This is a genomic window from Streptomyces sp. 11-1-2, from assembly GCF_003595545.1.
Classification (GTDB): Bacteria; Actinomycetota; Actinomycetes; order Streptomycetales; family Streptomycetaceae; genus Streptomyces; species Streptomyces hygroscopicus_B.
Genome location: NZ_CP022545.1, coordinates 6,747,893 through 6,804,327, shown reverse-complemented (window position 1 = coordinate 6,804,327; position 56,435 = coordinate 6,747,893). Strand labels below are relative to the sequence as shown.

The window sequence follows — 56,435 nt, the reverse complement described above, 5'->3', positions numbered from 1 at the left end:
CGAAGGCCCGGACGTCGACCGCGTCGGTCACCGCTTCCGGGTCGGCCGCGTAGCGCCCCGGCCCGGACACGGAGGCGCCCCCTGCGACGGGGGCGTCCGCGTCCTCGGCGGTGCGCTCCACGGGGTCGTCCGCCGGGTCCCCGGGGCGCTCGAGGTCCGCACGGCTCTTGGCGTAACGGCGCTCCATGCCCGCCCGTCCGGACAGCAGCCGGATGGCGGTGCTGAAGCGTTCCGTCGGACGGGCCTCATTGAGCTCGTCCTGCCTACGAAGCCACATCGGCACCAAATAGGCGGCCCAGGCCCCGACGATGACTGCGTAGATGAGGCCACTGCTGCTCACGCTCACACGGTAGAGGGGTCCGCATGAGGCCATCTGCCAATTGGCGCGGTGTGTCGCACGATCTGGCTGATATCTCGAAAGTTTTTTGTGATTGATGGGATGACCAGGCTGGAAATGTTCTCCCGTTATTCGAACAAGTATTTTATTTCTGTGACGCGCCTGGTCGGGTCCGGTGCCACCGGCTCAGCAGTCCCTCGGACAGTTCCTCCACCGTGAGCGCGTAGACCAGGTGATCCCGCCATGCGCCGTCGATGTGGAGATAGCGCGGCCGCAGCCCCTCCTGGCGGAATCCGAGTTTCTCCACCACCCGGCGGCTGGGCAGGTTCTCGGGCCGGATGCACACCTCGACGCGGTGCAGTCCGACGGCACGGAAGCAATGGTCGACGGCGAGCGCGACGGAGGTCGGCATCACTCCGCGCCCGGCCACCGACTGGTCGATCCAATAGCCGACATGGCCCGAGCACATCGACCCCCAGGTGATCCCGGCGACCGTCAACTGCCCGGCCAGCCGCCCCTGGTACTCGATGATGAACGGCAGCATCCGCCCCGCGTGCGCCTCCGCCCGCAGATGGCGGACCATCTGCCGGTAGGTGGGCCGGTGGGTGACGGGGCCGCCCGGCGGGGGCGGCGGGATGGTCGCCTCCCAGCGCCGCAGCCACTCCCGGTTGCGCTGGTTGACCTCGCGCCAGGCGCGCTGGTCGCGCAGCTTTATGGGGCGGAGGACGGTGTCGCCGTCCGCCAGTGCGACCGGCCAGGGGGCGTTCAGCGCGCGCTCCCGTCCGGCCCCGCGGAATCGGCGGGGGCAGCGGGGTCGGCGGGTCTGCGGTGGTCCCCGCCGTGGATCTGGTCGACCGCGTGGGCCAGGAGGCGGCCGAGCACCTTGAGGCCGTCACGCACGCCTCCGGTGGAGCCGGGCAGATTGACGACCAGGGTGGTGCCGGCGACCCCGGCGAGCCCCCGGGAGAGCGCGGCGGTGGGCACCTTGGCGAGTCCCTCGGCGCGGATGGCCTCCGCGATGCCGGGGATCTCGTAGTCCAGGACGGCGCGGGTGGCCTCCGGGGTGCGGTCGGTGGGGGTGAGACCGGTGCCGCCGGTGGTCACCACGACGTCGTACGAGGCGGCCACGGCGTCCCGCAGGGCGGCTTCCACCGGATCGCCGTCGGGCACCACGCGCGGGCCGTCCACGGCGAAGCCGAGGGCGGCCAGCCCCTCGGCGATCAGCGGGCCCCCGGTGTCGGCGTAGACCCCGGCGGCGGCGCGGTTGGAGGCGGTGACGACCAGGGCGTGGCGGTGTGGCACCGCTGAGCCGCTCATGTCCGGCTCCAGTCGCCGGACTTACCGCCCGTCTTCTCCTCCACCCGGACGTCGGTGATGACGGCTCCCTTGTCGACGGCCTTGACCATGTCGATCACCGTCAGGGCGGCGACCGAGACCGCCGTAAGGGCCTCCATCTCCACGCCCGTGCGGTCCGTGGTCTTCACGGTGGCGGTGATCTCGACGGCGTCGTCGGCGACAGCGAGGTCCACCGTGACGCCCGACACCGCGAGCGGATGACACAGCGGGATCAGGTCCGGGGTCCGCTTGGCGCCCATGATGCCCGCGATCCGGGCGGTGGCGAGGGCGTCGCCCTTGGGGAGGCCCTCGCCGCGCAGCAGTTCCACGACGCGCGGCGCGACGCGTACGCGGCCGCTCGCCCGGGCGGTGCGCGCGGTGACGTCCTTGGCCGAGACGTCGACCATGCGGGCAGCGCCCGACGGGTCGAGGTGGGTGAGATGGTCCTGGGCGCTGCTCATCGTTCTCCCGGTCCGGGCCAGGTGGCTCCTGTGTGGGACGACACCGTACCCGCCGCTGGTGGCGGCTAGGCCAGCAGGACGACGTCCACCTCGGCGCCGGGGGAGACCTTGGTGACGTCCTCGGGGACGACGATCAGCGCGTTGGCGTGTGCCATGGCCTTGATCAGGTGCGATCCCGCGCCGCCCACCGGGCTGACGGTGGCCGGGCCGTCGATCGTGGCCGGCTCGTACCAGCCGCGCAGGAACTGGCGTCTGTCCTTGGGCGAGGAGGCGACGCCCTCGGGGCAGACCGCCCGCTCGATGGTGCGGTGGATGTCGGTGCCGCCCAGCATGGTGCGGATGACGGGGCGCACGAAGAGCTCGAAGGAGACGTACGAGCTCACCGGGTTGCCGGGCAGGGCGATCAGCGGGGTGTCCTCCGGGCCGACGCGGCCGAAGCCCTGGGGCTTGCCGGGCTGCATGGCCAGCTTGCGGAAGTGCACCTCGTGCATCGCCTCCTTGACCACGTCGTACGCGCCGACGCTGACCCCGCCGCTGGTGACGACGACATCGGCGCGGACCAGCTGGTCCTCGACGGCGGCGCGCAGCGTCGCCGCGTCGTCGGCCACCGCGCCCACCCGGTAGGCGATCGCGCCGGCCTCCCGGGCGGCGGCGGTGAGCTGGAAGCTGTTGGAGTCGTGGATCCGGCCGGGGCCCACCTCCTCACCGGGCTGGACCAGCTCGCTGCCGGTGGAGATCACGACCACCCGCGGCCGGGGCCGCACCTTCACGGTGGCGCGGCCGAGCGCGGCCAGCAGCCCGATCTGCGGGGCGCCCAGGAGCGTGCCGGCGCGCAGCGCGAGCTCGCCCGCGTCCGCGTCGCTGCCCCGGGTGCGCACGTGCTGGCCCTCCCGCACCGGGCGGAAGACGCGCACCCTGCCGCTTCCGCCGTGGGGGTCCGAGCCTCGTGCGGGCATATGGGTGACCGGCCCGCTGTCGAGGCCGCCGTCGGTCCACTCGACGGGGACGACGGCCTGGCCGCCGGGCGGGGTCGGGGCGCCGGTCATGATCCGGGCCGCCTCGCCGGGGCCCACGGCGGGCAGGTCACCGCTGCCCGCCGCGATGTCGCCGACGACGGTCAGCACCGCGGGATGGTCCTCGGTCGCGGCCGCGACATCAGCCGTACGGACGGCATAGCCGTCCATGGAGCTGTTGTCGAACGGCGGAAGCGCGCCGGGGACGGTGACGTCCTCCACCAGGACACAGCCCTGGGCTTCGAGCAACTGCAGCTCGATGGGCTCCAGCGGGTGGACGTGCCCGAGGATGTCGTCGAGGTGCTCGGCCACCGTCCAGACCCGGTCCTGGTCCGGGCCGTGATCGGCGGCCCGTTCTGCGGTGCTGCTCAAGGTGCTACATCTCCTCGGTGACGTAACTGCGAAGCCATTCCCGGAACTCCGGGCCCAGGTCTTCACGTTCGCACGCGAGTCTGACAATGGCACGCAGATAGTCGCTACGGTCGCCTGTGTCGTAGCGGCGTCCCTTGAAGACGACGCCATGCACCGGGCCGCCGAGGTCCGGACTGGAGGCTAGCGCCTGCAGGGCGTCGGTGAGCTGGATCTCGCCACCGCGGCCCGGCTCGGTCCTGCGCAGCACCCCGAAGACGGCCGGGTCGAGCACATAGCGGCCGATGACGGCGTAGTTGCTGGGCGCGTCCGCGCGGTCGGGCTTCTCGACCAGGCCGGTGACCTGGACGACGTCGTCGTCCACGGTCGGCTTGACCGCCGCGCAGCCGTAGAGGTGGATCTGTGCCGGGTCCACCTCCATCAGGGCGATGACGCTGCCGCCGTGCCGCTCCTGGATGTCGACCATGCGGGCCAGAAGCGGGTCGCGGGCATCGATGAGGTCGTCGCCGAGGAGGACGGCAAAAGGCTGGTCACCTACGTGCGGGGCGGCACAGAGCACGGCGTGGCCGAGGCCCCTGGGGTCTCCCTGGCGGACGTAGTGCATGGTCGCAAGGTCGCTGGACTCCTGGACTCGGGCGAGTCGGGTCTCGTCGCCCTTGCGGGTCAGTGCCTCTTCGAGCTCGTAGTTGCGGTCGAAGTGGTCTTCCAGGGGTCGCTTGTTACGACCGGTGACCATGAGGACGTCGGACAGTCCGGCGGTGACGGCTTCCTCGACGACGTACTGGATCGCCGGCTTGTCGACGACCGGCAGCATCTCCTTGGGGGTGGCCTTGGTGGCCGGAAGAAAGCGGGTTCCGAGCCCCGCGGCAGGGATGACAGCCTTGCTGATCCGAGTACGCGATTGAGTCATGTTCCGAACCCTATCCGGTCCCTTTGGGACGAATGATGAGTATTCGGTGAATATGGCATGAGACAGGGAGATTGCGCACCCAGTGATCAACTTCGACAGTAGTAAGCGCTCATTGCGGAGACGTCACCTGACGATGAGGTCCAGGTTGACGGCGGATGACATCGAGAAGGCCGACGCCGCTCTGGCGTGTCGTGCCCTGGAGCTTCCCGAGATCGCCGGGGCGGCCACGGCGGCAGCCTATGTGTCCGTGGGGAGCGAGCCCGGTACGCACGCCCTGAGGGAGGCCCTGCGCGCCCGGGGGGTGCGGGTGCTGCTTCCGGTGCTGCTCGAGGACGACGATCTCGACTGGAGCGAGGACGAGGGGCCGGAGCGGCTGGTGCCCGCCCGGCGCGGCCTGCTGGAGCCCGAGGGGCCGCGGCTCGGCCCCGAGGCGGTGACCCGGGCGGACGTGGTGCTGCTGCCCGGGCTCGCGGTGGACCGGCGCGGGATGCGGCTGGGCCGCGGCGGCGGCTCGTACGACCGGGTGCTGGCCCGGCTGGCGGGCGCGGGGGCCGATCCGGCGCTGGTGGTGCTGCTGTACGACGGTGAACTGCTGGACGAGGTGCCCGAGGAGGGCCACGACCGCCCGGTGCACGCGGCGGTGACCCCGTCGGGCCTCCACCGCTTCACGCCGCGGCCCCGCTGAAGGCGCCCGGAGGCGTCTCCCGGCGGGGCCGCGAGGTTCGGCGGGCCCGGGACCGGCCGGGGGCGAAAACGCCCCTCAGACGGCCGCCGGGCCCTTCAGAGCCCCGCGCGGGGGCCCGGGGTCACTACGGGGTGAGCGCCAGCTCGTCCTCCGTCGACTTGTCCACGGCGCTCTTGTTGAACGCCCAGGGCAGCAGCTCGCCCTTCGCCCACTTCTCGGTCTGGTCCGTGTAGTGCGCGTTGTAGGCGTGACCGGAGGCGCCGGTGAGGTTGATCCAGCGCGACTTGTCGAGGTTGTCGAGGTTGACGACCATCCGCATCGACGGGACCCAGGTGACGTCGTAACCGCCCGCCGCGTTCCAGCCGGTGGCGTTGACCGCCGCCTCGCCTCCCGAGAGGTTCCACGGACCGCGGTTGAGGAGCCACTGCACCACGCCGGGGCCATCGGTACCCAGGGTCTGGTTCTTCAGCGTCAGCCGGTGCAGCCGGCCCCAGCTCCAGCTGTTGATGTCCTTGCCCAGCTTGGCGGTAAGCTCGGAGCGCGCGGCCCGCATGGCCTGCCCGAGCAGCTCGTCACGGTTGGTGGCGCCGGGATCGTTGCGGGTGCCCGCCGTCTTCCACCAGTTGTTCTTCGGATCCTTGATGATGTCGCGCACGACCTCGTACCAGCGGTCGCCGCCGTCCGGCTGGGCCATGTCGGCGTCGCGCTTACCGCATTCGCGCACCAGCCGGGCGTTGCCGTTCAGGTCCTCCAGCGGACCCGAGTCGTCGGCCGGGCGCACCCGCAGGCACTCCCCCTTGACCCGCAGTTCCTTGGGGAGCTTGTCGCCGAAGGCCAGCTTGAGGGTGTTGCGCCAGACGGCGTTGAAGTACGCGGCGGCCGCCGAGTCCGAGTCCTGGGTGTAGTCCCAGCTCTCCAGCAGCTTCTGCGCCTGCCGTACGTAGTCGTCCTTGACGTCGATCTTCAGCAGATAGGGCGTCAGCACCTTGGCGATCTCGCTGCTGTTGTCCATCTGCAGGGACTGCATGTCGTCCGTGGAGATCTTCCCGCCGTCCTTGGTCTTCGACTCGATGAGGTCGGTGATGCGCTGGCTTCGCGCGCCGTACCCCCAGTCGTCGGTCAGCAGATACGGGTAGTTCTTCTTGTCCACGACGGCCTGGTTGGCGGTGACGATATAGCCGCGATCGGGGTTGAGCTCCCAGGGCAGCGCCGACTGCGGGATGTACTTGCCCCACTTGTAGCGCGAGTCCCAGCCGGGCGCCGGATAGCGGCCGTCGCCCCTGGAGCGGACCGGGATCTGGCCGGGCGCCTGGTAGCCGATGTTGCCCTTGGTGTCGGCGTAGATGAGGTTCTGGGAGGGGACCGCGAAGTCGCTGGCCGCCTTACGGAAGTCGCTGAAGTTCTTCGCGGTGTTCAGCTTGAAGACCGCGTCCATCGTGTTGGACGGGGTGAGCGCGGTCCACTTCAGCGCCACCGCGTAGCCGTCGCCGCGGTCGGGGGCCACATCATCGGCGCCGCTGCCCACCGGGGCGTCCTTGCCGACGGAGGTGAGCTCGTCATCGCGGTCGGAGACGATCGGGCCGTTGTTGGTGGTGCGGACGGTGATCGTCCGGCTCTTGCCGCCCGCGACCTTGATGGTCTCCTCGCGGGTGGTGAACGGGAGCTGCTTGCCGTCGTAGAGATAGCCGTTGTCGGTGACCTTCTCCAGGTACAGGTCGCTGACGTCGGCGCCCAGGTTGGTCATGCCCCAGCTGATGTCCTGGTTGTGACCTATGACCACGCCGGGCAGGCCGGCGAAGGTGAAGCCCGCCGCGTCGTACGGACAGGCGCTGGTGACCTGCTTGCAGTGCAGCCCCATCTGGTACCAGACGGACGGCAGCTGGGGCGCCAGGTGCGGGTCGTTGGCGAGCAGCGGCTTGCCGGTGGTCGTGTACTTGCCGGAGACGACCCACGAGTTGGAGCCGATGCCGGTCCCGTTCGGGCCGAGCAGCGCCGGGACGTCGTCCAGGGTCTTGGAGAGCGAGGAGAGCTGGCTCTGCAGCCCCTGAGCGGCTCCGGCGGCCCCTCCGTCCGCCGTGCCGCCCGTACCGCTCGTGGAGCCCGCCGGGGTGGCCTTGGGGTCGAACTCGTCCGTCAGCTCGTTGACGCCGCCGACCTGGACGATCGGCTTGTTCCGGCTGTACGGGTAGGACGGGTAGAGCTCATCTATCTGCTTGGCGCTGAGCCTGCTGGAGGCCAGGGCGCGGTCCACCTCGTCCTGCATGTTGCCGCGCAGGTCCCAGGCCATCGCCTTGAGCCAGGCCAACGAGTCGACCGGGGTCCACTTCTCGGGCTTGTAGCCGTCGTTCTTGAAGTCCAGGGCCGCGTACTCGACGGACAGCGCATCGCCCTGGTGGTCCTTGAGATAGGCGTTGACGCCGTCGGAGTAGGCCCGCAGATACTTCTTGGTGGCGGGCGACACCTTGGTGTCGTACTCCTGCTTGGCCACCCGGTGCCAGCCCATGGTGCGCAGGAACGCGTCGGTCTCCACCTGGCCGGAACCGAACATCTCCGAGAGCCGCCCGGCCGTCATATGACGGCGGACGTCCATCTCCCAGAAGCGGTCCTGGGCCTGGACGAACCCCTGGGCCCGGAAGAGGTCCTCGGAGGTACCGGCGTAGATCTGAGGTATCCCATAGCCGTCACGTTTGACCTGAACGGGGCCGGACAACCCCTTCAGCTGCAGCGATCCCGTGGTCTCCGGGAATGAGGCACGAACTGTACTGATGCTCCAGTACGCGCCGTAGCCGACGCCCCCGACGAGCAGCAGCACGACTGCGATCACGATCAGGCGGAGACGTCGGCTCTTCTTCTTTTTGGGAGAAGAGCCGGTTGTGTTGGCGGGCATCGCTGTCCTTCGAGGGGCAGGGTGAACCTGGAGTGCTGGAGCAACCATAGGCGCAGCGCTGTCGCCACCCCTACGCGGAGTCATGACTGACGCTTCGCACCGGCCACCGACCGGGCTCGTACACCTCGGCGAAGGCTCCTAGTGGGAGGCTCGCGTCAAGATCCCGTAAAATGTTAGGTAAGGCAATGAAGTTCCGGTCGGCGGGGACCTGTTCGCAGCGTTCCCTCCGCTCCCGTGAGAAAGGGTCGGCCCCTGACTGTTCACCACCTCAATGAACTGCTGTTGATCTGCTCGCTCGTCCTGCTTTTCGCGGTGGTGGCCGTAAGGATCTCCTCGCACAGCGGACTGCCCACGCTGCTGATCTATCTCGGGATCGGCGTCGCGATCGGCACGGACGGGATCGGCGTCACCTTCAACGACGCCGAGCTGACGCAGGTCCTCGGCTACGCCGCGCTGGTCGTCATCCTGGCCGAAGGCGGTCTCGGCACGAAGTGGGGCGAGATCAAACCCGCCCTGCCGGCGGCCGCCGTCCTGTCCACCGTGGGTGTCGCGGTGAGCGTGGGGCTCACCGCGACCGCAGGGCACTATGTGGTGGGACTGGACTGGCGACAGGCGCTGATCATCGGCGCGGTGGTGTCGTCCACGGACGCGGCGGCGGTCTTCTCGGTGCTGCGCACGGTGCCGCTGCCCAAGCGGCTCACGGGCATCCTGGAGGCCGAGTCGGGCTTCAACGACGCCCCCGTGGTGATCCTGGTGGTCGCCTTCTCCAGCCAGGGCCACATGGAGTCCTGGTACGCCCTGATCGGCACGATCGCCCTGGAGCTGGCGATCGGCGCGGTGATCGGCCTCGCGATCGGCTGGCTGGGCGCGTACGGGCTGCGGCATGTGGCACTGCCCGCCTCGGGTCTGTACCCGATCGCGGTGATCGCCATCGCGGTGACCGCCTACGCGGGCGGTGCGCTGGCACACGGGTCCGGCTTCCTCGCCGTCTACCTCGCCGCGCTCCTTATGGGCAACGCACGGCTGCCGCACTGGCCGGCGACGCGCGGCTTCGCCGAGGGGCTGGGCTGGCTCGCCCAGATCGGGATGTTCGTCCTGCTGGGACTGCTGGTCACCCCGCATGAGCTGGGCGATGACGTCCTGCCCGCCCTCGCGGTCGGGCTGGTGCTGACCGTGGTGGCCCGGCCGGTGTCGGTCCTGCTCAGCACGGCGCCGTTCCCGCTGCTCTGGCGGGAGAAGGCGCTGCTGTCCTGGGCCGGGCTGCGCGGGGCGGTGCCGATCGTCCTGGCGACCATCCCGGTGGTCAGCGATGTGCCCGGCAGCAGCCGGATCTTCAACATCGTCTTCGTGCTGGTGATCGTCTACACCCTGGTCCAGGGGCCGACGCTGCCCTGGCTCGCCACCCGGCTGCGGCTCGAGGAACCCGAGCCGGCCGACCTGGGCATCGAATCGGCGCCCCTGGAACGGCTGCGCGGCCATCTGCTGTCGGTGTCGATCCCCCAGGCGTCCAAGATGCACGGCGTCGAGGTCGGCGAGCTGCGGCTGCCCACGGGAGCCGCGGTCACCCTGGTGGTCCGGGGCGGGACCAGCTTCGTACCACTGCCCTCGACGATGCTGCGGCGCGGTGACGAGCTGCTCGTGGTGGCCACGGACCCGGTGCGCGACGCGGCGGAACGGCGGCTGCGGGCGGTGGGCCGGGGCGGCAAGCTGGCGGGCTGGCTGGGCACGGGAGCGGGCTGAGGGGGCGGGAGCGGGGGCCCGCCGGGGCTCGCGAGGGCCCGGAACGAGAGCCGGGACCGGGAGCCGGCAGCGGGCCTCGGACGGTGGGTTCGGTCACCGTATATCCCGTCCCAGTGGACTGACGCGCAGGAATACTGCACTATGGAGCGTCGTTAGCACTCATTGAGTGAGAGTGCCAGGAGGAAGAACGTGCCGACCTACCAGTACCAGTGCACCGAGTGCGGCGAGGGCCTCGAGGCGGTGCAGAAGTTCACCGACGACGCGCTCACCGAGTGCCCCAACTGCGAGGGACGCCTGAAGAAGGTGTTTTCCGCGGTCGGCATCGTGTTCAAGGGCTCCGGGTTCTACCGGAACGACAGCCGCTCCTCTTCCAGCAGCACGAGCGGCGGTTCCAGCAAGTCGGCGGCGAAGAGCGACAGCTCCGACTCGTCGTCTTCCTCGTCTTCGTCCTCGGACTCTTCTTCCTCGTCCTCCTCCTCGACGTCTTCGTCGTCGGGGTCTTCGTCGTCCTCGGCGCCCTCCTCGTCTTCGTCGTCTTCGTCGTCGAGTTCGGCCGCCTGACCCGGCCACCTCTCTTCGGCTTCATCGGCACCCCGCCGCCTCCACCGGGAGGAGGCGGGGTGTCGTTCGTGCGGACGCGGGTGGCTAGGGTGATCGCATGGTCGAGACCAGCAGGCAAGCAGACATAGGGGTCATCGGGGGATCGGGGTTCTACACGTTCCTCGACGACGTGACCGAGATCACTGTGGAGACTCCCTATGGGGCGCCGAGCGACTCGCTCGTCCTCGGCGACATCAAGGGGCGACGGGTCGCCTTCCTCCCGCGGCACGGCCGCAAGCACCACCTGCCGCCGCACCGCATCAACTACCGCGCCAACCTCTGGGCCCTGCGCTCGCTCGGGGTGCGGCAGGTCTTCGGCCCGTGCGCGGTGGGCGGGCTGCGGCCGGAGCACGGACCCGGAACGCTGCTCGTCCCCGACCAGCTGGTGGACCGCACGAAGGCGCGTACGCAGACCTACTTCGACGGCGAGCCGCTGCCGGACGGCCGGATTCCGAACGTGGTGCACACCACCTTCGCCGACCCGTACTGCCCGGTGGGGCGGAACGCGGCCGTGGACGCGGCGCGCGGACGCGGCTGGGAGCCGGTAGACGGCGGGACGATGTGCGTGATCGAGGGGCCGCGCTTCTCCACCCGGGCCGAATCGCGCTGGCATGCGGCGCAGGGCTGGTCGGTGGTCGGCATGACGGGCCACCCGGAGGCGGTGCTCGCCCGTGAACTGGGGCTCTGCTACACCTCGTTGACGCTGGTCACCGACCTGGACGCGGGAGTGGAGACCGGTGAGGGCGTCACCCACACCGAGGTGCTGAAGGTCTTCGGGGAGAACGTGGGCCGACTGCGTGAGGTGCTCTTCGACGCGGTGGGCAAGCTGCCGGAGACCTCCGCGCGGGACTGTCTGTGCACCCACGCCCACGACGGCTGGGACCTGGGGATAGAGCTTCCGTAGGGGCGGTGCGGGGTGGACGGGTAGACGCGCACGGCGGCCACTGTGGGGCGGGTGTCGCTCGCCTGGGTGACCGAGTTGTCCACAGCCCGGTGGCCGTCCACAGGCCCAAGCGGGATCGGGTGGGGGCGGGCATGGTGAGGGGGCCAGAAGCACTCGGTCCCTCACGGCAGGCGGTGATGTGCCATGTCCCATCCGTCCCCCACCCTCGCGTTACCCCGCTCCGCTCCCCCGGCCCGCGCGGTGCCCCGCTTCGATCCGGTGCGCACCGAGCGCTCCGGCGGATTCCGGCTGCGGCGGGCCGTGCGGCGGCGGCGCCGCACGATGGCGGCCGGGCTGGCGCTGACGGCCGCCGCACTCGCGGCCGCGGCACCGCCCGGCCGGGGCCACACGGACACGGAGTCCTCGCGGGCGCCCGCTCCGGCGGGCGAGGAGCGGCGGGGCGGCCCGCGCCCCGCCATGGTGTCGGCGCCGGTCCGGATCGCCGACGCGGCTGCGGTGCGGCTGCTGCACCGCGGCGACCGGGTGGATGTGCTGGCCACCCCGCTCCCGGACGCCGCACGGACCGGGTCGTCCGGTGCCACGGCACGGGTGGTCGCACGTGGGGTCCGGGTGGCCGAGGTGCCGGGATCCAGGAGCGGCCCCGCGGCGGGCGGCCGCTCGGCGGACGGTGGGACCGACGGCGGGGCGCCGGAGGCCGGTGCGGAGGTGGATGCGAGCGGTGACGGCGGCGGGGCGCTGGACGGAGGCAGCACGCTGGACGGCGGCGGGGCGCTGGTGGTGCTGACGGTTCCGCGAGCGGACGCCACCGCCCTGGCCGGGGCCGCGGCCGGCTCCCGACTGGCGGTGACGCTATGCCGCTGCTGACTCCCCCGGCTCCCCTGATGTCCCTCTCACCTGCGGGTGTAGGTTGCGGAACCGTCCGCTCCAGCACCGACGCGGCGAGAGAGAGGCAGTGGGTTGAGCCAGGAGAAGGTAACCGAGGAGAAGAAGAGCGTCATGGAAGGGTTCAAAGCCTTCCTGATGCGCGGCAATGTGATCGATCTGGCCGTCGCGGTCGTCATCGGAGCCGCCTTCACCGCCGTCGTGAACTCGATAGTGAAGGGCCTCATCAACCCCATAGTCGGAGCCTTCGGCACGAAGGATCTCGAGAAGTACCGCTCCTGCCTCGAGGCGCCCTGCGAGACCAACGCCGCCGGCGATATCGTCCACGGCATTCCGATCCTCTGGGGAAGCGTGCTCTCGGCAGTGCTGACCTTCCTGATCACCGCGGCGGTGGTGTACTTCCTGATGGTGCTGCCGATGTCGCGCTATCTGGCGCGCAAGGCCGCCAAGGAGGCGAAGGCGGAGGAGGAGCAGGCCGTCGCGGAGGCCGAGGAGATCCTTCTGCTGCGCCAGATCCGCGACGAGCTGGTGGCGCAGCGCGGCGCGGCCGTCGACGGTGGCGGCAGCGGCTCCAGCGCCTAGGGACCCGTCAGAGGTGGTGGGGCGGCTTCTCGTCGAGGAACCGGGCCAGACCAGCGGCATCGTCGGCGCTGTCACCGCCGGGAACCCGCTCACCCCACCCGTGGTCCGTATCGTCCGACGACCGCTGCGCCAGTGGATCGTCGAAGATCAGCGCGGCGGCCGGATCGCGCGGTCCAGGGGCAGGGGCGGTGTTCATGCCTCAAGAGTACGGCCCGGGCAGCGGCTCGGTGTATCGGCCGAGCTCGTCGTGCCACCACAGGTCACGCCCGGGCGTCCAGGACACCGGGCAGGCGAGCCGGTGGACGACCAGCACGGACCGCACCCCGGGGCAGCCGGCCAGCGCACGGTCGACCTGCCGCTTGAGCGGCTGCAGCTCTCCGCGGTGCTGCCCGGCGTCCGCAGTGATGACGACCTTCGCGTCGACCTCCCTGATCCGCTCGCGCAGCTCATGGGGGCGCAGCCCCACGGGGAGGCTGGCGCGGACGACGTCGAGCCGTCCGCAGGCGAGCGTGGCGATCACTGACTCGGGCACCAGCGGCAGATGGACCGCCACCCGGTCCCCGGCGCGGACGCCGAGCCGGGTGAGTGCGGCGGCGGCCCGCGCCGCCTGGTCGAGCAGCTCGGCATGGGTGAGCTCCTCGGTGCAGTCCGGCTCGCTGATCCAGCGGAGGGCGACCCGGGCGGCCCGCCGAGTGTCGGCGGCCAGTGTCGGGAGCTCCTCCGTCCGAGACGTACGGGGCACGGCGGTCTTCTTTCGGACGGGGGCGAACGGCATACAGTCCAGACTGCTGTCACGCCATCAACGTCTGATGAACGCCTTCTATATGAGAGGTCCTCATCCCGTCCTGGGGCCTTCGCCGGCGATCGCGGGCGGGCGGACAAGGGAGTGGTTCGCGCCTCGGCACCCGACCATGCCATGGCTTCCCGTGCTACGCATAGCTTCCATGGATGCCGAGCGGACAAACTCCGAATCAACCCCCACCGGTCCGGCCGACGGCCTGACGGATGTCCACGGACTGCGGGTGGGCCATGCCCGGCGGTCCGGTGGCGGCCGGTTGACCGGGACGACCGTGGTGCTGGCCCCCGAGGGCGGTGCGATCGCCGCGGTCGATGTGCGCGGCGGTGGTCCCGGTACCCGGGAGACCGATGCCCTCGATTCGAGGAATCTGGTCCAGCGCGTCGATGCCATCGTGCTGACCGGCGGCAGCGCGTTCGGGCTCGACAGCGCCTCGGGGGTGGCCTCCTGGCTGGAGGAGCACGGCCGAGGCTTCCGGGTCGGTCCCGATCCGGCGCAGGTCGTTCCGGTGGTCCCGGCCGCCGCCCTCTTCGACCTGGGCCGGGGCGGCGACTGGCGGGCCCGCCCGGACGCCGCGCTGGGGCGCGAGGCGATCGAGGCGGCGGCCGGTTCGGAGGCCGGGGCGCCGGTCGCGCAGGGCAATGTGGGGGCGGGCACGGGCGCGGTGGCCGGTGGGCTCAAGGGCGGCACCGGTTCGGCCTCCACGGTGCTGCCGTCCGGCGTCACGGTGGCCGCGCTGGCGGTGGTCAACGCCGTGGGATCGGTCGTCGATCCCGGTACGGGTGTGCTGTACGGGGAGCACTACGCGCCGTCGGACGAGGGCGGGCCCCGCAGGCCCGGTGCGGCCGAGCACGCGGAGGCGATGCGCCGGCTGACCGCCGCACGGGCCGAATCGGAGCGGCGGCAGGCCGCGTCGGTGCGGCCTCCGCTGAACACCACGCTGGCCGTGGTCGCCACCGATGCCGTGCTCACCCGGGCCCAGGCGCACAAGCTGGCGGGTACGGCGCATGACGGTTTGGCGCGGGCCGTCCGGCCGGTGCATCTGCTCTCCGACGGCGACACGGTCTTCGCCCTGGCCACCTGCGGGCGCCCGCTGATACCGGAGGGCGGCCCCGAGGGCTCCGAGGATCCGGCGTTCGGGGTGCACCGGGAGAGCGGCGCGCTGAACGAGGTGCTGGCGGCCGGGGCGGATGTGCTGACCCGGGCGGTGGTCAAGGCGGTGCTCGCGGCGGAGACCGTGGACGGCCCGGGCGGTGCCTTCCCCGCGTACCGGGATCTTTACAGCCGCTGATCCGGCCCGTTGCTCTCCCGGCCGGAGGGAAGGAAGCGTTCGGCCGGGCGGGAAACGGGCCGGAGAGACGGAGAGGATGGGGGCTTCACATGGACACCGATCTGCTGATCGTCGGGGGTGGCCCGGCGGGCTGCGCCGCCGCCGTGATGGCGGCGAGCGTAGGGATGCGCTCGGTGCTGATCGAGTCGGGCGACGCGGTGTGCGGGGCGCTGCGGCGCATCCCGGTGGTGAGCAATGTCCTCGGAGTCACCAACGGCCCGGATCTGGCAGCGGCGATCGAGGCCGATCTGGCGCGATGTGATCTGTGCCGGGTGGATTTGGACAGCCGCGCCACGCTGATCGATGCCTTCGACGACCGCGTCGAGGTCTCGGTCGAGCCCGCGGCGCCGGTGGGGCCCGCGCGGGGGCCCGGAGCGCGGCTGGCCGCTCCGTATGTGGTCGTCGCCACGGGGGTCGGGCCGCTGGGCCCTGAGGGCGCGGGATGGCTCGGGGGCGTGGCGGGCCGGGCGCTGCCACCGCTGTGGGAGGCGGACCCGGCGGCGTTCGACGACCGGACGGTGCTGGTCCTGGGCGCGGACCGGCCCCTGGGCACCGTGGCGCGGGCTCATCCGGAGCTGAGGACCCGCTTTGTGGTGGCGTATCCGCCCGAGGACGCCTACAAGACCGAGGAGATCCGGCGGGACTCGCGGGTGGAGCTGGTGGCCGTGCGGCGGCTGGAGTTGGGGCCCTCCTCGGCACCGGTCACCGCCGAGGTCCGGACGGTGGAGGGCGAGCGGCGGGTCCTCACGGCCGATCTCGCCTTCCTCAACCTGGGCAGCGCCCCGGCGCCCCCGGCCGGGGCCGTGGCCGCCGACCGGTCCGGGTACTGCCCTCCCGGGAGCCAGCGCCCGAGGGTCTTCACCGCCGGTGATCTGCGGTCGGCTCGCTTCCAGCGGATCGCGACCGCCATGGGGTCGGGTGGCGAGGCCGCGCTCGGCGCCTACTACGCCTCGCGCGGCCTGCCCACAGAGACCGGGGATCTGCCCACGCAGACCGGGGATCTGTCCACGGAGACCGGCGGCCCGCCCATGGACGTGGGCGGGCCGCCGGACCCGGCAGGGGGTGGCTGAGATGCGGTCAGGCCGCGACCGCCACCTTCGACTCGTCCTCGGTGGTACCACCCGGGGCGGCCTTGCCGCCCGCTTGGCCGGTGGCCTCCGCCTCCGCCGTCTTCCGCAGCCCCTTGAGGAAGACCACCAGACCGGCCGAGACCACCGTGCCCGCCACGATGGCCAGCAGGTAGAGGAACGGCTCGCCGATCAGCGGGACCACGAAGATGCCGCCGTGCGGGGCGCGCAGCGTGCAGTCGAAGGCCATCGACAGCGCACCGGTGACGGCACCGCCCACCATCGACGAGGGGATCACCCGCAACGGATCCGCCGCGGCGAACGGAATGGCGCCCTCAGTGATGAAGGAGGCACCCAGCACCCAGGCGGCCTTTCCGTTCTCCCGCTCGGTCTTGGTGAACAGCCGTCCGCGCACGGTGGTGGCGAGGGCCAGTGCCAGCGGCGGGACCATACCGGCGGCCATCACCGCGGCCATGATCTTGAGGCTTCCGGTGGAGGGGTCCGACACCGCGATACCGCCGGTCGCGAAGGCGTATGCCACCTTGTTGACCGGACCGCCGAGGTCGAAGCACATCATCAGGCCGAGGAGGACGCCGAGACCGATGGCGTTGGCGCCGGAGAGGCCGTTGAGCCAGTCGGTCATCGCCTCCTGCGCGGAGGCGATGGGCTTGCCGATCACCACGAACATCAGGACGCCGACGATCGCCGAGGAGATCAGCGGGATCACCACCACCGGCATGATGCCGCGCAGCGCCGCCGGAACCTTGAATCGCTGGATGCCCATGACGACCGCGCCCGCGATCAGACCCGCGACCAGACCGCCGAGGAATCCGGCCTTGATGGTGGTCGCGATGTAGCCGCCCACGAAGCCGGGGACCAGACCCGGACGGTCGGCCATGCCGTAGGCGATATAGCCCGCCAGGACCGGCACCAGGAAGGTGAACGCCGCACTGCCGATCTGGAAGAGCAGCGCAGCCCAGCTGCTGGTCTCGGCCCAGACGAAGTGGTCCGCCACCGACTTGGCACTCGCGATCTCGTAACCGCCGATCGCGAAGGCGAGCGCGATCAGCAGACCGCCCGCGGCGACGAACGGGACCATGTAACTGACGCCCGTCATCAGCCACTTGCGCAGCCGGGTGCCGAAGCCGTCACCGGCGGGACCGTCCTCGTCCATCGGCGCCGAGCGCCCCGCCGCGCCGTCGGCCGGTGCGCCGACCTCGCCGCGTGCGGCCTTCGCACGCGCCTCGGCGATGAGTTCGGTGGGGCGGTTGATGCCCGCCTTCACTCCGACGTCCACCGTCGGCTTGCCCGCGAAGCGGGCCTTGTCCCGGACCTCCACATCGTGGGCGAAGACCACCGCGTCGGCGGCGGCGATGGTGGCCGCGGGAAGCTTGTCGAATCCGGCCGAGCCCTGGGTCTCGACCACCAGCTCGACCCCGGCCTCGCGGCCGGCGTTCTCCAGCGCCTCGGCGGCCATATAGGTGTGGGCGATACCGGTCGGGCAGGACGTGACGGCGACGATCCGGAAGGGGGTCACCGGCTCCGAGGCGCTGGCCTCAGCAGCGGCGGGCTCAGCGGTGGCGGGCTCAGCAGCGCCGGGCTCACCTGCTCCTGCGGGCTCCTCGGCCCCCTTCGGCCCGGCTCCCGTTCGCTCGGCCTCCGTCCCCTCGGCGGCGGGTGCGCTCTGCTCCTCGCCGCGGATCAGGGCGGCCGCCCGTTCGGGCCGGTCGGCCGAGCGCAGCGCATCGGTGAAGTCGGCGTTCATCAGCTGCCGCGCCAGGCTCGACAGGATGGTCAGATGGTCGCTGTCCGCGCCCGCCGGGGCGGCGATCAGGAAGATCAGATCGGCCGGCCCGTCCGCCGCGCCGAAGTCGATCCGGGCCGCGCTGCGCCCGAAGGCCAGGGTCGGCTCGGTGACATGTGCGCTGCGGCAGTGGGGTATGCCGATGCCGCCGTCCAGGCCGGTCGGCATCTGCTCCTCGCGCGCCGCCACATCGGCGAGAAAGCCGTCGAGGTCGGTGACCCGGCCGGCCGCGACCATGCGTTCGGCGAGCGACCGAGCGGCGGCTTCCTTGGTGTCGGCGGACAGGTCAAGGTCGACCAGATCCGCGGTGATCAGCTCACTCATCTCGCGGCTCCCTTGTGTGCGGTGCCGCCCTGGGGGAGGCGGGCGGACGGAGTGGGGATTGGGGGGTGGGAGTGGGGACGGCCGGTCACGCGGGCTCCTTGAGCACACGGTCCAGCGGGATATCCGCCGTCGTGACGACGGCGGACGGATCGAGGTCGGCCGGGGTCGGCATGGCGCTGCCCGGCAACTGCACCGCGGCCGCCCCGTGGGCCACGGCCGAGGCGAGTGCGGCGGGCCCGGCGCCGCCCGCCGCGAGGAATCCGGCGAGCGAGGCGTCGCCCGCGCCGACGTTGCTGCGCACGGCGGCGACCCGCGCGGTGCCGAAGTAGGCGCCCGTCTCGTCGACCAGCAGCTGACCGTCGGCACCCAGGCTGGCCAGCACGGCGCGGGCACCGAGCCCCCGCAGCTCCTCGGCCGCCTTGACCGCCTCGCCCACGGTGGCCAGCGGGCGGCCCACGGCCTGGGCCAGCTCCTCGGCGTTGGGCTTCACCACATCAGGGCGCTCGCGCAGGGCGGCGGTCAGCGAGGGGCCGGAGGTGTCCAGGGCGATCCGGGCGCCCGCCCGGTGGGCCCGCGCCACCAGTTCGGCGTACCACTCGGGTGCGAGCCCGCGGGGCAGGCTGCCGCAGCAGGCGATCCAGTCGGCGCTCTCGGCACTCGTCCGGACGGCCTCCAGCACCGCCTCGGCCTCGGCGCCGCTCAGCTCGGGCCCGCCCGCGTTGAGCTTGGTGAGGGTGCCGTCCGGTTCGGCCACGGAAATGTTGACCCGGGTCGAGCCCGCCACGGGCACACCCGCCGCCTCGATGCCCAGCTCCCCCAGCAGCCGAGCGAGCAGCGCTCCCTCCGGTCCGCCGAGCGGCAGCACGGCCACCGTGCGATGCCCCGCGGCGGCCACGGCACGCGAGACATTGACGCCCTTGCCACCGGGGTCGACCCGGTCGGCCGTGGCCCGCAGCACGGCGCCGCGCTCCAGCGCGGGAATCTCGTACGTACGGTCCAGGCTGGGGTTGGGGGTGACGGTGAGAATCATGCGCGTGCCACTTCCGTGCCCTGACGCTCGATGGCCAGGGCGTCCTGCGGGCTGAGCCCGGTGTCCGTGATGAGCAGATCGACATCGTCGAGGCCGCCGAACCGGGCGAAGTGCTCCCGGCCGAACTTGGCGGAGTCCGCGAGCAGTACCACCCGCCGGGCCGCCGCGATCATGGCGCCCTTGACGGCGCCCTCCGCGAGATCGGGTGTGGTGAGCCCGCCGTCCAGCGAAAAGCCGTTGGTGGCGAGGAAGACCACATCGGCCTTGATCTCGCCGTAGCCGCGCAGCGCCCATGCGTCCACGGCGGCCCGGGTGCGGTGGCGGACCCGTCCGCCGACGAGGTGCAGCGCGATACCGGGGTGGTCGGCGAGACGGGCGGCGACCGGCAGGGCGTGGGTGACGACGGTGAGCTTGGCCTCCAGCGGGAGGGCGGCGGCGAACCGGGCCGCCGTCGAGCCCGCGTCGATGATCACGCTGCCGTCGGACGGCAGCTCGGCGATGGCGGCCCGCGCGATGCGGTCCTTCTCATCGGCGGCGGTGGATTCGCGCTCGGCGAGATCGGGCTCGAAGTCCAGACGGCCGGCCGGGATGGCGCCCCCGTGCACACGGCGGACGAGCCCCGCCCGGTCGAGGGTGCGCAGATCACGCCGCACGGTCTCGGCGGTGACCTGGAACTCCTCGGCGAGGGACAGGACATCCACCCGCCCGCTTTCACGGGCGAGCCGGAGAATCTCCTGCTGACGCTCCGGTGCGTACATGTGGGTTTACGTCCCTTCCATGCCCGAACCTGTGATTTCGCGGCCAGATTACGTGGGCAATGCCGGAAAGTAAACAGACTCGGGCACGAAACGAACTCGACCGGGCATGGACGGGTCACGATCGCTCAGCGGTCGCCCAACGATCGCTCAGCAACCTCCCTCAGAGGCCTGCTGCGGACCACTGCCGCGGAGCGCGCCCACCCCGCGCATCGCCGCAGCGCACCGTCCGTATCCCGCCGGACTTCCGCGACCCGCCCGACCAGGATCGAGTCATGTCCCCGACACCAAGACGGATCACCGCACAGCGGAATTTTCCCCGCACACAAGGAGAAGACATGACACTCGACGGCAAGGCGGCCCTGGTCACCGGCGGCAGCCGGGGCATCGGCGAGGCCGTGGCGATCCGGCTCGCCGAGGACGGCGCCGATGTCGCCCTGACGTACCACAGCCAGGCCGAACGCGCGGCGGACGTCGTCGACCGCATCAAGGCGCTCGGCCGTCGCGCCTGGGCGGTGCGGGTCGACGGCGCAGACGCGCAGGAGGTGCGCGCCGCCGTGGAGGGGGCCGCCGCCGAATTCGGCCGACTGGACATCCTGGTCAACAACGCGGGCGTCGGCGCCCTCGGCCCCCTCGCCGAGCTGTCGCTGGAGGATGTGGACCAGGTCCTCGCCGTGAACGTCCGGGCGCCGTTCCTCATGGCGCAGGCAGCCGCCGCGCATATGGCCGACGGCGGGCGGATCATCAACATCGGCAGCTGTATGGCCGAGCGCGTCGCCTTCCCCGGCGGCAGCCTCTACGCGACCAGCAAGACCGCGCTCACCGGCCTCACCAAGGCCCTGGCCCGTGAGCTCGGCCCGCGCGGGATCACGGCCAACCTGGTCCACCCCGGTCCGGTGGACACCGATATGAACCCGGCGGACGGCGAGAGCGCCGCACTCCAGAGCGGCTTCACCGCACTCGGCCGCTACGGCCGTCCCACGGAGATCGCGGCGACCGTGGCCCATCTCGCGGGCGACAGCAGCCGCTACATCACCGGGGCGTCGATCGCCGTGGACGGCGGCTTCGCCGTCTGACCGCCCGGCCCCGGCCCGCAACCGACCCCGACCACACCACAGGCAGACCACAGCCACACCACACAGGCGGCCCGCACCCGGACACAAGCGAGCCCCGGCGCCAGGGGGGAGGCGCCGGGGCTCGGTCCATGGGTTGGAGAGGGTCTGGTGGCGGCTGGAGTCTGCTGTCCCGAGAACTCAAGCCGCTGCGTCGAAACCGGTCTGGCGGGCCATCTTCTTCAGCTCAAGCAAGGCATGCTTCTCGATCTGGCGGATGCGCTCACGCGTGAGGCCATGCTGCTTGCCGACCTCGGTCAGGGTGCGCTCCCGGCCGTCGTCGATGCCGTACCGCGCCTTGATGATGGAGGCGGTGCGGTCGTCGAGGCGGCCGATCAGGTCCTCCAGCTCCTCGCTGCGCAGCAGCGTCATCACCGACTGCTCGGGCGAAACGGCCGAGGTGTCCTCCAGCAGATCGCCGAACTGGGTCTCCCCTTCGTCGTCGACCGACATATTCAGACTGACCGGGTCGCGGGCCCAGTCGAGCACATCCGAGACCCGCTCCATCGTGGAGCCGAGCTCCTCGGCGATCTCGGCGTGCTCCGGCTCGCGGCCGTGCTCACGGTTGAACTCCCGCTGCACCCGGCGGATCCGACCGAGCTCCTCGACCAGGTGGACGGGCAGCCGGATCGTACGGGACTGGTCCGCGATCGAGCGCGTGATGGCCTGACGGATCCACCACGTGGCATAGGTCGAGAACTTGAATCCCTTGGTGTAGTCGAACTTCTCCACCGCGCGCACCAGGCCCGCGTTGCCCTCCTGGATCAGATCCAGCAGGGGCAGCCCACTGCGCGGATAGCGGCGCGCCACAGCCACGACGAGGCGCAGGTTGGAGCGGATGAAGATGTCCTTGGCGCGGGCACCTTCGGTGGCTATCGCCTCCAGCTCCTCGCGGCTCGCACCTGCGGCAGGGGCCTCCTCAACCTCGCCGCCCAGGATCTGCTGGGCATACACCCCCGCTTCGATGGACTGGGACAGCTCGACCTCCTTCGCCGCGTCCAGCAGCGGGGTACGAGCGATCTCGTCGAGATACATGCCGACCAGGTCGCGATCGGCGATCTCCCCGCCTGAGGCGCGAACGCTGTTGGCCCCATCAGCGCCACCAGCGGCGGCGGACTGATTACGGGCGACGGCACGGGTTGCCATGCGTGCTCCCTTACAGATGGATCGGGCGCGGACTATGGACGGACTCTCCGGTGTCGGGTGCCCCGTCCGAAGGAAACAACGACTGGAATCAGGACAGAATTCCCATCAGGCCCCCACCTTTTTACGATCATGCAGTATCCTGTCCACCCACACCGGGGTCAGCGCACTGCCGAAGCGGCGGGAAGCGCAGGTCAGACCCCCTGTGCCGTCGCCTTCCACGGCTCTCCCGCCCGTCTCTCATCCGTCAAGACGAATCTCGCGGGCTCCCGGTTGCCCGGATGGCCCATCGCGCCGGGTTGCCCGGCCCCCCGCATGGGTGTGCGCTGGAAAGTGACGGGTCAGGGCGGGGACGCGGCGACGAGGAGGTTCGGTCATGAATGCCCCCACAGCCCCGGTGAGCCACCGCCACCATCCGCGGCTCCACCTCCCACTGCACCCCTCCGCCTCCTGGGGCATCCCCGTCGTTCTGGCGGTGCTCTTCGGCGGCTGGGTGATGTTCGTGGACCACAATCAAGGCTCCACCATCCCCGCGTCCGCCGTCCTCGGCGTGGTGTCGGCGGTGGTGGTCGGGGCGCTCTGTTACGCCCTCGGCAGGATGACGCCGGGCCTGATGCCGGAGATCCGGGCCGTGCTCTACGGGACGCTCCTCGGCTGTGCGCTCGGCTTTCTGCACGCCGTGAGCGGAGGCTCGGTGTACCGGTCCGCGGGGATCGGGCTCGGGGCGGGGCTCGCGATGATGGGCATAGTGCTCTACGTCTTCCACGCACGGGAGGAGCGCCCTCCGCGGTAGCCCGTAACGCCGCAGCCCGTAGCGCCGCAGCCCGTGACCCGCCGTGGCCCGGTAGCCCGCCGCAGCCCTCCGTAGTCCCCCGGCCCAGACCCCCGGCCGAGGTCCCCGGCCCTCCCGCCCCGGCCCCGGCTTAGGTCGTTGGTCCCCGCACGCTTCCGTCCCCGGCCCGATTCGGGGCCGCCCCGCCCTCCCTAGCGTGAGGTCATGACAGACGACACGAGTGGAACCCTCGACGAAGCCCTCGAGCGACTGCATGCCTCAGGCCCCGAGCATGAGGGATGGCTGAGCAATCACGCGCCGATGGCCGTGGAGGCGCTGGTGCGTCACGGCCAGGGGCGCACCGTGCATCGGTGGCTGGACCGCTATCGCGACAAGCTGGAGGAGATGCCGGGCCCATACGCCCGGATCACCGAGGAGAACTGGCGCGAGGCGCTCGGCGATCCACGCCGTCTCGCCGACTGGCCCGCCTACTTCGACCGGGAGCTCGCCGACCGCCCCTGGCGGGACGTGCTCGCCGTGTGGTGGCCCCGGCTGCTGCCGGGCATCGCCGGCGGCGCGACGCATCCGGCGATCCGCGTCGGCCACGCCGTACGGACCCTCCTGGACGACCCGGGCACCACGACCGCTCCCCGCACCGCCGAACTGGCCCACGCCCTCGGCTACTGGGCCGCCCGGCACGCCCCGCTGCCGCCGCTCCGGCAGCAGCCGGGCCCTGTCTCCGGGTCGGCGGCCGACGCACTGGCCGCCGTGGAGCCGGTCACGGACCAGAGCGGTGGCATACGGGCGCGGCTGGCCCGGCTCACCGCCTTCCCCACCTGGCCGCCCGCCCCGCGGCCCACCAACCGGACGACCGCCCCCGACGCCGCCGACCCACCGGAGGAGGCACGCCGGCGGCTGACCGAGCTCGTGCGGGCCGCGACCCATCGCTACGCCACCCACGGACACGGCGAACCGGTCATGCTGGTCCACGCCGCGACGGCGCCCAACGCCGTACTGCGCGTCCTGCCCGCGCTGCCGCGCGAGCTGTGGGCACCGAGTCTGGACGCGGCATGGGCGGCGAGCGCCGCGGTCACGGCGGTGTACGCGCCGCGGGAGCCGCTCCCGGCCGACCGGCTGCCGTCCACGGCAGGCGTCACCCCCGAGGAGGTCTTCGCCCGCGCCGCCGCGCACGGCGATGAGCACGCCATCAAGCTCACCGACACCGCCCTCGATGTCGCCCAGGGCCCGGACGCCATGGCCCTGGCCGCGGCACTCCATGCCTGCGCGATGATCGACCCGGCGCTCTGAGACGGGCACGAGCCGGTCCGTACCCAACGAGCCGGTCCGTACCCGACGAGCCGGTCCGTACCCACCCAGACCCACCCCCTCGCCGAGCGTCCCACTCACCCCAATTGCACCGACCGCTTCGCCAACCCCATCCAGAAGCCGTCGATCACGCTCCGCTGGCTGCCCAACTCCGCCTCTGCCGCGCCCAGCGTGACGAACAACGGCGCGAAGTGTTCGGTGCGCGGGTGGGCGAGCCGTCCCGCCGGGGCCGTGTGCTCGAAGTCCAGCAGCGCGTCGATGTCCTGGGCGTCCAGGGCCCGTTGCCCCCAGTCGTCGAACTCGGCCGACCAACTGGGCGGCGTCGGGCCCCTCTGCCGCATCGCGGCCAGGTTGTGGGTGAAGAAGCCGCTGCCGACGATCAGGACGCCCTCGTCCCGCAACGGCGCCAACTTCCGCCCGATCTCCATCAGCTTCCGCGGGTCGAGGGTCGGCATCGAGACCTGCAGCACCGGGATGTCGGCCTCCGGATACATCTCGACCAGGGGCACATACGCCCCGTGGTCCAGCCCCCGATCGGGGATGTCCTGGACCGGGGTACCCGCCGTGCGCAGCGTCTTACGGATCCGCTCGGCGAGTTCGGGGGCGCCCGGCGCGGCGTACCGCACCTGGTAGTAGTGCTGGGGGAATCCCCAGAAGTCATAGACCAGAGGCACCTGCTGGGTGGCCCCGACCGCCAGGGGCGCCTCCTCCCAGTGGGCGGAGATCATGAGAATGGCCTGGGGCCGGGGCAGGCCCGCGGCCCAGGCGGCGAGCTGTCCGGGCCAGACCGGATCGTCGGCGAGCGGCGGAGCACCATGACTGAGATAGAGGGCGGGCATACGCCCGTCGAGCGCGGACATGAAGTCTCCTCGGCAGAGCTCGACAAGGTATTTGAAGTCTCAAGCAATCGCGGGCATCACTGTACCGCACACTTGTTTAAAGTTCAAAAAGTGTTCTCTAGAATGGACGCGTGGACGACGCCATGAAGACCCCCTCAGACACCGACGAACCGCGTTGGCTGACCGATGACGAGCAGCGCAGTTGGCTGGCGTATGTCCAGGCGAGAATGCTTCTGGAGGATCACCTCGACCGCCAGCTGCAGCGCGACGCCGGCATGCCCCACGTCTACTACAGCCTGCTGGTGAAGCTCTCCTGGGCGCCACGCCACCGCTTGCGGATGACCGAGCTGGCCGAGGCGGCCAAGATCACCCGATCCCGGCTGTCCCATGCCATCGCGCGCATGGAGAAGGACGGCTGGGTCCGACGCGAGGACTGCCCCGACGACAAGCGCGGGCAGAACGCGGTCCTCACCGACAAGGGACTCAAGGTGCTGGAGGAGACCGCCCCCGGCCATGTGTCCGCCGTGCGGATGGCCGTCTTCGACCGGCTCACCCCCGAGCAGGTCGAGCAGTTCGGCACCATCTGCCGGACCATCGCGGACGGCCTGCAGCCGGAGGGCGCCGACCTCCCCTGGCTGCGCTGACGCCCCCGCCCCAGCACGCCGGGGACCGAACGAACGAAGGACGGACGAAGGCCCCGTTCCCCCAGGATTCTTCCCGGGGGAACGGGGCCTTCGCCCTGCTGCGGACTACCTCCGCGCGTCAGTGCGCCATGACCGGAATGGCGTCCTCCGCCGCTCCCTCATCGGAGCCGGCGACCGTGCCGCCGCCTCCCTGATGCCCGGCGTTGACCATCGTGATGGCGATCACTCCGGCCAGCACCAGGATGCCGACCGCCCACCAGATGGCGGCGGTGTAGCCGTGCACCATCGACTGCAGCTCCAGCGCCGTACGGGAAGGGGCGCCCGCCGCATGCGACTTCGCGTACGCGGTGGTGGCGCTCGCCGCGATGGTGTTCAGGAGCGCGGTGCCGATGGCGCCGCCCACCTGCTGCGAGGTGTTGACCATCGCCGAGGCGACACCCGCGTCACGCGGCTCGACGCCATGCGTGGCCAGGCTCATCGCCGGCATGAAGGCGGTACCCATGCCGAGGCCGAGGAGCAGGAACCCGGGCAGGATCAGCGCGGGGTACGAGGTGTCCAGGTCGATCTGGGTCAGCAGCAGCATGCCGACCGAGGCGACCAGGAAGCCCGGCCCCATCAGCAGCCGCGCCGGGACCCGGGTCATCAGCCGGGCGCCGATCTGCGTCGAGCCGGTGATCATGCCCGCGACCATCGGCAGGAAGGCGAAGCCGGTCCTGACCGGGCTGTACCCCTTGACGACCTGCATGTAGTAGGTGAGGAAGAGGAACAGGCCGAACATGCCGATGACGGCGAGGCCCAGCGAGGCGTAGACACCGCCCCGGTTCCGGTCGGCGATCACGCGCAGCGGCAGCAGCGGCGCCTTCACCCGCGACTCGACGGCCACGAAGGCGATCAGCAGCACGGCCGCGGCGACGAACAGACCGATGGTCAGGCCCGCGGACCAGCCGTCGGACTCGGCGCGGGTGAAGCCGTAGACCAGCGAGACCAGACCCGAGGTGGCCAGGAGCACACCGGGGACGTCCAGCCGGGAGGTGTTGCGGCTCTCCACCGGGTCGCGGATCACGGCGACCGCGCCGATCCCGGCGACGATGGCGAACGGGATGTTCACGAAGAAGGTCCAGCGCCAGTCCATGTACTCGGTCAGCACACCGCCGAGGATCAGACCGACGGCACCGCCACCACCCGCGATGGCGCCGAAGACACCGAACGCCTTGGCGCGCTCCTTGGGGTCGGTGAACATCACCGCGAGCAGCGAGAGCGCGGAGGGGGCGAGCAGCGCGCCGAACACACCCTGCAGCGCACGCGCGCCCAGCAGCATGCCGGTGTTCAGCGCGGCGCCGCCGATCGCCGAGGCGGCGGCGAAGCCGGCCAGGCCGACGATGAAGGTCTGCTTACGTCCCCACAGGTCGGCGATCCGGCCGCCGAAGAGCAGCAGTCCGCCGAAGGCGAGGGCGTAGGCCGTGATGACCCACTGCCGGTTGCCGTCGGAGATGCCGAGGTCGGCCTGGGCGCTGGGCAGCGCGATGTTCACGATGGTCGCGTCGAGCACGACCATCAGCTGGGCGAGGGCGATGAATATCAGCGCTTTCCAGCGCCGGGGATCCACGAATTGTGCCGTTTCAGGCATGGGAGAGCCTACCTAGCGGTGCGGAGAGTGACAAATGGGACGAGTGGGGCCGGTCGAAGTCAGGCCGGCGCAGGCCATTGGGTAACAGGTAGCGAGAGGCGTCGACGCACGCACACAGAAGACTTGTGAACGCGCGCGAAATAAGCGGTGCTCCGGGATCGGCCGGATGCGATCTATGTCACGGCCGGTGCTGCAGATCCTCCAAGGTCACGGACTTGCCGGGTAGTTCGGAGCGCGCCGGGGCCTGCAATCCGTCCAGGAACAGCTGCAGATGCCGGTGCACAAAGGCGTCGAAGTCCACACAGAAGCTGCCGGGCAGCGGCCGGGTGAGCTGGTTGAGCGCGACCATCAGATCACCGACACCGATGTCGGTGCGCAGTCGGCCGTCGGCTTTCGCGGCCCCCATCAGGGCCTCGACACCGGCGGACAGACGGTCGCGGACGGCTATGAGATCAGGGTGCTCCTTGTCGAGGCCGTCGGAGAGCAGAAGGCACAGCGCGCCGATGCGCTCGTCCGCCGCGGCATGGACGAAGCGCCGCAGCGCCGAGAAGGCGTCCGCCTCCTCGGCCAGGGCGGATTCGGCCTGGTCGGCGACGCCGGACATCACCGAAAGCGCCACATGGTGGATGAGCTCACGGCGGTCCGTGAAGTGCCGATAGATCGTGGCATTCCCGACCCCCGCCCGTCGAGCGATTTCATCGAGGGGGATATGAGCCCCGGATTCGACGATCACCTCTCGGGCGGCCACGACAATACGCTCCCGATTGCGCAGGGCGTCCGCGCGCAGCCGGGGCTGCGCGGACTTCGCGGTCATCGTGTCGGCGGCCATGGCAGCACTCCCTTCCGCGTACGGCATCCATGCGTACGGTTCTCCGGCGGCTTGGTGGCGACACCAGGCCCCGGCCCAGACGTTCGAGCTTCAACATTTCCGGGGAGTCAGTCCCCGTTTATGCGGTCATCGGGTTAAACGGGGAATCACTCCCCGGAATTTCCGCGTCCGCAGGTGACCTGCCTCACACCTGTCCGGCACCCCCGCCGCCCGGACGGAGCAGGTCATTCCCCCACTCGGCGGCACCCCACGAGCGCCCCGGCCCGTGCCGTCACACCGTGGTCGGCAATGAGGCAGACGCATGGGACCACCCACCACCGCATACGAATACGCCGGCCCCGCAGAGGCAGCGCATTCGCCACTGCCGCCGTGCTCATGGTGGCACTGGTCGCCCCGGCGGCGACTCCGCGCCCCGCGTCCCCCGCACCCCCCGAGCTGGCCCCGGCACCCTCCGGGCGACCGGCCTTCGGCTCGCTCGCGCCCTGCGCCCTCGCCTCCGGCCGGGGGCTGCAGATGTCCGAGGGCATACCCACCAGCCGCGGCTACAGCCGCAGCACCGGCACGGTCCACGCCCTCAACCTCATGGTCGACTTTCCCGATGTGCGCGGCCAGGGCACCGCCCGCCAGCGCTCCGAGGAGTTCTTCCCCCAGACCACCCGGTGGTTCGCGCAGAGCTCGTACGGACGGCTGGACTACCGCCCCGAGATGCCGATCACCCACTGGCTGCGGATGCCGCGCTCGTTCCGCGCCTACGGCATCAAGCGCGGCAGCCCCTTCGACCCGGGCTATCGCAAACTGGTCGCCGACATCGCCAAGGCCGCCGACCCCAAGGTCGACTTCCGCCGCTACGACCTGGTGAACGTCCTGGTCACCCCGAACGCCGGGCCGCCCGCCGCGCATGCCGTGCTGTCCGTCACCTACGCCGACAACCAGCAGGCCCCGACCGCCGACGGCGTGCCGCTGGCCAATGTCTCCTTCGTCTACAGCCGCCAGGACGACGGCTCCGGCTCGCTGCGTCGCACCGGCTTCCGCGTCCTGCCCCATGAGAACGGCCATGTCTTCGGGCTGCCCGACCTCTACACCCGGGGCGGTGGCGACAAGGCCGGCCACTGGGATGTGATGTCCGAGGACTGGGGCGCCGGCAACGACCTGCTGGCCTGGCACAAGTGGAAGCTGGGCTGGCTCGGCCCGCGGCAGATCGCCTGCGCCGCCCGCTCCGGGGTCTTCGCGCACGCCCTGTCCCCGCTGGGCCGCCCGGAGGGGACCAAGCTGGTCTTCGTCCCCGTCTCGCCGTCCACCGGCTATGCGATCGAGGCGCGCGCGACCGGCGGCAACGACGAGGCCATATGCAAGCCCGGTGTGCTGATCTCCCGGGTGGACACCGGTGTCGACTCCGGCGGCGGCCCCGTCACCATCATGGACTCCACCCCCCACGGCCGCGGCTGCACCCGGGAGCGCAATGTCCACCCCGGGCTCAGCGACGCGGCCTACGCGCCCGGCGAGACCTTCCACGCGGAGACGAACGGCCTGCGGATACGCGTCCGCGTCACCGGCCGGGACGCGGACGGGGACTTCGGCGTGGAGATCACCCGTCGCGCCAGTGCCGGCGCCCGAGGCTGATCAGCATCAACTGCTTGCGCGCGGTGTCGGCGACCCGGCGCTCCAGCCGCGGATGATCCGGCTGCGCCTCCAGGAACGCCGTCGCCGTCATCACCATGTGGTCCACATACAGCTCCGCAAGCATCCGGACATCTTCCGGCGGCCAGTCCTCGCCCGAGAGCCGCGGACAGAAGTCGGTGGCCACCTCATCGGCGAATCGGTCCAGCTCGGCGGCGATGGCCTCGCGCACCGCACGCACCCCGCCATGCCGCTCACGTGCGATGAAGCGGATATGCGCGGGATAGCGGCGGACATGCTCGGCGACCGCCTCGACGGTGGCGTCGATCCGCTCCTCATCACCGTCCTGGCCTGCGAGTATCGCGCCGATCATATGGTGCAGGCTGCCCAGGGACTCCTCGACCAGCGCGACACCGAGATCGCTCAGATCCCGGAAGTGCCGGTAGAAGGCGGCCGGCGCCACTCCCACCGCCCGCGTGACCTCACGCAGCCCCAGACTGCTCAGGCTCTGGTCCTCCAGCAGCCGCAACGCCGCGTCCATCAGGGCGCGCCGGGTCTTCTCCTTCTGGGCCTGCCGGACCCCGCACCTGTGACTCATATCATTCAGTAAACAGCTGTTCGCTGAATTTCTCCAGGCCCCGGCAGGGTACTCTGGAACTCAGTGAACAGTTGTACTTCCAACTGTTCACCGAACAACGTCCACCCGCACGCCAACCGCATCCGGATCGTCACTTCGAGAGAGGCTCACATGCTCTTCATCGTCGCGGCACTCGCCCTGATGGGAGTTCTTCTGGGGGCGGCGGCGCACACTCCGCTCCCCCTGTTCCTCGCCGCCGCGGGCGCCATCAGCGCCTGGCTGCTGATCTTCTTCATCCGCGAACGCACCGGGCACAAGGAGAGCTGAGACCCATGGCACTCACCGCACCGTCCCGCACCTCACCCATCCGGGCGCGCAGGGACGCCGATGGTATGGCCGTCGCCTCCTTCGTGCTCGGGCTGATCGGCCTGCTGCTCTTCAACGCGGTCTTCGGGCCCTGCGCGATCGTCCTGGGGACGCTCGCGCTCGCCCGGGAGACCCGCCGCAGGGGCCGGGCGCTGCTCGGAATCATGCTCGGCATCGCCGACGTGGCCCTGCTCGTCGTCCTGCTGACGCTGAATCAGTCGGTCTTCTGGCAGTTCGGGAGCTGATCCGCCCGGCGGTCCACCGGCACAGCACGCCTCCCCGCACGGCCCTTCCACTGAGTGGAAGGGCCGTTGCCCGTACGTGACGGGCGTCACCACGCTGGCACGCATGACCGCCTTCGCGAGAAACCAGTGGTACGTCGCCGCCTACGGCCGCGAGATCGGCCGGGAGCTGCTGGGGCGCACCATCCTGAACGAGCCCATCGCCTTCTACCGCGCCGAGTCCGACGACACGGTCATCGCGCTCGCCGACCGCTGTGTGCACCGCCGCTATCCGCTCACCGCCGGCCGTCTCGACGGCGACACGGTCGTCTGCGGCTACCACGGCTTCACCTACGACACCGGCGGCACCTGTGTGTTCGTACCGGGCCAAAAGCGCGTCCCGCGCACCGCCCGGGTCCCCTCCTACCCCGTCGTCGAGCAGGACTCGCTGGTGTGGGTGTGGATCGGGGACCCGGCGCTCGCCGATCCCCGCTCGGTGCCGCGCGCGCCCTGGCTGGCCGATCCGCGCTGGACGACCGTGGGCGGCATGGAGCCGATCGACGCCGACTACGGCCTGCTGGTGGACAATCTGCTGGACCTGTCCCACGAGACGTATCTGCACAGCGGCTACATCGGCACCCCCGAGGTCGCCGAGACCCCGATCACCACGGAGGTCGACGAGGGCGCGGGCGTCGTACGGGTCAGCCGGCATATCGACGACGCCGAGTGCCCGCCGTTCTACGCCCGTTCCACCGGGATCGACGGCCGCATCACCCGCTGGCAGGACATCGAGTACCACGCGCCCTGTCTCTATCTATTGCACAGCCGGATCGCCCCGGCCGGGGTGTTGCCGAGGCCGGACGGCTCCGATCCGGACGCCTTCCATGTGGAGATCACCTACGCCATCACCCCGTCCACCGACCACCATGTGTACGACTTCTGGGCCGTCTCACGGGACTTCGCGCAGGACGACGAGGAGGTGACCACCTTCCTCCACGACCTCAACCGGACCGTGGTGCTGCAGGACGTGGCGGCGCTGAACCTGCTCCAGAAGGCCCTGGACACCGAGCGCGAGGGCTATCAGGAGCTCAGCATCAACATCGACACCGGCGGTCTGGCCGCGCGCCGCATCCTCGCCCGCCTCGCCGCCGAAGGAGAGCGGACCGCGGCCGTGGCGGCATCCCCGTGAGCGCCCCCACGGCCGAGGTGTACCGGATCGACTGGCTGCCCGGCACCGATGTGCTGCACGGGGTCTGCCACTGCGGCGCCGAGCGCACCGCCGAGGACCCGGTCGAGCTGTGGCAGTGGATGCTCGCCCATCCCACCGGGCACCATCCCGCCGACCACCGTAAGGAGACGACATCGTGAACCCCGGCGGCGAGTACGAGGACACCCTGCTGGTGGCCCGCCGGGAGGAGGTGGCCTCGGACGTGGTGGCGCTCACCCTGCGCCATCCGACGGGCCGTGAACTCCCCGGCTGGGAGCCCGGCGCCCATCTCGATCTCGTCCTCGACCCGGGCCCGACCCGGCAGTACTCGCTGTGCGGCGACCCCGCCGACCGCGCCTCCTGGCGGATCGCGGTGCTCCGCGCACCCGCCGGGCGCGGCGGCTCCGCCCGGGTGCACGACACCCTCACCGAGGGGAGCAGGGTGCGGGTGCGCGGCCCGCGCAACCACTTCGCGCTGCGCCCGGCGGCCCGCTATCTGTTCATCGCGGGCGGCATCGGCATCACTCCCCTCCTCCCCATGACGGCCGCCGCCGAGGCCGCGGGCGCCGACTGGCGGCTGCTGTACGGCGGGCGCACCCGTGCCTCGATGGCGTTCGCGGACCAGCTCGCCGCCCGTTACGGCGGCAAGGTGAGTCTGGTGCCGCAGGACGAGGAGGGGCTGCTCGACCTCGCGCCGTATCTCGACGCCCCGGCCGCCCCCGGCACCCTCGTCTACTGCTGCGGTCCCGAACCGCTGCTCCGGGCCGCCGAGGAGGGGTGCCGCGGGTGGCCGGACGGGGCCCTGCGCACCGAGCGCTTCCAGCCCCGTACGGACCCGGCGGGCGCCGAACCGGCGGGCGGGGCCTTCGAGTTGGTGCTCACCCGCTCCGGGCTGACTCTCACCGTGCAGCCGGAGCGCAGTGTGCTGCGCACCGTCGAGGCGGCGGGGGTACCGGTTTTGTACTCCTGCGAGGAGGGCACGTGTGGTACGTGCGAGACGGATGTCGTCGAAGGAGAGGTGGACCACCACGACTCCGTGCTCACCGGCGAGGAGCGGGCCTCGGGCGAGACCATGATGATCTGCGTCTCACGCTGCCGTGGCCCCCGATTGGTGCTGGACCTGTGAATCCGCCCTGAACCGCCGCGTGAGCCCCTCGATGTGAGGTTCGGAACGACCCCACCCACTGGACAACCAGGTTGGTTAGGCTAACCTAACTACGTCCTCGGGTTGCCGTCCCGCGAACCACGTCCCCGTATGCATCGAGAGAGAGCACCTTCATGCGCCAGGCCAGAGCACTCCCCCTCTCCCGCCGCGGTCTGCTCGCCGCGGGTGGCGCCCTCGGACTCGGAGCCCTGGTCACCGCCTGTGGCGACAACGGCGGTTCGGGCTCAGGCGGCGATGACGGCGGCGGCTCCTGGTCGTTCACCGACGACCGTAAGAAGAAGATCAGCCTCGACGGCCGGCCCCAGCACATCGTCGCCTACATCGCCGCGGCGGCCGCGCTCTACGACTTCGGCATCGAGAAGCAGATCACCGGCGTCTTCGGGCCGACCACGCTGAAGAACGGCAAGCCGGACGTCCAGGCGGGCGACTTCCCCGTCGACCGGGCCACCTCCCTCGGCAACACCTGGGGCCAGTTCAACGTCGAGAAGTACGCCTCGCTCGGCCCCGATCTGCTGATCACCAACATGTACGACCCGGGCGCGCTCTTCTACATCCCGGACGACAGCAAGAAGAAGATCCTCCAGCTCGCCCCCAGCGCCGCCATCGGCACCGGCCGGGTCTCCATGCTCGAGCCCATCAAGCGCTATGCCGCGCTGGCCGAGGCGCTCGGCGCCGACCCGAAGGCCAAGAAGGTCACCGACGCCAAGGCGCGGTTCGAGAAGGCGTCCGAGACGCTGCGCAAAACCGTTAAATCGCACCGGATCAAGGTCATGGCCTGCTCCGCCAGCGCCGACCTCTTCTATGTCTCCGACCCGAAGATCAATGCCGACCTGATCTACTTCAGCGAGCTCGGCGTCGACTTCGTCGTCCCCGAAAAGCCCGACAAGGGCGGCTACTTCGAGAGCCTGAGCTGGGAGAACGCCGACAAGTACGACGCGGATGTGCTCTTCCTCGACAACCGCACCGCGACCCTCCAGCCCGGGGCCCTGACCGCCAAGCCGACCTGGTCCAAGCTCGCCGCGGTCAAGGCCGGTCAGATCACCCCCTGGAGCAGCGAGCCGCGCTTCTCGTACGCCGGCGCCGCCCCGCTCGTCGAATCCCTCACCAAGGCCATCCAGGACGCGAAGAAGCTCAGCTGAACGGTCAGCGCGACCGGCCGGCCCGGCCTCCCCACGGCAAGCGAAGGGAAGACCCCCTGCCATGACCACCGCAGCCACCACGACCGCCACCGCCACCACCGCCATTCCGTTCCGATTCTTCGACGCGCGGGTCGTACGGACCCGCCCGCTCGGACCGTCCATGGCACGGATCACCTTCGGCGGCGCCTGTCTGAAGGACTTCACCAGCGGAGGCCGCGACCAGCGCTTCAAACTGTTCCTGCCGCACCCCGGTCAGAGTGCCCCGGTGGTCCCGGTCGAGGCGGGGGAGGGCTGGTTCGCCACCTGGCGGGCGATGGACCCGGCCGAACGCGGCATCATGCGCTCGTACACGGTGCGCCGGCAGCGCCGCGACCCGCACGAGATCGACGTGGACTTCGCGCTGCACGACGACAGCGGCCCGGCCGCCCGCTGGGCCGCGCGCGCCGAGGCCGGCGACCGCGTCACCCTGCTGGGCCCGGCCGTGGAGGACAACGGCGGTGTCGACTTCCGGCCGCCGTCCGGCACCGACTGGGTGCTGATCACCGGCGACGAGACCGCGCTGCCCGCCATCGCGGGCATCCTCGAATGGCTGCCCGCCGACCTGCCCGCCAAGGTGTGGCTCGAGGTCCAGCACGCCGAGGACATGCAGGAGCTGCGCACCGCGGCGAAAGCCGAGATCACCTGGCTGGTCCGGGACGCCGTGGCCCCCGGCACCCCGCGCTCCGCGCTGCTGCGGAACGCCGTGGGCACCACCGAACTGCCCTCCGGTACGCCGTACGCCTGGATCGCGGGCGAGGCCGGGACCGTCAAGGAGCTGCGCCGCCATCTGGTGCGCGAACGCGGCTTCGACCGCAAGGCCGTGACCTTCAGCGGCTACTGGCGCCTGGGCACCTGCGAGGAACAGCTCGTCGAGGAAGCCGTGTCGGGCACCGGCCCCGCGACCGACGACTGATCCCACGACTGACCCCAGCGCCGTACCGGACCGGATCGTCACCACCGAATCCCGCATCCGGAATCCGGAATCCGGAATCCCCACAGCTGAATCCTCATAACTGAGTCCCCACAACCGAACCGCCATAACCGAATCCCGCTACGGGACCGCGAAAGACCGACCACTGGACGACGGGCGGCCGACCCGCTCGGCGCGCCCCCACGCGCCCTGTCGCCGCGTCCAGCGCCCCCGCACGCCCATCGATCAGGCCGTCACGCCGCGGGCCGAGGGCCGCCTCTCTCCCCCGTCAGCCGCATGCCCGCGCCCTCCGCACGCCCGCATGCTCATCTCCAGAAGGGACAGACCGTGAGTTTCCTCGCGCAGACCGCTGAGGACCCGTCACCGGAGCCGATACCCGGGGCGGCGGATGGCAGGGCCCACCTGTTCAACGGCCGTACGGCGGAACGCTATCGGCGCTCCGTGACCGACGGCGTCGGCCTGGTGGCCTCAACCGTCGCCCGCACCGAGCGCCCCTTCACCGGCGTCACCCCCGCCGAGCTCGCCCCCGAGATCTCCGGAATCGACCTGGAGCGGCCGCTCGGCGATCCGGACGCCGCGCTCGAGGAGCTGGAGAGCGTCTACCTCAAGGACGCCGTCTACTTCCACCACCCGCGCTATCTCGCCCACCTCAACTGCCCCGTGGTGATCCCCGCACTGCTGGGCGAGGCCGTCCTCTCCGCCATCAACTCCTCCCTCGACACCTGGGACCAGAGCGCCGGCGGCACCCTCATCGAGCGCCGGCTGATCGACTGGACCACCGAGCGCATCGGCCTCGGCGAGGCCGCGGACGGCATCTTCACCAGCGGCGGCACCCAGTCCAATCTGCAGGCGATGCTGCTCGCCCGCGACGAGGCGTGCACGCTGGTGGAGAAGGAGGCCGCCGCGGCCGGCGAGACGGTCGCCAAACCCGCCATCCTGCCGCGGCTGCGCATTCTCACCTCCCAGGTCAGCCACTTCTCCGTCCAGAAGGCCGCCGCCATCCTGGGGCTCGGCTACGAGGCCGTTATCCCGGTCCCCTGCGACCAGGACCGCCGGATGCGGACCGTCGCCCTCGCCCATGAGCTGAACCGCTGCCGCCGTGAGGGCCTGATCGTCATGGCCGTGGTGGCCACCGCGGGCACCACCGACTTCGGCTCCATCGACCCGCTCCCCGAGATCGCCGAGCTGTGCGACCGGCACGGCACGTGGATGCATGTGGACGCCGCGTACGGCTGCGGACTGCTGGCCTCCCCCACCCGCCGCGGGCTGCTCGACGGCATCGAGCGCGCCGACTCGGTGACGGTGGACTACCACAAGTCCTTCTTCCAGCCGGTCAGCTCCAGCGCCGTGCTGGTCCGCGACCGCGCCACGCTCAGCCACGCCACGTACCACGCCGACTATCTCAACCCCGAGCGCAGCGCCCGGAACCTCATCCCCAACCAGGTCGACAAATCCATCCAGACCACCCGCCGCTTCGACGCGCTCAAGCTGTGGCTGACGCTGCGGATCATGGGCGCGGACGCCGTCGGCGCCCTCTTCGACGAGGTGGTGGACCGGGCCGCCGAGGCATGGGCCCTGCTAGACACCGATCCGCGCTACGAGGTCGTCACCGAGCCCCAGCTGTCCACGCTGGTCTTCCGCTACGTACCGCCGACCGACGGGCCGGGCGACCCGGACCTCGTCGACCGGGCCAATCTGCACGCCCGCGAGGCGCTGGCCGCCTCCGGTGCGGCGGTCGTCGCCGGAACCGTCGTCGACGGCCGTCACCACCTCAAGTTCACCCTGCTCAACCCGGAGACCTCGCTGAGCGACATCGCGTATGTCCTCGACCTCCTCGCCGAGCACGCCGGTCAGTACCTGGCCCTGCACATCGAGCCCGAACTCAGCGGCCCCCGCCACTCGCGCGCCAGTTGAGCCCCCTCACCCCGCCGGAGACCCTCGTGCCCACCCCGCACACCCATGACTTCATCGCGGTCGGGCTCGGCCCCTACAACCTGGGCCTTGCCTGCCTGACCGAGCCGATCGAGGAACTCGACGGGCTGTTCCTGGAGAGCAAGCCCGAGTTCGACTGGCATCCGGGCATGCTGCTGGACGGCGTCACCCTGCAGACCCCGTTCATGGCCGACCTGGTGACGCTGGCCGATCCCACCTCCCCGTGCTCCTTCCTCAACTACCTCAAGGAATCCGGGCGGCTGTACTCCTTCTACATCCGCGAGATCTTCTATCCGCTGCGCGCCGAGTACAACGACTACTGCCGCTGGGCCGCCGCGAAGCTCTCGTCCGTCCGCTTCGGCCACGAGGTGACGAGCGTCGAGTACGACGAGGCCGACGGCCTCTACACGGTGCGCGCCCTGCGTCCCGCCACCGGCGAGACCACCACGCACCGCGCCCGCCATCTGGTGCTGGGCACCGGCACTCCGCCGTTCCTCCCCGAGGTGTGCCGCGGCCTGGACGGCGATCTGGTGCACAACACGCACTACCTGGGGAGCAAGGAGACGCTGCAGTCCAAGGAGTCCATCACCATCGTCGGCAGCGGCCAGAGCGCTGCCGAGATCTACCAGGACCTGCTCGCCGACATCGACACCCACGGCTACCGGCTGAACTGGGTGACCCGCTCCCCGCGCTTCTTCCCGCTGGAGTACACCAAACTCACCCTGGAGATGACCTCGCCCGAGTACGTGGACTACTTCCACGCACTCCCCGAGGACACCCGCTACCGGCTGGAGGGTGACCAGAAGGGCCTGTTCAAGGGGATCGACGCCGACCTCATCAACGGCATCTACGACCTCCTCTACCAGAAGAGCGTGAGCGGCCCGGTGCCCACGCGGCTGCTGACCAACACCGCGCTCACCGACGCGGAGTACGACGATCTGTCCGGCACGTACACCCTGGGGCTGCGCCATGCGGAGCAGCAGCGGGACTTCTCGCTGACCACCCACGGGCTCGTCCTGGCCACCGGCTACCGCTACCAGGTGCCCGCCTTCCTGGACCCCGTACGCGACCGCATCCGCTGGGACGGCCACGGCCGCTTCGACGTCGCCCGCAACTACAGCATCGACACCACCGGGCGCGGCATCTTCCTCCAGAACGGCGCCACCCACGCCCACAGCCTGACCTCCCCGGACCTGGGCATGGGCCCGTACCGCAACTCGTGGATCATCCGTGAGCTGCTGGGGCGGGAGCACTACCCGGTGGAGAAGTCCATCGCCTTCCAGGAGTTCGGCGCACCGGAAGGAGCCATCGCATGACACCGTCGCCGGTTTTCGAGCACACGGACGCGCGCCTGGGCACCTTCACCCTGCGCACCCTGGACCCGGCGGCCGACGCCGGGCTGCTGCACGGCTGGGTGACCCACTCCAAGGCGTCCTACTGGATGATGCAGGGGGCGGACGAGGCGGAGGTCGCCGCCGAGTACCGCAGGATCCACGAACATCCGCACCATGACGCGTTCATCGGCCTGCACGAGGGACGCCCGGCGTTCCTGGCCGAGCGCTACGACCCGTCGCGGGTGGAACTCGAGGGGCTCTACCCCGCCCGGCCCGGCGACGTCGGCATGCACTTCCTCTGCGCGCCGACCGACACCCCGGTGCACGGCTTCACGCTGGCCGTGATCACCGTCGTCATGGAGTTCTGCTTCGCCGATCCGCATGTCCGGCGCGTCGTCGTCGAGCCCGATGTGCGCAACGCGGCGGTGCACGCGCTCAACGCGGCCGTCGGCTTCGAGATCGTCGAGCGGATCGCCAAACCCGAGAAGGACGCCTACCTCAGCGTCTGCACCCGCGAGCGGTTCGAGGCCGCCCGCACCGCCCTCGCCGCCCGCGCCGTCCAAGGAGTGACCCGATGAGCCCCCGCGACGCCGTCGCCCACCTCACCCCCGATCTGTGGGACCGGGCGGGCCGCCTCCTCATCCGCAAGGCCCTCGCCGAGTTCACCCACGAACGCCTGCTCGCCCCCGAGCCCGGCCCCGCCGGCCGCTACGCCGTGACCAGCGACGACGGGGCGGTGACCTACCGCTTCGCCGCCCAGGTGCTCTCCTTGGACCACTGGCTGGTCGAGGCGGACAGCATCACCCGCCACGACCGGACCGGCGCCGAACTCCCCCTGGACGCCCTGGACTTCTTCATCGAGCTGAGCGGGCGGCTGGGCCTGAGCGAGGACGTCCTCCCCGTCTACCTCGAGGAGATCAGCTCCACCCTCTCCGGTACGGCCTTCAAACTGGCCGCCGAACCGGTGGACGCCGCCCAGCTGGCCAAATCCGGCTTCCAGGAGATCGAGACGGGGATGACCGAGGGCCACCCCTGCTTCGTCGCCAACAACGGCCGTCTCGGCTTCGGCATCCATGAATACCTCTCGTACGCCCCCGAGACCGCGAGCCCCGTCCACCTGATCTGGCTCGCCGCCCGCCGCGACCGCTCCACCTTCACGGCCTCCGCGGACCTGGACTACGACGCCCTGATCCACTCCGAACTGAGCGAGCAGACCCGGGCCCGCTTCGCGCAGACCCTCACCGACCTCGGCCTGGACCCGGCCGACTACCACCTGCTGCCGGTGCACCCCTGGCAGTGGTGGAACAAGCTGTCGGTCAGCTTCGCCGCCGAGGTCGCCCGGCAGTATCTGGTGTACCTGGGCTCCGGCGACGACGAGTACCTCGCCCAGCAGTCGATCCGCACCTTCTTCAACACCAGCGACCCGACCAAGCACTATGTGAAAACCGCGCTGTCGGTCCTCAACATGGGCTTCATGCGGGGCCTGTCCGCCGCCTACATGGAGGCGACCCCGGCCATCAACGACTGGCTGGCCGGCCTGATCTCCGCCGACGACACCTTCCGGTCCTGCGGCTTCTCGATCATCCGGGAACGAGCCGCCATCGGCTACCACCACCGCCAGTACGAGGCCGCCACCGCGAAGGGCTCCCCGTACCGCAAAATGCTCGCCGCCCTGTGGCGCGAGAGCCCCGTCCCGACCCTGGAACCCGGCCAGCGCCTGGCCACCATGGCGTCCCTCCTCCACACCGACCCCGACGGCGCCTCCTTCGCCAGCGCCCTCATCCAGGAATCCGGCCTCACCCCCGCCACCTGGCTGCGCCGCTACCTGGACGCCTACCTCACCCCGGTGCTGCACAGCTTCTACGCCTACGACCTGGTCTTCATGCCGCACGGCGAGAACGTCATCCTGGTGATCGAGGACGGCGCCGTCCAGCGCGTGATCTTCAAGGACATCGCCGAGGAAATCGCCGTCATGGACCCCACCGCGGTCCTCCCCCCGACCGTCGAACGCATCCGCGTGGACGTCCCCGAAGACAAGAAACTGCTCTCGATCTTCACCGACGTCTTCGACTGCTTCCTCCGCTTCCTCAACGGCATCCTGGTCACCGAGGGCCTCCTGGAGGAGGACACCTTCTGGCAGACGGTCGCCGACTCCGTCCTGGCCTACCAGCGATCCGCCCCCCACCTGGCGGACAAATTCGCCCAGTACGACATGTTCACCGAGGACTTCGCCCTCTCCTGCCTCAACCGCCTCCAGCTCCGCAACAACCGGGAGATGGTCGACCTCCAGGACCCGGCGGGGGCACTCCAGCTGATCGGCACGCTGAGGAACCCGATCGCCGAGTTTCGGGCGGAGGGCTGAAGCGTCCGGTGGCCCCTCGGGTGCTCCGGGCCGGGGCTTCGGGCCAGGGGCACCCCGGGCCCGAGCCTTCGGCGGCCCGGAGCACCCGAAACGATCCAAGTGCACGACCCGCTACACTGTGGCGGTGCGACGCGGCGGCACCACCATGCCGCCCTGACGCCGGGCCTCCGTGGGGCTTGTAGAAAACTCCGTCGCTGCAGGTCAATGCGCGGCGAGCAGCATGCTTCGGAACGCTAGACCTCAGATCCGGAAACGCAGTGCGAATTGCTGCAGGTCAGACCCGGAGCTCGCAAAGCATGGCGACGGCCAGCTCCTGGCCGAGGTTCCAACCGGCCGGGCCGACGAGGCGACGAGCAGGCTTGCTGGTGCCTTCACTTGAGTGACTATCAGCCAGCTCAGCGCTTCGCTCATACAGCGGCCGTCAGCTGGCCATGACTGGAGCCCGGGCCAACCGTGAAGCATGGGTATTTCCTGTCTGAGTACACGGCGCACCGTACTGATCGTTCTGCTGTCCCATGACAGCAGAACGATCCTGCTAGATCAGTCGACAAGCACGGCGACGTGGTGGCCGCTGCGGCTTGATGTGCCGCGGGGCAGCTCAAGCGCCAAGGTGATGCGCCGATGGCAGCGACAGGACACGGCACTGCGCAACCTTCACAGGGGCGGAGTAACCGGATATCTGACGACGACCGCCTCAAGCCCAGCGGGCCCGACCACCCAAAAATACCGGGTAATGATTTTCAAGCTTTCAGAGCCGACGACACCCGGCTCAGTGCCCCCTTCTGCTCAATGGTGGCCCATTACGCAGCTCAAGCAGGCCACACGTTTCCCCCGAGAGTTGGGCCTCTTCATGGAAGGATACGTCGAAGGCTGGATTCCGGACGGCAGAATCACTCTGGACAACTGATGCACGAGGTCGGCTTGGTTTATCCGGCGGCCGAGTCGTAGAGGCCAGTGCGCACATCCGCTCCTCACGGTGTGTTCAACCGACTGGACACTCGTCACGGAAGTTCGTCGAATCTCATCTGCCCAGATGTGATCTGCTGTCGATCCGCTTCACGGGCGCTGAGCAGCGCCTCCACGTGACCCACCGTGCGTACCAAGTGTGCGTCGTAGAGCCAGTGGAGATTCCCTTCGCGCTCCAGCCGGCCGCTGACATGCACGGCGAGGTTCTCCTCGTAGGCATGAATCGCCTCGTGGTACTCGTCGTCGTCGGCCAATCGGACACGTACCTTCCGCGGCTGGCCGGTTGTCAGGTTCTCGACGCCGAACACACCGGGGCTGTCGGCCTCTTTGCGAGCCAGCAAATGCACTCTGCCGGTGACTGAAACGAACTCGGAGTGCTCTGCGGCCGCTAGCCGGTGTGCGGCCTTCCCCAGAACCGGGGCGTCACCGCCCGAGAACTCATAGCGCGATACGGGCTCGTCGAATCCGCCTGGCATCGAGGTGTCCCACTCGATGGTGATGTCGGAACCGTCCGCGTCCTCCGCGATGCCGAGAACAGCTGTCGTCATCTCGTACGAGATGCCTTCCCGCACCCCTGCGTCGAAGCCAGACAGTGATCCACTGGACCGGAAGTGGCTGATCGCCTCGACGGTCGCCGCGAGGGCCTTCATCACGCTCTCGCTGACGTCACGGCTGAGGGCCCCAGCTGCCGCTCCTACGTCGAGGACCGGAGCGCTGGTCTTGCGGAGCGGGACGGTCGATGCAGAAGGGGCCAGGGCCTTGACGATGTAGCTGCCCGGTTCGGTCTGTCCCATCAGGACCGAGTCGAGGTAGCGATTCGCGAACTGCCCGTGCTTGTTGCCGAAGTGGCGTACGGGATCCACATAGGACTTGGCACCAGCGATCAGTGTGCGGCGTGCCGAGGAGATGAGCCGCTCGCCTTCTCGCCATGAGATCAGACCGCTAGGCAGTGCTGCTTCCTTGCGGAAGCGAAACTCGTCTATGGGATCCGTGAACAGGCGTGGGGCGATTGCTCTTGCCCAGACGTTCTTGTACGCGGGAGAGCTCGCCTGGGCCAGAACACCCTGCATGAGTTCGACGTACTCCGGGGCTTCCCGGTCCAGTGGGACCACGAAGGACCCGTACCGCGCGTCCTCGACGCCGGGAGGAGCAAGCCTGTTGTAGATACCTGTGCGGCGCCCAACCATGTGCCAGCCGGTCTCGAGAAGCAGAGAGGTAAGCCGTTCCGGGTCGACACGCCACAGGTCGGCTTCGGTCGACAGTTCAGTCATTGAGCGGCTCACCCCTCTCGATCTTCGTCATGATGGCGCTCAGCGCTTCCGCGTTGAAGAGGTTCACCGTGGAGATCCGCGCATACGGCTTCTCGACGCCCTCGGGTATCTCGGATCCTTCCAAGCTTGCCCAGTAGCACGCCTGCCTGACCTCGAGGTGCGAGTGCTGGGCAGAAGTCCAGTCGAGCTGTCCTTTTGGGACGGCCATGACCACCAGCAGCGACTTGATCCCTTTGCGTGGGCGCGCCAGACGCTCCATATAGCTCCGCTGTTCGAAACGGTAGCTGAATGAAGCCGCGCTGGCGCGAGGGGAGATCTGGGTCGTGCTCTTGAGCTGGACGTAGAAGCTCGTCTCTTCTCCGAGCGGGTCGGAGGAAGGACGCACGAGCATGGCGTCCATGCCGTACATATCGCGTTCCTGCTTGATGAAGAGGCAGCCCGCGGTCGCAGCAATGCTCTGCATGTAGCCCTCTTGGAGCTGCTCCATGCAGGTTGTGAACGTACGCCGGTCTACAGGGTTGGTCCTGCCACGCGTTACAGCCTGCGTCACAGGCGCCCCCTTGCTCCGCTTCCCCCGACGAGCGCAGCATACGTTCCCCCTCCGAGCCCCAGGAAGGTCACCTGTTCGTCACGGTAGCGGCGACCTCTGACAGTCCGCCCGGTTCGGAGCCGATCACCGACTCCGGGCAGGAGAAGGGATCCCTTTCCTCGACCGGGCTACCCCGCTAGGTGATCAAAGGCTCACGGATCCGCTCTTCCCTCCGGTCCTGGAACAGCCGGGACGGCGCGCGAGGGGAAGTTCGTGCGGGGAGCCACTTCTGTCACCCGGGCTTCGGCCGGGTCCAGGGGGTGAACGTCTGCGACTGGTCGTCGAGGGCCAGTTCACCCGCGAGTCGGACGGCTCGGGTAGCCGCAGTGGGGTGAGCGACTACTGGGCATGATGATTCCCGAGTGCTGAATGCGACAGAAGGCCACCACTGGGGAAACAGTTTCCTCTTATTCAATATCTCGAACAAATGGGCGATATCTGAGATCGGACCTGACTGAAGGGCGCCACGTTGGCTTGAAAGGCATCTGGCGTTGAATCTTTTGAATGACAGACTCGCGTCGTGAATCTGACAGCCCTACGATTCCTACTCTCGCCGATCACCAGTTGGCGGGCGATACGTATGGTGCGATCTTCAGGGTGGACGCTTTCTTTTGATGCCGCATGGCGAGCCACCCGTACCGCAACCTGCCCCGATGAGCGCGTGTACCAGTCGCGCGGCCACACCTCCGACCCCTCCGCCCCACCTCGGATGCATTAGTCGCACCCTGCCCCTCGCGTCACACGCGCCCCACATTGAGGATCGGACGGTCACATTCCTTATGGAAAAACGGTTCGAATTTCCGGAATCTGCTGCTGTTTCGCGCCACCTCGGATCACCCTGCGCGCGGATCACGGGCCGGTGACGGCATGAATGGCACCTCCGTTCCCGGCCTGATAAATCGTGTTCGAGAAAGGAAAATCCGTGTCCGATGCCATGGATCTGTCCATGGTCGCCAGCAGTGCTTTGCCCGCGACTTTCACCTTCCTCTACCAGCGGTTGGAGGCGCTGCTGTCCCGGCACCGCTCCGGAGGGCCAACCGCGCCCGAAGCTACGCCCGAGGTGCCTGCGCAACTCGTCGGCACTCTGCAGCTGCCCCTGCGGGCCGACCCGGACCGGCTGAACGTGCACCTGGCGACGTTGAATGCTCTCGCCCTGAGCATGGCGCACTACCAGCGGGCCTCCGAGCAGGTCGCAACCGGTGACCCGCTGCTGGCACAGACGCTCGGCCAGGTACGTGAAGTCCTGGAGGACGTGTACGGGCAGCGCTTCACCTTCGAGGGCGAGCGCCGGGCAAAATCCGGCCCCATCACGGAGCACCGGTACGAACGAGTGTCCGGCGAGGTCATCGGGATGGAGGCACAAGACACTATCCGAGGTGGCGTCAAGGCCCTCATCGACGCGAAGTCCGTGGAACGGGGCGCGAAGGTCGTGGGCATGAAGGCCCGCGTCATCGAAGGGCGTGACTGACCCCCCGCGTCCCTCTGGTCCGTTGTCTGCCCACCATCCACGAGGAGTTCCTGTATGACCGCCCCCGTCGACGACACCGAGACCCGTATCCCCTTCGCAGCAGGACCCGGTGAGCAAGGCGCGGGCGTCTCGGCGGACGCCCAGGACGAACGGGAACCAGAGCACTCCCGCCACACCCCGGACAGTGATATCTCCGGCTTCCGGACGGAGTCCGACCCGACGGCGGCACCGGTCGGCAGCGCCCAGGCTCCTGAGACAGAGACCGGAAGGCCGAAGCAGCCGCCTTCCGAAGATCCTGGCGCCGGCACCGGGGAAGGCCCACCGGCCGCGGCGGAGCACAGTGCCGGGACGCCTGCCCAACGCGGCGCTCCGCAGGTCGATGTCCACGCGGATACGAACCAGGGCCTGATGGTGGGCCAATGGTTCGAGTCGGTCCAGCGCCACAGCGGGGCACCGCTGCCGGCCAAGTGGGTGGACCAGCAGCTCGCGAACTACCTTCCGATCGACAACGAGAAGGAAGCCGATGAACGGCTGAAGAGGGACCGGGTCCTCGTTCTTGTTGCCGACGGACTGGGAAGCGGACGTTTGACCGCCGCCCTGCGTCTGTTGCACACGAGGGACGGAGTGCGTCTGACACTGCGCCGAGTGCGCCGCGAAACCGGTGACAGCTTCAGTATGGAAGGCCTGCGGGGACACAAAGAGACCGGTTGGATCCTGGATTTGCGGGACCCGGAGGAGAGCCTCCCAGCCACCTGCGATCTGGGCCTCGAATTGTGCGACGTGGACGACCTGGAGAACGACGGCTCCTACCTGATCGTGCTCGTTGGGACCGAGCTGTGGAACCGCATCGGCCACGACGCCGGCTCACTCGCCCTGGTGCCTCAACCACCCGACGGAGTCATGCTGTTCGTTCATTACCTGACCAGGGCCGGCGTCGCGAACCCCGGCATCTGGGCCGAGGACCACCGGTTCAGCAAGGACCTTCCACGGCTGCGCCCCGGACAGATCAAGAAATGGGCAGACGCCGTCGCGCTGAGCGAATCCCAGTATCTCGCTGCCGCCGGCGGCGGAAGCGAACTGAGCAAAGAAGGCTTCGAAAAGGTCGCGCAGACAGCCGGGCATGTCCTGTCAGGCTGGATCGACGTCCTGGCAGAATGGCACTCGTTCGGCATGCGCACCAGTTACGAGCGCAACTACCTGCTCCTTGCCGCGGTGTACGACGGGGAGCCGATCGAAGGCGTACACAGGAAGATCGCCTCCCTCGCCACGCGGTTCGGAGAGAAAGGGGAGCGGGCCGAACCGCTGTCGGGTCAGCAAGGACCTGGCCTGATCCAACTGGCTCGGCAGATCGAAGCGGAGCCACTCCCGGACGGCTCCATCCGCTTCCCTGGCCCCGGCTTCGCGGAAGCGGTCGTGCGCTACTTCTGGCGTGACCGGCCGGAACTCATCGACGCGTTCACCAAATGGACCGCCCAACTGTGCCTGGAACTGAAACACCCCCAGGGGTCGCAACTGGCCGCCCGGATGGCTCCCTGGGTACTCCACCACGTCCAGGCCACCCGGAAGACACGGCTGCTGCGCCTGGTAATCACCGGATGGGCTGCGGACGAAAACCTGACCCCGCACGCGCACGAACTCCTGGTAGCCGCCAGCCTCGATCCACAGATCGGCCAAATGACCCTCAAAGCCATCGGCACATGGGGGTCCCACGCGGAGACCACCGCAGAACTCCAGAAGACACTGGCACGGGTCTTCCAGTCCCTCGCCCCCGTTCACCCCCAGAGGATGCTCCGCCGCCTGGGCGAACTCGCGCTGTCCCGCGAACCAGGAGTGGCTGAGGCCGTCGGGGAAGCCATCAACCATCTGTGGGGAGACGATCAGCTGCGCCCCAAGCTCCTCCCCATCCTGACCGGCTGGTTCGGCAGCGGTCAGGAGTCCCTCCGCAAAGCCGCCGGCAGCGCCTTCATGAATCTGGCCCTGCAACTCGACAACAGCGGCCAGCCTACGCTGCTCGGCACCAGCGGGACCCCCGTCGCCGACTGGGTGCTCGGGGGCTGGCGCGCTGTCCTGGAAGCCGACGAGCCCAGCAACCTGGCCCGCCGAGCCTGCACCGTGTGGCTGGACGCCGCAGCAGTCCACAACCACGCGACGGAACGCACCCTGGACACACTCGTACGCGCCGTCCACGAAACGGCCACCGTCGACCTGCGCGGCCAGCGCTTCTTGAACCTGGTGCGTCTTGCTGAACACTGGATGCTCCAAGGCGGCGCTCTCGACGAAGAAGGACGAAATGAGATCCGTGCGGATCTGATGCGCCGCACAAGCCTCGCGGACCCGCACCGAGCGCAAACACGCAGCGGTCCCCCAGGTGTTTAGACGCCGCACCCCACCCGCCCGCTCCGGCCCCGTCGATCTCGCCTTCACCGCCGCGAGTGCGGAGGGCGGCTACCGATTCGATGTCCACGCCACCGGCCAGTGGCTGGAGACAGGTGCGCCCTTCCACCAGAATCCGGCAGCAGCAGCCGCGTGCCATGTCCTGCACCGTGTAACCGAGTTGGCCGCCGTCTGCTCGGTCCTCTCCCATGCCGAGCTGGAGTATCGCGCGAACGCATTGCTGGGACAGCCCGCGGATCTGGCCAGCGCGAGCGTGCGCGTGCAGTGGGTCGCCGTGCACGTCCATGCCCGGCCGGAAGATCTGATCGACGCCCAGACACACGAGCGCCTGCGGGCGAAAGCACGTGCCGCTCAGGAGGAACAGCAACTGCGCGTCGCCCAGTACGTCGGCTTCCGCGACCTGCTGCGCGAGGACCCGACCATCGCGCTGGCACAGTTGCTGCTGGAGAACCCGGCCGCGTTCACTCCTCAGACGGTGAACACCATGGGCGAGATCGCCAGGCAGGTTGCTTCCCACGCGCCGGGGGCCGCGTGGGTAGAGACCGCACGCCTTCTGGAGAAGTCCTTCGGAGGGCTGCCCGCGGATGCACAGCAGTTCATCGTCGACCGTCTGTGCACGGTGCTGATGGAGTTCGGTGCCAAAGCGCCGGCTGAACGTCTGCGGACGGTGCACCGCGTCACCGAAGCCGGGGACTGCGAGGGGACAGACACCTGACTCCACGCTCCAGCAGGTCGGCCGAGACCGGGCGTCCGTTCGGACTCGTGATACTGGCCCAGCCATTCACGGTGCGCTTCCGTTCGGTGGACCGAAGCGGGCCCCCACGCCCCCGACATCAGCACCCATCTCCCATCGGCCGAACCCGTTCAATGTGCAACGACGGATGTGCTCACGCGCCTATCCGGCTACCGCCCTCATGCGGCGTCGAGGGCTGCGCCCCCACCTACGCAGCACGACAGCACACTGCCTGCTTCACCTGGAGGTGGCGTACACCAAAACTGGGCCGAACCCTCCCTGTCAGACTCTCGTGAGACATGAGGACAATCGAGTCTTCTGTTGTTAGTAGGGCGAGAACAGGATCTTTCGAGCGTGACGCTGAGCAATGCCGATCTCCTGGCCGGTGTGGCCGATGATGAGGTCGTGGGCAAGAAGAAGCGCGGTCCCCGCGCGGGCGGGCCGAAGCGGCGGACCTTCACCGCGGAGTACAAGCTGCGGATCGTGGAGGAGTACGAGCGGCTGACCGAGCCGGGCGCGAAGGGCGCGCTTCTGCGCCGTGAGGGGTTGTACCACTCGCACATCATCGACTGGAGGACCGCCCGGGACGCGGGCGCACTGGATGCGCTGGCCGCCAGGCCGTCCGGACCGACGGGCAAGAGCGCGGCCGAGAAGGAAGCCGAGCGGCTGCGGGGGGAGAACGAGAAGCTGGCCGCAGAGCTGGCCAAGTCCCAGAAGGCGCTGGCCATCCTGGGAAAAGCACACGAGCTCTTGGAACTGCTCTCCGAGAGCGAGGACTCCGAGCCCAAGCGGAGGAAGTGATCACCGAGGCGTTCGCCGCCCTGGAGTCGGTCGTCGGGATCAAGCCGGCCTGCGAGCTGACCGGCCGCTCGCGGGCCACCGTCTACCGGCAGCGCCACCCCAAGCCCCGCGTGGCCGGGCCGCGCCGGCCGCCGGCAACGCACCCGGCGGCCCTGTCCGAGCTGGAACAGGCACGGGTACTGAGCGTGCTGCGCTCGCAGCGGTTCGTGGACAAGTCCCCCGCGCAGATCTGGGCCACCCTGCTGGACGAGGGCACCTACCTGTGCTCGGTGTCCACGATGTACCGGCTGCTGCGTGAGCACGGTGAGGTCCGCGAGCGCCGCGCGCAGGCCGCCCACCCGCCCAGGACCAAGCCCGAGCTGGTGGCCACCGGCCCGAGCCAGGTGTGGACCTGGGACGCCACCAAGCTCAAGGGCCCCGACCGCGGGATGTACTACGACCTGTTCGTGATGCTCGACATCTACTCCCGCAAAGCGGTCCACTGGCTCGTCGTGCCGCGCGAATCGGCCGCACTGGCCAAGGAGTTCATCGAAGACGCCTTCCGCGCCAACGGCGGGGTCGTCCCGGACGTGGTCCACGCCGACCGGGGCACCTCGATGACCTCCAAGCCAGTCGCCCAGCTGCTCGTCGATCTGAACATCGTCCGCTCGCACTCACGGCCACGCGTGTCCAATGACAATCCGTACTCGGAAGCAAACTTCAAGACCCTGAAGTACTGCCCGGTCTTCCCCGACCGGTTCGGCTCACTGGCCGACGCCCGCGCCTTCTGCCAGCGGTTTTTCACCTACTACAACACCGTCCACCGGCACTCCGGCATCGGACTGCACACCCCCGCATCCGTCCACGACGGCACCGCAGTCACGATCCGAGCCCGGCGGGCCGACGTCCTGGCCGACGCCTACGCCACCAACCCGCACCGGTTCCGCCGAAGACCGACGCCACCCCGCCTCCCGAAGGCGGCCTGGATCAACCAACCCGCCAAGGAGAAGCATCAGGAAGAACCCGCAGCCTGACGTGTCTCACCGAAATTGACAGGCACCGCTCAGCGATGTCGAGCGTGACTTCCATCGCGCCGAATACCTTCAGCAGATCCCTGAACAGACCCTCGCCCACCAACTGGTCTACCCCTACCGAAGCGACTCTGAATCCGTCCACAGCCAATTCGACCGAAGCTTGTGGAACCAGCGCATGATCTCCTACGGCCTCGAACGCCAAAGAGTCTTCGTCCTCGGCTTCGCACTCGCTCAGAACGCCACAAGCCGACGCGTCCACAGCGAACGGCACACCACCGCGCAGGACGATCGGTCCGGAATCGCCATGTCCGGTAAGGCGACATGATCAGCCATGCAGCATCGTCTGGCTTCGACATCGTTGCCTGGTCACACCCGCCAAGTGAGTCCGGCCCCAGGTCCGGCAGGCCGGTCGGCGTGCCGAGCGGGGCCGCGACCCCCGTCGAGCAGGGCCGGGACGAGCAGCAAAGCGCCGGACGGTTTCCTGTCCTGGCGTGCAGCAGGCGCATCCCGGTCGGCATCCGCAGGCGTCCCCGCCCTGAGGCGGGAGATTGCCTGCGGTGGCGGGCGGGACGGCACAACAGCCTTCCCGGCGCCCTGTACCCGGTAGACGCCGGCGGAACGCGTGCACGCATCGTGGGCCAACACGCCGCAGGACCTTGGGCTCACAGTCTGGAAGAAGAGTGTCCAGGATCACCGGGATATGTCACCAGTCTCCTCTCCCTGAGTCGCCGGCGGTTCGAGTCGGTACCCGTGTCCGCGCAGGGTGGTGAACTCGGGCAGGGCGACGGGCGCGTGTGCGGCGGACGCGGCCGCCTGCAGTCGGCGACGCAGGGAGGACATGGTGACGTCCAGGGTTTTCGTTGGGCCGAACCAGTTTTCGTCCCACACCCGCGCCATAAGCGTCTCCCGGGAAACCGCCTGCCCCGGGTGTTTGACGAGGACGGCGAGGAGTTCGAACTCTTTCGGGCGCAGTTCGACCTCGCGGTCAGCGAGGCGGCAGCGGCGTGCTGTGATGTCCACGGTCAGGTCGCCGATGCGGACCGGTTCACTTGGTCCGGGCGGGCCGGCCGGGCGGCGGCGCAGATGGGCGCGGAGGCGGGCGAGCAGCACGGTCAGGCTGAAGGGTTTGACCAGGTAGTCGTCCGCGCCCGCGTCCAGGCCCACGATCACGTCGATCTCCTCGCTGCGGGCGGTCAGGATGAGGATGAGGACATCGGGGTGCTCGTCGCGCAGTTGCCGGGCGACATCGATGCCGTCGACGTCGGGGAGGCCGAGGTCGAGGAGGACGACGTCGATGGGGAGCCGGGCGGCCTCGGCCAGGCCGGAGCCGCCGGTCCGGGTCCGGGTCACGGTGTAGCCGTTGGACCGCAGCCCTGCTTCCACATGCTGTCCGATGACCTCGTCGTCCTCGATGAACAGTACGGATACCGCGTCCTTGGCCCCTGTCATCCGCATGCTCCGAAGCGTAGAGCGGGTGACCGCCCGGGGGCGCGCGGACGGTCCGCTGTCAGAGTTCACGCAGCTCTTCTACGGCCGGCCGGGTGGATCTGCGGACTCCGCTCAGGGCCGCGCCGGCGATGGCCGCGAGGGCTGCCGCCAGGGTCAGAGCCAGATACGGCCAGGGCACGGCCACGGCTTCCGGTGGTGGATCGAAGACGCCGGTGAGTACCTTGACGAGCATCTGGGTCAGGGCCCAGCCGATGAGCGCGCCTCCGGCCAGGCCCGCCGCGGTGAGCGTGGCGGCCTCGCTGAAGACCAGTCCCTTGAGCTGCCGCCGCGTGGCGCCGAGGACGGTGGCGATGGCGAAGGTGCGGCGCCGTTCGGCGAGGCCGAGGGCCAGGACGATGCCGCCCGCGCCGGCCGCCAGAAGGACCGCGAAGGCGAGTTCGATCCGGGTGAGCCCGGACAGGTCCACGGAGGTGAGGCTGGATCCGACCTGGGACCGGGTTTGGGTGATGTCGGTGATCTTCGCGGTGGTGCCGAGTTGGTGGCGCAGCCGCGTGGCGACGGCCTTCTGGTTGCCGCCTCCGGTGTCGACCAGGAAGGTGCCGACCGCGTCGCTGCCGGTGGTCTTGGCGATGTAGCCGGCGTTGGCGACGAAGAAGCTGTCGCGCGGTGCGGTGGGGAATTCCTTGACGACGCCAGCGTAGTGGAACGGCACAGTGCGGAACGTCTTGGTGTGGGCGTCTTGCAGCCGCAGCTTGAGTGTGTCGCCGGGGGCCAGCTGGAAGTCCTTGACGGTCTCTTCGCTGACCAGGAGGGAGTCCGGCCGGGCGGCCAGTTTGGACATCAGGCTCTTGGCGCTGCCGCCGGCGAAGTAGGCGTTTTGCAGGGAGGTGGCGGAGGTGACGGTGGAGGGCCGGACCCCGTACAGGTCCTGCAGATCAGCTCCGACGTAGGCGAACCGGTGCTGAAGCGGTTCCACGTGGCGCACCCCGGGGATCGCCGCCAGAGGGTTGGCCGCGCTGGGTCCGGTGCGGGAGCCCGGTGACTGGGTCACCGTCACATCGGCGCCGTTGGTGAGCCGGGCGTCGACCTCGGCCTGCTGCTGGTAGGTGGAGTTGAACGCCGCGGTGGACACGGCGAAGGACAGGGCCAGCGCGAGCAGCACAACGGCCCGGGCCAGCGGGCGGCGCTGCCGGGACAGGCTCGCCGCGGTGGTTGCGGCCATGGCACCGGTCAGTGGCCGGACCAGCCGGGCGAGCGGACGCCGGCCGTAGGTCAGGGCGAGCGTCACCAGGCGCCACAGCAGAAGGGCGGAGCCGAGCCAGAGCAGGGCCGGCCCCAGGAAGGCCCAGTACGACACGGAGATGGTGGGGACGCCTTCCGGCGCCAGGACCAGGGAGTAGTTGTTGGAGCTGGATGCGCGGAAGACGAAGTAGGAAACGGCCAGCAGGATGAGGTCCGGGTAGAACTTCATCCAGCGCGGGGTGCCCGCCCGGCCCACCACCCGGCGGGCCTCGGTGAGGGTGCCCTGCCGCAGATCGCGCACCGCGGGCACCAGGACGGCCGCCGCGGCGATGACCAGCCCCAGCAGCACGGCGAGCGCGAACCAGCCGGCCGCCGATGCCGCGGTGGAGCCGAAGGACGCCGTACCGAAAGCGGCCCGGCCCACGCCCGCGGCGATGCCGAGGCCCAGCAGACCGCCCGCCACGCCGACGGCGGCCGCCTCGGTCACCGCGAGACCGACGACCTTGCGGGAGCCGAGCCCCCGGGTGCGCAGCAGGGCCTGCTCGCGCCGTCGCCGGTCGGCTCCGGCTCCGGCCACCGTCGCGGTCAGCAGGGCGGCCAGCACCGCCCCGGGCACGCCGAGGAAGAGGAAGAGGATCTGGGCGTAGAGGGCGTCCTGGCGTGCGCTGTCGAGCGCGGCGCCGAGGTTGTCGCCGACCAGCCCGCCACCGGCGGTGCGCGCCTCGGTGTTGTGCGCGGCACCGGTCACCGCGGTGTACGCGGCGGCGGGGTCGGCGGGCAGCCGGGCGTCCCGGGCGACATGGATCTGTGTGGTGACCGCGGCCGGGTCGGCGGCCTTGATGGGCGCCGTGGTTCTGGTGAACTGTGCGGCGGGCAGCAGGATGACGTTGTCGGGTGGCGCGGTGGGCTGGGTCTGGGGTGGGGCGCCGACCTTCTGGAAGAGGGAGTCGGCCTGGGGCAGGTCGACCACTCCGGCCACCTTCACATGTGCCGGTCCGCCTCCCGGACGACCGATGGTGATGGTGTCCCCGGGGGCGACATGCAGATTGGCCGCGGTCTGCTGGGCGATGAGCACCCCGGATGCGCTGCCCGTGAGCTGCCGTATCTCGCCGGGGAAGGCGGAGCGGTAGCCGGGTGGCAGGCCGAGCACGACACCGGGGCCGGTGCTCTGGGTGGATCCGCCGGTCCTGGCGTGGAAGCCGGTGCTGTGCGCGAATCCGACGGGGAGCGCGGTGCGCGTGCCGGGCGCGGACCGTACGGTGTGCAGCACCGTGGCGGGCTTGGCGCCGGGCTGGACCTGGACCTGCCAGTCGACCGCGACCGAGCGCACGGCGCGGTCGGTCATGGTGGATTTGGAGGCGGTCAGAAAGGAGCCGAGTGCGGCGACCAGCGCCACGGCGAGTGAGATGCCGAGCGCGGCGGCGAGGAGCCGGCCGCTGCGGCGCCGGACGAGCCCGGACAGCCAGGTGATGATCACGACGTCTCCCCTTGTGTCGCGTTCGGCCGCGCCCGCGGCGCGGTGCGTGGCCCGGACGCTCCGGGGGCGGGGAGCGTGGTGGCCAGCCGCCCCTCGTGCATGGGCCAGCGCTCGGTGAGGCGTTCGCCGACGGTGGGATCGTGGGTGGTCACCACGAGCGCGGCGCCCAGTTCGGCCGCCGTGTCCAGCAGGACGTCCACCACATGGCGGCCGGTGGCGCGGTCGAGCTGTCCGGTGGGTTCGTCGGCGAGGACCACCCTCGGGCGCAGCGCGAGCACCCTGGCCACCGCCACCCGCTGCGCCTGTCCGCCCGAGAGTTCTTCGGGCAGCTTGTCGGCGAGGTCCGCGACGCCGACGGCGTCGAGGGCGGACAGCGCGCGGCTGCGGGCCTCGGACTCCGAGGTGCCCGACAAGGCCAGCGGCAGTGCGGCGTTCTCCACCACGTCGAGGGCCGGGATCAGGCTCGGGGACTGGAAGACCACGCCGATGTCCCGGGCCGTGGCAGGGCGGCCGAGGGCCGGCCAGGCGATCTTCCCGCTGGTGGGCCGCTCCAGTCCGGCCATCAGGTGCAGCAGCGTGGACTTGCCGGATCCGGAGGGGCCCATGATGGCGATGCGGTCGCCGGCCCGTACCTGGCAGGTGGCGCCGTGCACCGCGACGACGGCGTGCTCGCCCTGGCCGTAGGTGCGGGCGGCGTCGCGGCAGTCGATGAGGGTGTCGATGAGGATGGTGTCGGTGCCGGGGGTGTTCACGGCTGGATCCTTCCGTCGCGCAGGACGAGCACCCGGTCGGCGAAGCCGACGACCTCGGTGTTGTGGGTGACGACAAGAACGCCGCGACCGGCGTCGGCCCGGCTCTTGAGCAGGTCGAGCACGCGTTGTTCGGTCCGTCCGTCCAGTTCGCCGGTGGGTTCGTCGGCGAGGAGCACATCGGGGTCGTTGGCCAGGGCGACGGCCAGCCCCGCGCGGGCCAGTTCACCGCCGGCCAGCTCATGCGGCAGGGCGTGGGCCCGGCCGCTCAGGCCCACCCCGTCGAGCAGGGCGGCGATATCGGACGCACCGCCACGGCGCCGTCCGGCGGCCGCCTGGGCGAGTCGGATGTTCTCCCGTACGTCCAGATGGGCGATGAGGTTGCCGGACTGCAGCAGGACACCGATGCGGCGGGCGCGCAGCCGGGCCCGCTGGGCCTCGGGGCGATGGCTGATCCGCTCCCCACCGACGTGGACATGACCTCCCGCCGGTTCGTCCAGCCCGGCCAGGCAAGCCAGCAGGGTGGACTTGCCCGAACCGGAAGGGCCGATCACGGCAACGGTCTCGCCGCGCTGGACATGGAGGGACACCCCGCGCAGCGCGAGGGTCTCCTCCTCGCCGGTTCGGAAGAACCGGTAGAGCTCCCTGGCATCGAGGGCGGTCCCCCCGTTGGGCCGTGCGGCTGCCGTGGAGGTGGTGGTGGTCATCACTGCCACCGGAGCGAATCGCTGACGATGCGCCAGGGGTCGACGTTGTCGGCGCCGGTCGGGCCGGTCAGGGTCAGGACGACCTGCCGGCCGTTATGGAAGAACACGTACCGCTCCACCGAGTCACGCACGCTCTTGCCGGTCACCTGGTTGGGGGCCGAGTCCGTCCGGTAAGTGATGTGGACGGCCTGTCCGGCCCTTCGGTGGACGGTGGTGACACCGCCGAGGGCGAAGTGCGTGGCCTGCTTGCGGAGGGCCGGAGCCATGTGTGCCTTCACCGACTGGACGGTGGGCGCGGCCCCGGCGGAACTCTGCGAGACCTCGACCTTGTTGAGCTTGTCACTGAAGGTGGTGGTGCCATGGGCGGAGGAGCGGGACCAGCCCTCCGGCACCTTGACCGTGAACCCGCCGGCGGGCGGCCGGTAGGCGACGTACACCTGGTTGTCGGGGATGTCGCCCGGCGGGTTGGACTCGGTGGGAGCCGGGCCGGTCCGCTGGGTGGACGACGAGCCGGAAGGGGCCTTGGAACCGCTGTGGGAGCCCCCGCCGGAGCCGGAGCAGCCGGCGACCACCGCGGTGGTCA

54 protein-coding genes (2 of these 54 running past the window's edge) are annotated in these 56,435 nt (G+C 70.0%); 30 read left to right on the top strand and 24 right to left on the bottom strand.

Translation table 11 applies throughout. From position 1 onward, the window contains the following. The 6 genes from glpR to galU form a co-directional block, all read right to left on the bottom strand. Nucleotides 1-373 carry the 5' portion of a gephyrin-like molybdotransferase receptor GlpR gene (gene glpR, locus CGL27_RS29170; RefSeq protein ID WP_205587764.1) on the bottom strand. Its footprint begins 863 nt before the window's first position, so the window shows 373 of its 1,236 coding nt (coding positions 1-373); the start codon lies at nt 371-373; its stop codon lies off the left edge, out of view. 109 nt (nt 374-482) lie between these two features. Further along, nucleotides 483-1,106 carry a GNAT family protein gene (locus CGL27_RS29165; protein WP_078643108.1) on the bottom strand — a complete coding sequence of 208 codons (624 nt, stop codon included), beginning with the start codon at nt 1,104-1,106 and terminating at the stop codon, nt 483-485. Next, nucleotides 1,103-1,654, bottom strand: coding sequence for a MogA/MoaB family molybdenum cofactor biosynthesis protein (locus tag CGL27_RS29160; RefSeq protein WP_119991036.1), 552 nt, complete (start codon nt 1,652-1,654; stop codon nt 1,103-1,105). Before CGL27_RS29160 ends, CGL27_RS29165 begins: the two co-directional genes overlap by 4 nt. Beyond that, on the bottom strand, nt 1,651-2,133 hold the full coding sequence (gene moaC / locus CGL27_RS29155) for a cyclic pyranopterin monophosphate synthase MoaC (RefSeq protein ID WP_014054375.1): 483 nt from the start codon (nt 2,131-2,133) through the stop codon (nt 1,651-1,653). Before moaC ends, CGL27_RS29160 begins: the two co-directional genes overlap by 4 nt. A gap of 65 nt (nt 2,134-2,198) precedes the next feature. Continuing rightward, the gene (gene glp / locus CGL27_RS29150; RefSeq protein WP_119991034.1) at nt 2,199-3,518 is read right to left on the bottom strand and encodes a gephyrin-like molybdotransferase Glp; all 1,320 of its coding nucleotides are present in this window, start codon (nt 3,516-3,518) and stop codon (nt 2,199-2,201) included. 4 nt (nt 3,519-3,522) lie between these two features. Beyond that, a complete protein-coding gene (gene galU, locus CGL27_RS29145; protein WP_119991032.1) occupies nt 3,523-4,425 on the bottom strand; it encodes a UTP--glucose-1-phosphate uridylyltransferase GalU in 903 nt (300 codons plus the stop codon). An 85-nt stretch (nt 4,426-4,510) separates the two neighbouring features. Here galU and CGL27_RS29140 point away from each other — a divergent pair, with 85 nt between their 5' ends. Next, nucleotides 4,511-5,110 carry a 5-formyltetrahydrofolate cyclo-ligase gene (locus CGL27_RS29140; protein WP_162953326.1) on the top strand — a complete coding sequence of 200 codons (600 nt, stop codon included), beginning with the start codon at nt 4,511-4,513 and terminating at the stop codon, nt 5,108-5,110. A 124-nt stretch (nt 5,111-5,234) separates the two neighbouring features. On the opposite strand, the gene CGL27_RS29135 is transcribed toward CGL27_RS29140, so the two are convergent. Further along, nucleotides 5,235-7,997 (bottom strand): penicillin acylase family protein, encoded by a 2,763-nt coding sequence (locus tag CGL27_RS29135; protein ID WP_119991029.1) that lies wholly within the window; start codon nt 7,995-7,997, stop codon nt 5,235-5,237. A gap of 234 nt (nt 7,998-8,231) precedes the next feature. Between CGL27_RS29135 and CGL27_RS29130 the strand changes: the two genes are divergently transcribed. From CGL27_RS29130 to mscL, 5 genes are all read left to right on the top strand, one after another. Then, a complete protein-coding gene (locus tag CGL27_RS29130) occupies nt 8,232-9,737 on the top strand; it encodes a potassium/proton antiporter (protein WP_078643103.1) in 1,506 nt (501 codons plus the stop codon). A 189-nt stretch (nt 9,738-9,926) separates the two neighbouring features. Continuing rightward, on the top strand, nt 9,927-10,298 hold the full coding sequence (locus tag CGL27_RS29125; RefSeq protein ID WP_119991027.1) for an FmdB family zinc ribbon protein: 372 nt from the start codon (nt 9,927-9,929) through the stop codon (nt 10,296-10,298). Nucleotides 10,299-10,395: 97 nt separating this feature from the next. Beyond that, entirely contained in the window at nt 10,396-11,241 is an 846-nt protein-coding gene (locus tag CGL27_RS29120; protein ID WP_119991025.1) for an S-methyl-5'-thioadenosine phosphorylase, read from the top strand. A 183-nt stretch (nt 11,242-11,424) separates the two neighbouring features. Continuing rightward, nucleotides 11,425-12,105, top strand: a complete 681-nt coding sequence (locus CGL27_RS29115; protein WP_240450674.1) for a hypothetical protein — start codon at nt 11,425-11,427, stop codon at nt 12,103-12,105. A gap of 132 nt (nt 12,106-12,237) precedes the next feature. Then, the gene (gene mscL, locus CGL27_RS29110; protein WP_119994601.1) at nt 12,238-12,705 is read left to right on the top strand and encodes a large conductance mechanosensitive channel protein MscL; all 468 of its coding nucleotides are present in this window, start codon (nt 12,238-12,240) and stop codon (nt 12,703-12,705) included. 7 nt (nt 12,706-12,712) lie between these two features. Here mscL and CGL27_RS29105 read toward each other — a convergent pair whose 3' ends face one another. Together CGL27_RS29105 and CGL27_RS29100 are read right to left on the bottom strand one after the other, a co-directional pair. Continuing rightward, complete coding sequence (locus CGL27_RS29105) at nt 12,713-12,901, bottom strand: hypothetical protein (protein ID WP_014054365.1); 189 nt, start codon at nt 12,899-12,901, stop codon at nt 12,713-12,715. Between the two features lie 3 nt (nt 12,902-12,904). Continuing rightward, nucleotides 12,905-13,447, bottom strand: coding sequence for an AMP-binding protein (locus tag CGL27_RS29100; protein WP_240450673.1), 543 nt, complete (start codon nt 13,445-13,447; stop codon nt 12,905-12,907). 202 nt (nt 13,448-13,649) lie between these two features. Here CGL27_RS29100 and CGL27_RS29095 point away from each other — a divergent pair, with 202 nt between their 5' ends. Together CGL27_RS29095 and CGL27_RS29090 are read left to right on the top strand one after the other, a co-directional pair. Then, complete coding sequence (locus CGL27_RS29095; protein ID WP_119991023.1) at nt 13,650-14,792, top strand: P1 family peptidase; 1,143 nt, start codon at nt 13,650-13,652, stop codon at nt 14,790-14,792. An 89-nt stretch (nt 14,793-14,881) separates the two neighbouring features. Next, nucleotides 14,882-15,901, top strand: a complete 1,020-nt coding sequence (locus tag CGL27_RS29090) for an FAD-dependent oxidoreductase (RefSeq protein ID WP_119991021.1) — start codon at nt 14,882-14,884, stop codon at nt 15,899-15,901. 7 nt (nt 15,902-15,908) lie between these two features. On the opposite strand, the gene CGL27_RS29085 is transcribed toward CGL27_RS29090, so the two are convergent. From CGL27_RS29085 to CGL27_RS29075, 3 genes are all read right to left on the bottom strand, one after another. Then, on the bottom strand, nt 15,909-18,026 hold the full coding sequence (locus CGL27_RS29085; RefSeq protein ID WP_119991019.1) for a fructose-specific PTS transporter subunit EIIC: 2,118 nt from the start codon (nt 18,024-18,026) through the stop codon (nt 15,909-15,911). A gap of 85 nt (nt 18,027-18,111) precedes the next feature. Continuing rightward, the gene (gene pfkB / locus CGL27_RS29080) at nt 18,112-19,056 is read right to left on the bottom strand and encodes a 1-phosphofructokinase (RefSeq protein ID WP_119991017.1); all 945 of its coding nucleotides are present in this window, start codon (nt 19,054-19,056) and stop codon (nt 18,112-18,114) included. After that, nucleotides 19,053-19,814, bottom strand: a complete 762-nt coding sequence (locus tag CGL27_RS29075) for a DeoR/GlpR family DNA-binding transcription regulator (protein ID WP_014054359.1) — start codon at nt 19,812-19,814, stop codon at nt 19,053-19,055. The genes pfkB and CGL27_RS29075 overlap by 4 nt, the downstream gene beginning before the upstream one ends. A gap of 335 nt (nt 19,815-20,149) precedes the next feature. On the opposite strand from CGL27_RS29075, the gene CGL27_RS29070 reads away from it, so the two are divergent. After that, on the top strand, nt 20,150-20,887 hold the full coding sequence (locus CGL27_RS29070; protein WP_078643093.1) for a 3-oxoacyl-ACP reductase family protein: 738 nt from the start codon (nt 20,150-20,152) through the stop codon (nt 20,885-20,887). A 177-nt stretch (nt 20,888-21,064) separates the two neighbouring features. Here CGL27_RS29070 and CGL27_RS29065 read toward each other — a convergent pair whose 3' ends face one another. Beyond that, a complete protein-coding gene (locus tag CGL27_RS29065; RefSeq protein WP_119991015.1) occupies nt 21,065-22,069 on the bottom strand; it encodes a sigma-70 family RNA polymerase sigma factor in 1,005 nt (334 codons plus the stop codon). A gap of 373 nt (nt 22,070-22,442) precedes the next feature. Between CGL27_RS29065 and CGL27_RS29060 the strand changes: the two genes are divergently transcribed. Further along, nucleotides 22,443-22,859: a hypothetical protein gene (locus CGL27_RS29060; protein ID WP_078643092.1), complete on the top strand. Its 417-nt coding sequence runs from the start codon at nt 22,443-22,445 to the stop codon at nt 22,857-22,859. 204 nt (nt 22,860-23,063) lie between these two features. Then, the gene (locus CGL27_RS29055; protein ID WP_119991013.1) at nt 23,064-24,146 is read left to right on the top strand and encodes a questin oxidase family protein; all 1,083 of its coding nucleotides are present in this window, start codon (nt 23,064-23,066) and stop codon (nt 24,144-24,146) included. Nucleotides 24,147-24,241: 95 nt separating this feature from the next. On the opposite strand, the gene CGL27_RS29050 is transcribed toward CGL27_RS29055, so the two are convergent. Continuing rightward, entirely contained in the window at nt 24,242-25,024 is a 783-nt protein-coding gene (locus CGL27_RS29050) for a class III extradiol ring-cleavage dioxygenase (protein ID WP_119991011.1), read from the bottom strand. A 122-nt stretch (nt 25,025-25,146) separates the two neighbouring features. Between CGL27_RS29050 and CGL27_RS29045 the strand changes: the two genes are divergently transcribed. Further along, on the top strand, nt 25,147-25,647 hold the full coding sequence (locus tag CGL27_RS29045; protein WP_119994600.1) for a MarR family transcriptional regulator: 501 nt from the start codon (nt 25,147-25,149) through the stop codon (nt 25,645-25,647). Nucleotides 25,648-25,765: 118 nt separating this feature from the next. On the opposite strand, the gene CGL27_RS29040 is transcribed toward CGL27_RS29045, so the two are convergent. Then, nucleotides 25,766-27,274, bottom strand: a complete 1,509-nt coding sequence (locus CGL27_RS29040) for an MFS transporter (protein ID WP_119991009.1) — start codon at nt 27,272-27,274, stop codon at nt 25,766-25,768. Between the two features lie 178 nt (nt 27,275-27,452). Further along, on the bottom strand, nt 27,453-28,103 hold the full coding sequence (locus CGL27_RS29035; RefSeq protein ID WP_203348507.1) for a TetR/AcrR family transcriptional regulator: 651 nt from the start codon (nt 28,101-28,103) through the stop codon (nt 27,453-27,455). 288 nt (nt 28,104-28,391) lie between these two features. Here CGL27_RS29035 and CGL27_RS29030 point away from each other — a divergent pair, with 288 nt between their 5' ends. Then, nucleotides 28,392-29,723: a M6 family metalloprotease domain-containing protein gene (locus CGL27_RS29030; protein WP_119991007.1), complete on the top strand. Its 1,332-nt coding sequence runs from the start codon at nt 28,392-28,394 to the stop codon at nt 29,721-29,723. Here CGL27_RS29030 and CGL27_RS29025 read toward each other — a convergent pair. Then, nucleotides 29,689-30,318 (bottom strand): TetR family transcriptional regulator, encoded by a 630-nt coding sequence (locus CGL27_RS29025; protein WP_078643086.1) that lies wholly within the window; start codon nt 30,316-30,318, stop codon nt 29,689-29,691. The genes CGL27_RS29030 and CGL27_RS29025 overlap by 35 nt on opposite strands. Before the next feature lie 150 nt (nt 30,319-30,468). Here CGL27_RS29025 and CGL27_RS50255 point away from each other — a divergent pair, with 150 nt between their 5' ends. The 11 genes from CGL27_RS50255 to CGL27_RS28975 all read left to right on the top strand — a co-directional run bounded on the left by CGL27_RS50255 (nt 30,469) and on the right by CGL27_RS28975 (nt 40,993). After that, entirely contained in the window at nt 30,469-30,624 is a 156-nt protein-coding gene (locus CGL27_RS50255) for a hypothetical protein (protein ID WP_162953095.1), read from the top strand. A gap of 5 nt (nt 30,625-30,629) precedes the next feature. Continuing rightward, the gene (locus CGL27_RS29020) at nt 30,630-30,908 is read left to right on the top strand and encodes a DUF4190 domain-containing protein (RefSeq protein ID WP_119991005.1); all 279 of its coding nucleotides are present in this window, start codon (nt 30,630-30,632) and stop codon (nt 30,906-30,908) included. 103 nt (nt 30,909-31,011) lie between these two features. Then, nucleotides 31,012-32,073, top strand: a complete 1,062-nt coding sequence (locus CGL27_RS29015) for an aromatic ring-hydroxylating dioxygenase subunit alpha (RefSeq protein ID WP_119994599.1) — start codon at nt 31,012-31,014, stop codon at nt 32,071-32,073. Continuing rightward, a complete protein-coding gene (locus CGL27_RS29010) occupies nt 32,070-32,252 on the top strand; it encodes a hypothetical protein (protein WP_078643084.1) in 183 nt (60 codons plus the stop codon). The genes CGL27_RS29015 and CGL27_RS29010 overlap by 4 nt, the downstream gene beginning before the upstream one ends. After that, a complete protein-coding gene (locus tag CGL27_RS29005) occupies nt 32,249-33,217 on the top strand; it encodes a PDR/VanB family oxidoreductase (RefSeq protein ID WP_078643083.1) in 969 nt (322 codons plus the stop codon). Before CGL27_RS29010 ends, CGL27_RS29005 begins: the two co-directional genes overlap by 4 nt. A 152-nt stretch (nt 33,218-33,369) precedes the next feature. Further along, on the top strand, nt 33,370-34,395 hold the full coding sequence (locus tag CGL27_RS29000; RefSeq protein ID WP_078643082.1) for an ABC transporter substrate-binding protein: 1,026 nt from the start codon (nt 33,370-33,372) through the stop codon (nt 34,393-34,395). 61 nt (nt 34,396-34,456) lie between these two features. Beyond that, nucleotides 34,457-35,347 carry a siderophore-interacting protein gene (locus tag CGL27_RS28995; protein WP_119991003.1) on the top strand — a complete coding sequence of 297 codons (891 nt, stop codon included), beginning with the start codon at nt 34,457-34,459 and terminating at the stop codon, nt 35,345-35,347. 345 nt (nt 35,348-35,692) lie between these two features. Further along, nucleotides 35,693-37,279 (top strand): aspartate aminotransferase family protein, encoded by a 1,587-nt coding sequence (locus tag CGL27_RS28990; protein ID WP_276147883.1) that lies wholly within the window; start codon nt 35,693-35,695, stop codon nt 37,277-37,279. 26 nt (nt 37,280-37,305) lie between these two features. Beyond that, complete coding sequence (locus tag CGL27_RS28985; RefSeq protein WP_119991001.1) at nt 37,306-38,613, top strand: SidA/IucD/PvdA family monooxygenase; 1,308 nt, start codon at nt 37,306-37,308, stop codon at nt 38,611-38,613. After that, complete coding sequence (locus CGL27_RS28980; RefSeq protein WP_119990999.1) at nt 38,610-39,209, top strand: GNAT family N-acetyltransferase; 600 nt, start codon at nt 38,610-38,612, stop codon at nt 39,207-39,209. Before CGL27_RS28985 ends, CGL27_RS28980 begins: the two co-directional genes overlap by 4 nt. Continuing rightward, nucleotides 39,206-40,993, top strand: a complete 1,788-nt coding sequence (locus CGL27_RS28975; RefSeq protein ID WP_119990996.1) for an IucA/IucC family siderophore biosynthesis protein — start codon at nt 39,206-39,208, stop codon at nt 40,991-40,993. Before CGL27_RS28980 ends, CGL27_RS28975 begins: the two co-directional genes overlap by 4 nt. Before the next feature lie 1,001 nt (nt 40,994-41,994). Here CGL27_RS28975 and CGL27_RS28970 read toward each other — a convergent pair. Both CGL27_RS28970 and CGL27_RS28965 read right to left on the bottom strand, forming a co-directional pair. Beyond that, the gene (locus CGL27_RS28970) at nt 41,995-43,230 is read right to left on the bottom strand and encodes a hypothetical protein (protein WP_119990994.1); all 1,236 of its coding nucleotides are present in this window, start codon (nt 43,228-43,230) and stop codon (nt 41,995-41,997) included. Further along, on the bottom strand, nt 43,223-43,717 hold the full coding sequence (locus CGL27_RS28965) for a DUF4365 domain-containing protein (RefSeq protein WP_119990992.1): 495 nt from the start codon (nt 43,715-43,717) through the stop codon (nt 43,223-43,225). The genes CGL27_RS28970 and CGL27_RS28965 overlap by 8 nt, the downstream gene beginning before the upstream one ends. Nucleotides 43,718-44,741: 1,024 nt before the next feature. On the opposite strand from CGL27_RS28965, the gene CGL27_RS28955 reads away from it, so the two are divergent. The 6 genes from CGL27_RS28955 to CGL27_RS50250 all read left to right on the top strand — a co-directional run bounded on the left by CGL27_RS28955 (nt 44,742) and on the right by CGL27_RS50250 (nt 50,553). Beyond that, nucleotides 44,742-45,287 carry a hypothetical protein gene (locus CGL27_RS28955; RefSeq protein WP_119990988.1) on the top strand — a complete coding sequence of 182 codons (546 nt, stop codon included), beginning with the start codon at nt 44,742-44,744 and terminating at the stop codon, nt 45,285-45,287. A gap of 54 nt (nt 45,288-45,341) precedes the next feature. Beyond that, a complete protein-coding gene (locus CGL27_RS28950; protein ID WP_119990986.1) occupies nt 45,342-47,663 on the top strand; it encodes a hypothetical protein in 2,322 nt (773 codons plus the stop codon). 178 nt (nt 47,664-47,841) lie between these two features. After that, nucleotides 47,842-48,396 (top strand): hypothetical protein, encoded by a 555-nt coding sequence (locus tag CGL27_RS28945; protein ID WP_162953094.1) that lies wholly within the window; start codon nt 47,842-47,844, stop codon nt 48,394-48,396. A 372-nt stretch (nt 48,397-48,768) separates the two neighbouring features. Continuing rightward, nucleotides 48,769-49,215, top strand: coding sequence for a hypothetical protein (locus tag CGL27_RS53590; protein WP_346345718.1), 447 nt, complete (start codon nt 48,769-48,771; stop codon nt 49,213-49,215). Then, the gene (locus CGL27_RS28940) at nt 49,212-50,228 is read left to right on the top strand and encodes an IS3 family transposase (protein ID WP_346345717.1); all 1,017 of its coding nucleotides are present in this window, start codon (nt 49,212-49,214) and stop codon (nt 50,226-50,228) included. The genes CGL27_RS53590 and CGL27_RS28940 overlap by 4 nt, the downstream gene beginning before the upstream one ends. 175 nt (nt 50,229-50,403) lie before the next feature. Beyond that, on the top strand, nt 50,404-50,553 hold the full coding sequence (locus CGL27_RS50250; protein WP_162953093.1) for a hypothetical protein: 150 nt from the start codon (nt 50,404-50,406) through the stop codon (nt 50,551-50,553). Nucleotides 50,554-50,918: 365 nt separating this feature from the next. Here CGL27_RS50250 and CGL27_RS28930 read toward each other — a convergent pair whose 3' ends face one another. The 5 genes in view from CGL27_RS28930 to CGL27_RS28910 are tightly spaced (at most 52 nt apart) and all read right to left on the bottom strand, a layout consistent with a single transcriptional unit that may run on beyond the window. After that, nucleotides 50,919-51,683, bottom strand: a complete 765-nt coding sequence (locus CGL27_RS28930; protein WP_119990982.1) for a response regulator transcription factor — start codon at nt 51,681-51,683, stop codon at nt 50,919-50,921. Between the two features lie 52 nt (nt 51,684-51,735). Further along, nucleotides 51,736-54,396 carry an FtsX-like permease family protein gene (locus CGL27_RS28925; protein WP_119990979.1) on the bottom strand — a complete coding sequence of 887 codons (2,661 nt, stop codon included), beginning with the start codon at nt 54,394-54,396 and terminating at the stop codon, nt 51,736-51,738. Continuing rightward, nucleotides 54,393-55,148, bottom strand: a complete 756-nt coding sequence (locus tag CGL27_RS28920; RefSeq protein ID WP_119990977.1) for an ABC transporter ATP-binding protein — start codon at nt 55,146-55,148, stop codon at nt 54,393-54,395. Before CGL27_RS28920 ends, CGL27_RS28925 begins: the two co-directional genes overlap by 4 nt. Further along, nucleotides 55,145-55,852, bottom strand: a complete 708-nt coding sequence (locus CGL27_RS28915) for an ATP-binding cassette domain-containing protein (RefSeq protein WP_119990975.1) — start codon at nt 55,850-55,852, stop codon at nt 55,145-55,147. The genes CGL27_RS28920 and CGL27_RS28915 overlap by 4 nt, the downstream gene beginning before the upstream one ends. Beyond that, nucleotides 55,852-56,435, bottom strand: partial view of a hypothetical protein gene (locus CGL27_RS28910; protein ID WP_119990973.1) — the 3' portion only. It continues 43 nt past the right edge of the window; the window shows 584 of its 627 coding nt (coding positions 44-627); its start codon lies beyond the right edge, outside the window — the gene reads right to left on this strand; it ends in the stop codon at nt 55,852-55,854. The genes CGL27_RS28915 and CGL27_RS28910 overlap by 1 nt, the downstream gene beginning before the upstream one ends.

Excerpts from the sequence above, each read along its gene's own strand:
- CGL27_RS29055 (WP_119991013.1), top strand. The coding sequence starts at position 23,064 with ATGACAGACGACACGAGTGGAACCCTCGACGAAGCCCTCGAGCGACTG.
- CGL27_RS28950 (WP_119990986.1), top strand. The coding sequence starts at position 45,342 with ATGACCGCCCCCGTCGACGACACCGAGACCCGTATCCCCTTCGCAGCA.
- CGL27_RS29160 (WP_119991036.1), bottom strand. The coding sequence starts at position 1,654 with ATGAGCGGCTCAGCGGTGCCACACCGCCACGCCCTGGTCGTCACCGCC.
- CGL27_RS50250 (WP_162953093.1), top strand. The coding sequence starts at position 50,404 with ATGATCTCCTACGGCCTCGAACGCCAAAGAGTCTTCGTCCTCGGCTTC.
- CGL27_RS28930 (WP_119990982.1), bottom strand. The coding sequence starts at position 51,683 with ATGCGGATGACAGGGGCCAAGGACGCGGTATCCGTACTGTTCATCGAG.
- CGL27_RS29040 (WP_119991009.1), bottom strand. The coding sequence starts at position 27,274 with ATGCCTGAAACGGCACAATTCGTGGATCCCCGGCGCTGGAAAGCGCTG.
- CGL27_RS29015 (WP_119994599.1), top strand. The coding sequence starts at position 31,012 with ATGACCGCCTTCGCGAGAAACCAGTGGTACGTCGCCGCCTACGGCCGC.
- CGL27_RS28980 (WP_119990999.1), top strand. The coding sequence starts at position 38,610 with ATGACACCGTCGCCGGTTTTCGAGCACACGGACGCGCGCCTGGGCACC.
- CGL27_RS29045 (WP_119994600.1), top strand. The coding sequence starts at position 25,147 with ATGAAGACCCCCTCAGACACCGACGAACCGCGTTGGCTGACCGATGAC.
- CGL27_RS29000 (WP_078643082.1), top strand. The coding sequence starts at position 33,370 with ATGCGCCAGGCCAGAGCACTCCCCCTCTCCCGCCGCGGTCTGCTCGCC.
- mscL (WP_119994601.1), top strand. The coding sequence starts at position 12,238 with ATGGAAGGGTTCAAAGCCTTCCTGATGCGCGGCAATGTGATCGATCTG.
- CGL27_RS29020 (WP_119991005.1), top strand. The coding sequence starts at position 30,630 with ATGGCACTCACCGCACCGTCCCGCACCTCACCCATCCGGGCGCGCAGG.
- CGL27_RS29030 (WP_119991007.1), top strand. The coding sequence starts at position 28,392 with ATGAGGCAGACGCATGGGACCACCCACCACCGCATACGAATACGCCGG.
- CGL27_RS29035 (WP_203348507.1), bottom strand. The coding sequence starts at position 28,103 with ATGGCCGCCGACACGATGACCGCGAAGTCCGCGCAGCCCCGGCTGCGC.
- CGL27_RS29075 (WP_014054359.1), bottom strand. The coding sequence starts at position 19,814 with ATGTACGCACCGGAGCGTCAGCAGGAGATTCTCCGGCTCGCCCGTGAA.
- CGL27_RS29135 (WP_119991029.1), bottom strand. The coding sequence starts at position 7,997 with ATGCCCGCCAACACAACCGGCTCTTCTCCCAAAAAGAAGAAGAGCCGA.
- CGL27_RS29070 (WP_078643093.1), top strand. The coding sequence starts at position 20,150 with ATGACACTCGACGGCAAGGCGGCCCTGGTCACCGGCGGCAGCCGGGGC.
- CGL27_RS29120 (WP_119991025.1), top strand. The coding sequence starts at position 10,396 with ATGGTCGAGACCAGCAGGCAAGCAGACATAGGGGTCATCGGGGGATCG.
- pfkB (WP_119991017.1), bottom strand. The coding sequence starts at position 19,056 with ATGATTCTCACCGTCACCCCCAACCCCAGCCTGGACCGTACGTACGAG.
- CGL27_RS29065 (WP_119991015.1), bottom strand. The coding sequence starts at position 22,069 with ATGGCAACCCGTGCCGTCGCCCGTAATCAGTCCGCCGCCGCTGGTGGC.
- CGL27_RS29050 (WP_119991011.1), bottom strand. The coding sequence starts at position 25,024 with ATGTCCGCGCTCGACGGGCGTATGCCCGCCCTCTATCTCAGTCATGGT.
- CGL27_RS29025 (WP_078643086.1), bottom strand. The coding sequence starts at position 30,318 with ATGAGTCACAGGTGCGGGGTCCGGCAGGCCCAGAAGGAGAAGACCCGG.
- CGL27_RS29105 (WP_014054365.1), bottom strand. The coding sequence starts at position 12,901 with ATGAACACCGCCCCTGCCCCTGGACCGCGCGATCCGGCCGCCGCGCTG.
- CGL27_RS28970 (WP_119990994.1), bottom strand. The coding sequence starts at position 43,230 with ATGACTGAACTGTCGACCGAAGCCGACCTGTGGCGTGTCGACCCGGAA.
- CGL27_RS28965 (WP_119990992.1), bottom strand. The coding sequence starts at position 43,717 with ATGGAGCAGCTCCAAGAGGGCTACATGCAGAGCATTGCTGCGACCGCG.
- CGL27_RS29095 (WP_119991023.1), top strand. The coding sequence starts at position 13,650 with ATGGATGCCGAGCGGACAAACTCCGAATCAACCCCCACCGGTCCGGCC.
- CGL27_RS28915 (WP_119990975.1), bottom strand. The coding sequence starts at position 55,852 with ATGACCACCACCACCTCCACGGCAGCCGCACGGCCCAACGGGGGGACC.
- CGL27_RS29060 (WP_078643092.1), top strand. The coding sequence starts at position 22,443 with ATGAATGCCCCCACAGCCCCGGTGAGCCACCGCCACCATCCGCGGCTC.
- CGL27_RS28975 (WP_119990996.1), top strand. The coding sequence starts at position 39,206 with ATGAGCCCCCGCGACGCCGTCGCCCACCTCACCCCCGATCTGTGGGAC.
- galU (WP_119991032.1), bottom strand. The coding sequence starts at position 4,425 with ATGACTCAATCGCGTACTCGGATCAGCAAGGCTGTCATCCCTGCCGCG.
- moaC (WP_014054375.1), bottom strand. The coding sequence starts at position 2,133 with ATGAGCAGCGCCCAGGACCATCTCACCCACCTCGACCCGTCGGGCGCT.
- CGL27_RS29085 (WP_119991019.1), bottom strand. The coding sequence starts at position 18,026 with ATGAGTGAGCTGATCACCGCGGATCTGGTCGACCTTGACCTGTCCGCC.
- CGL27_RS29115 (WP_240450674.1), top strand. The coding sequence starts at position 11,425 with ATGTCCCATCCGTCCCCCACCCTCGCGTTACCCCGCTCCGCTCCCCCG.
- CGL27_RS50255 (WP_162953095.1), top strand. The coding sequence starts at position 30,469 with ATGCTCTTCATCGTCGCGGCACTCGCCCTGATGGGAGTTCTTCTGGGG.
- CGL27_RS28995 (WP_119991003.1), top strand. The coding sequence starts at position 34,457 with ATGACCACCGCAGCCACCACGACCGCCACCGCCACCACCGCCATTCCG.
- CGL27_RS29090 (WP_119991021.1), top strand. The coding sequence starts at position 14,882 with ATGGACACCGATCTGCTGATCGTCGGGGGTGGCCCGGCGGGCTGCGCC.